This window comes from Pseudomonas sp. AIG (assembly GCF_977020205.1).
In genome coordinates this window covers 1-57,671 of record NZ_CDROCK010000010.1, presented here as the reverse complement: position 1 = coordinate 57,671, position 57,671 = coordinate 1, and the positions used below count along the sequence as shown (strand labels likewise).

Annotated in this window: 40 protein-coding genes and 2 pseudogenes (1 of these 42 running past the window's edge); 24 read left to right on the top strand and 18 right to left on the bottom strand. The window is 59.6% G+C overall.

Annotated elements, in window-relative coordinates:
- From ACWR1S_RS08785 to ACWR1S_RS08770, 4 genes are all read left to right on the top strand, one after another.
- Nucleotides 1-144: the final stretch of a translation initiation factor 2 gene (locus tag ACWR1S_RS08785; protein WP_454563211.1), read on the top strand. 267 nt of this gene lie to the left of the window's left edge; 144 of the gene's 411 nt are visible here — the last part of the coding sequence; the start codon falls outside the window, past its left edge; it ends in the stop codon at nucleotides 142-144.
- A 7-nt stretch (nucleotides 145-151) separates the two neighbouring features.
- Nucleotides 152-829, top strand: a complete 678-nt coding sequence (locus ACWR1S_RS08780; RefSeq protein ID WP_016987937.1) for a response regulator transcription factor — start codon at nucleotides 152-154, stop codon at nucleotides 827-829.
- 125 nt (nucleotides 830-954) lie between these two features.
- A complete protein-coding gene (locus tag ACWR1S_RS08775) occupies nucleotides 955-1,404 on the top strand; it encodes a Spy/CpxP family protein refolding chaperone (RefSeq protein WP_454563210.1) in 450 nt (149 codons plus the stop codon).
- 175 nt (nucleotides 1,405-1,579) lie between these two features.
- Nucleotides 1,580-2,920: a sensor histidine kinase gene (locus ACWR1S_RS08770; protein WP_454563209.1), complete on the top strand. Its 1,341-nt coding sequence runs from the start codon at nucleotides 1,580-1,582 to the stop codon at nucleotides 2,918-2,920.
- Between the two features lie 313 nt (nucleotides 2,921-3,233).
- Here the strand turns inward: ACWR1S_RS08770 and ACWR1S_RS08765 are convergent, their stop codons facing one another.
- On the bottom strand, nucleotides 3,234-3,800 hold the full coding sequence (locus ACWR1S_RS08765) for a nitroreductase family protein (RefSeq protein WP_454563208.1): 567 nt from the start codon (nucleotides 3,798-3,800) through the stop codon (nucleotides 3,234-3,236).
- Between the two features lie 121 nt (nucleotides 3,801-3,921).
- Between ACWR1S_RS08765 and ACWR1S_RS08760 the strand changes: the two genes are divergently transcribed.
- Nucleotides 3,922-5,376 (top strand): TrkH family potassium uptake protein, encoded by a 1,455-nt coding sequence (locus tag ACWR1S_RS08760; RefSeq protein WP_150795335.1) that lies wholly within the window; start codon nucleotides 3,922-3,924, stop codon nucleotides 5,374-5,376.
- On the opposite strand, the gene ACWR1S_RS08755 is transcribed toward ACWR1S_RS08760, so the two are convergent.
- On the bottom strand, nucleotides 5,333-6,394 hold the full coding sequence (locus ACWR1S_RS08755) for an AraC family transcriptional regulator (protein ID WP_250603668.1): 1,062 nt from the start codon (nucleotides 6,392-6,394) through the stop codon (nucleotides 5,333-5,335). The genes ACWR1S_RS08760 and ACWR1S_RS08755 overlap by 44 nt on opposite strands.
- A gap of 164 nt (nucleotides 6,395-6,558) precedes the next feature.
- Here ACWR1S_RS08755 and ACWR1S_RS08750 point away from each other — a divergent pair, with 164 nt between their 5' ends.
- Both ACWR1S_RS08750 and ACWR1S_RS08745 read left to right on the top strand, forming a co-directional pair.
- Nucleotides 6,559-6,870, top strand: coding sequence for a DUF962 domain-containing protein (locus ACWR1S_RS08750; protein ID WP_160056702.1), 312 nt, complete (start codon nucleotides 6,559-6,561; stop codon nucleotides 6,868-6,870).
- A gap of 14 nt (nucleotides 6,871-6,884) precedes the next feature.
- Nucleotides 6,885-7,475 (top strand): HD domain-containing protein, encoded by a 591-nt coding sequence (locus ACWR1S_RS08745; protein ID WP_454563207.1) that lies wholly within the window; start codon nucleotides 6,885-6,887, stop codon nucleotides 7,473-7,475.
- Between the two features lie 77 nt (nucleotides 7,476-7,552).
- On the opposite strand, the gene ACWR1S_RS08740 is transcribed toward ACWR1S_RS08745, so the two are convergent.
- Nucleotides 7,553-8,368, bottom strand: a complete 816-nt coding sequence (locus ACWR1S_RS08740; RefSeq protein WP_007919701.1) for a UDP-2,3-diacylglucosamine diphosphatase — start codon at nucleotides 8,366-8,368, stop codon at nucleotides 7,553-7,555.
- 133 nt (nucleotides 8,369-8,501) lie between these two features.
- Between ACWR1S_RS08740 and ACWR1S_RS08735 the strand changes: the two genes are divergently transcribed.
- Complete coding sequence (locus ACWR1S_RS08735) at nucleotides 8,502-9,266, top strand: AraC family transcriptional regulator (protein WP_158830673.1); 765 nt, start codon at nucleotides 8,502-8,504, stop codon at nucleotides 9,264-9,266.
- Between the two features lie 245 nt (nucleotides 9,267-9,511).
- Complete coding sequence (locus ACWR1S_RS08730; RefSeq protein ID WP_454563206.1) at nucleotides 9,512-10,405, top strand: DMT family transporter; 894 nt, start codon at nucleotides 9,512-9,514, stop codon at nucleotides 10,403-10,405.
- Here ACWR1S_RS08730 and ACWR1S_RS08725 read toward each other — a convergent pair.
- Complete coding sequence (locus ACWR1S_RS08725; protein ID WP_116028916.1) at nucleotides 10,399-10,686, bottom strand: SelT/SelW/SelH family protein; 288 nt, start codon at nucleotides 10,684-10,686, stop codon at nucleotides 10,399-10,401. The genes ACWR1S_RS08730 and ACWR1S_RS08725 overlap by 7 nt on opposite strands.
- 71 nt (nucleotides 10,687-10,757) lie before the next feature.
- Between ACWR1S_RS08725 and ACWR1S_RS08720 the strand changes: the two genes are divergently transcribed.
- Nucleotides 10,758-12,959, top strand: a complete 2,202-nt coding sequence (locus ACWR1S_RS08720; RefSeq protein WP_454563205.1) for a patatin-like phospholipase family protein — start codon at nucleotides 10,758-10,760, stop codon at nucleotides 12,957-12,959.
- Nucleotides 12,960-13,101: 142 nt separating this feature from the next.
- Here ACWR1S_RS08720 and ACWR1S_RS08715 read toward each other — a convergent pair whose 3' ends face one another.
- From ACWR1S_RS08715 to recQ, 3 genes are all read right to left on the bottom strand, one after another.
- A complete protein-coding gene (locus ACWR1S_RS08715) occupies nucleotides 13,102-14,874 on the bottom strand; it encodes a FimV/HubP family polar landmark protein (RefSeq protein WP_454563204.1) in 1,773 nt (590 codons plus the stop codon).
- 127 nt (nucleotides 14,875-15,001) lie between these two features.
- Nucleotides 15,002-15,436 carry a MarR family transcriptional regulator gene (locus ACWR1S_RS08710; RefSeq protein WP_007919713.1) on the bottom strand — a complete coding sequence of 145 codons (435 nt, stop codon included), beginning with the start codon at nucleotides 15,434-15,436 and terminating at the stop codon, nucleotides 15,002-15,004.
- A gap of 397 nt (nucleotides 15,437-15,833) precedes the next feature.
- Nucleotides 15,834-17,963 (bottom strand): DNA helicase RecQ, encoded by a 2,130-nt coding sequence (recQ, locus tag ACWR1S_RS08705; protein WP_454563203.1) that lies wholly within the window; start codon nucleotides 17,961-17,963, stop codon nucleotides 15,834-15,836.
- A 377-nt stretch (nucleotides 17,964-18,340) separates the two neighbouring features.
- Here recQ and ACWR1S_RS08700 point away from each other — a divergent pair, with 377 nt between their 5' ends.
- The 3 genes from ACWR1S_RS08700 to ACWR1S_RS08690 all read left to right on the top strand — a co-directional run bounded on the left by ACWR1S_RS08700 (nucleotide 18,341) and on the right by ACWR1S_RS08690 (nucleotide 24,103).
- Entirely contained in the window at nucleotides 18,341-18,928 is a 588-nt protein-coding gene (locus tag ACWR1S_RS08700) for a UPF0149 family protein (protein ID WP_016984205.1), read from the top strand.
- A gap of 10 nt (nucleotides 18,929-18,938) precedes the next feature.
- Nucleotides 18,939-19,334 carry a YbaN family protein gene (locus ACWR1S_RS08695; RefSeq protein WP_212622726.1) on the top strand — a complete coding sequence of 132 codons (396 nt, stop codon included), beginning with the start codon at nucleotides 18,939-18,941 and terminating at the stop codon, nucleotides 19,332-19,334.
- Between the two features lie 248 nt (nucleotides 19,335-19,582).
- Nucleotides 19,583-24,103: an Ig-like domain-containing protein gene (locus ACWR1S_RS08690; protein ID WP_454563202.1), complete on the top strand. Its 4,521-nt coding sequence runs from the start codon at nucleotides 19,583-19,585 to the stop codon at nucleotides 24,101-24,103.
- A 61-nt stretch (nucleotides 24,104-24,164) separates the two neighbouring features.
- Here the strand turns inward: ACWR1S_RS08690 and ACWR1S_RS08685 are convergent, their stop codons facing one another.
- The 3 genes from ACWR1S_RS08685 to ACWR1S_RS08675 all read right to left on the bottom strand — a co-directional run bounded on the left by ACWR1S_RS08685 (nucleotide 24,165) and on the right by ACWR1S_RS08675 (nucleotide 30,637).
- Nucleotides 24,165-26,279: an autotransporter outer membrane beta-barrel domain-containing protein gene (locus ACWR1S_RS08685; RefSeq protein WP_454563201.1), complete on the bottom strand. Its 2,115-nt coding sequence runs from the start codon at nucleotides 26,277-26,279 to the stop codon at nucleotides 24,165-24,167.
- A gap of 350 nt (nucleotides 26,280-26,629) precedes the next feature.
- Nucleotides 26,630-28,573: a hypothetical protein gene (locus ACWR1S_RS08680; RefSeq protein WP_454563200.1), complete on the bottom strand. Its 1,944-nt coding sequence runs from the start codon at nucleotides 28,571-28,573 to the stop codon at nucleotides 26,630-26,632.
- A 150-nt stretch (nucleotides 28,574-28,723) separates the two neighbouring features.
- Nucleotides 28,724-30,637 carry a hypothetical protein gene (locus ACWR1S_RS08675; protein WP_454563199.1) on the bottom strand — a complete coding sequence of 638 codons (1,914 nt, stop codon included), beginning with the start codon at nucleotides 30,635-30,637 and terminating at the stop codon, nucleotides 28,724-28,726.
- 331 nt (nucleotides 30,638-30,968) lie between these two features.
- Between ACWR1S_RS08675 and ACWR1S_RS08670 the strand changes: the two are divergent.
- Nucleotides 30,969-31,075, top strand: a pseudogene (locus ACWR1S_RS08670) (DUF6124 family protein); the annotation flags it as partial.
- Nucleotides 31,076-31,291: 216 nt separating this feature from the next.
- Here ACWR1S_RS08670 and ACWR1S_RS08665 read toward each other — a convergent pair.
- Complete coding sequence (locus ACWR1S_RS08665; protein ID WP_454563198.1) at nucleotides 31,292-39,913, bottom strand: retention module-containing protein; 8,622 nt, start codon at nucleotides 39,911-39,913, stop codon at nucleotides 31,292-31,294.
- Between the two features lie 532 nt (nucleotides 39,914-40,445).
- On the opposite strand from ACWR1S_RS08665, the gene ACWR1S_RS08660 reads away from it, so the two are divergent.
- The 3 genes from ACWR1S_RS08660 to ACWR1S_RS08650 all read left to right on the top strand — a co-directional run bounded on the left by ACWR1S_RS08660 (nucleotide 40,446) and on the right by ACWR1S_RS08650 (nucleotide 45,493).
- Nucleotides 40,446-41,804 (top strand): TolC family outer membrane protein, encoded by a 1,359-nt coding sequence (locus ACWR1S_RS08660; RefSeq protein WP_454563197.1) that lies wholly within the window; start codon nucleotides 40,446-40,448, stop codon nucleotides 41,802-41,804.
- Nucleotides 41,805-41,961: 157 nt separating this feature from the next.
- A complete protein-coding gene (locus ACWR1S_RS08655; protein WP_454563196.1) occupies nucleotides 41,962-44,121 on the top strand; it encodes a type I secretion system permease/ATPase in 2,160 nt (719 codons plus the stop codon).
- Nucleotides 44,122-44,131: 10 nt separating this feature from the next.
- Nucleotides 44,132-45,493 (top strand): HlyD family type I secretion periplasmic adaptor subunit, encoded by a 1,362-nt coding sequence (locus ACWR1S_RS08650; RefSeq protein ID WP_454563195.1) that lies wholly within the window; start codon nucleotides 44,132-44,134, stop codon nucleotides 45,491-45,493.
- 114 nt (nucleotides 45,494-45,607) lie between these two features.
- Here the strand turns inward: ACWR1S_RS08650 and ACWR1S_RS08645 are convergent, their stop codons facing one another.
- Together ACWR1S_RS08645 and ACWR1S_RS08640 are read right to left on the bottom strand one after the other, a co-directional pair.
- Entirely contained in the window at nucleotides 45,608-46,204 is a 597-nt protein-coding gene (locus ACWR1S_RS08645) for a tRNA-uridine aminocarboxypropyltransferase (RefSeq protein WP_454563194.1), read from the bottom strand.
- An 18-nt stretch (nucleotides 46,205-46,222) separates the two neighbouring features.
- Nucleotides 46,223-47,116, bottom strand: coding sequence for a LysR family transcriptional regulator (locus tag ACWR1S_RS08640; RefSeq protein ID WP_007914510.1), 894 nt, complete (start codon nucleotides 47,114-47,116; stop codon nucleotides 46,223-46,225).
- Nucleotides 47,117-47,408: 292 nt separating this feature from the next.
- Here ACWR1S_RS08640 and speB point away from each other — a divergent pair, with 292 nt between their 5' ends.
- The 6 genes from speB (at nucleotide 47,409) to ACWR1S_RS08610 (ending at nucleotide 52,992) form a co-directional block, all read left to right on the top strand.
- Nucleotides 47,409-48,359, top strand: coding sequence for an agmatinase (speB, locus tag ACWR1S_RS08635; RefSeq protein WP_003222717.1), 951 nt, complete (start codon nucleotides 47,409-47,411; stop codon nucleotides 48,357-48,359).
- Between the two features lie 10 nt (nucleotides 48,360-48,369).
- Nucleotides 48,370-48,792 carry a YybH family protein gene (locus ACWR1S_RS08630; RefSeq protein ID WP_454563193.1) on the top strand — a complete coding sequence of 141 codons (423 nt, stop codon included), beginning with the start codon at nucleotides 48,370-48,372 and terminating at the stop codon, nucleotides 48,790-48,792.
- Nucleotides 48,793-48,848: 56 nt separating this feature from the next.
- A complete protein-coding gene (locus ACWR1S_RS08625) occupies nucleotides 48,849-50,351 on the top strand; it encodes a purine-cytosine permease family protein (RefSeq protein WP_454563192.1) in 1,503 nt (500 codons plus the stop codon).
- 157 nt (nucleotides 50,352-50,508) lie between these two features.
- Nucleotides 50,509-51,888, top strand: coding sequence for a sodium:solute symporter (locus ACWR1S_RS08620; protein WP_454563191.1), 1,380 nt, complete (start codon nucleotides 50,509-50,511; stop codon nucleotides 51,886-51,888).
- 86 nt (nucleotides 51,889-51,974) lie between these two features.
- On the top strand, nucleotides 51,975-52,700 hold the full coding sequence (locus ACWR1S_RS08615; protein WP_454563190.1) for an MBL fold metallo-hydrolase: 726 nt from the start codon (nucleotides 51,975-51,977) through the stop codon (nucleotides 52,698-52,700).
- Nucleotides 52,701-52,743: 43 nt separating this feature from the next.
- Complete coding sequence (locus tag ACWR1S_RS08610) at nucleotides 52,744-52,992, top strand: phosphopantetheine-containing protein (protein WP_016985936.1); 249 nt, start codon at nucleotides 52,744-52,746, stop codon at nucleotides 52,990-52,992.
- Nucleotides 52,993-53,097: 105 nt separating this feature from the next.
- Here ACWR1S_RS08610 and ACWR1S_RS08605 read toward each other — a convergent pair whose 3' ends face one another.
- Both ACWR1S_RS08605 and ptrR read right to left on the bottom strand, forming a co-directional pair.
- Nucleotides 53,098-53,226, bottom strand: a complete 129-nt coding sequence (locus ACWR1S_RS08605) for a PA1414 family protein (RefSeq protein WP_007914492.1) — start codon at nucleotides 53,224-53,226, stop codon at nucleotides 53,098-53,100.
- Nucleotides 53,227-53,368: 142 nt separating this feature from the next.
- Nucleotides 53,369-54,262, bottom strand: a complete 894-nt coding sequence (ptrR, locus tag ACWR1S_RS08600; protein WP_454563189.1) for a putrescine utilization regulator PtrR — start codon at nucleotides 54,260-54,262, stop codon at nucleotides 53,369-53,371.
- 104 nt (nucleotides 54,263-54,366) lie between these two features.
- Between ptrR and ACWR1S_RS08595 the strand changes: the two genes are divergently transcribed.
- Nucleotides 54,367-55,548, top strand: a complete 1,182-nt coding sequence (locus ACWR1S_RS08595) for an MFS transporter (RefSeq protein ID WP_454563188.1) — start codon at nucleotides 54,367-54,369, stop codon at nucleotides 55,546-55,548.
- Here the strand turns inward: ACWR1S_RS08595 and ACWR1S_RS08590 are convergent.
- The 3 genes and pseudogenes from ACWR1S_RS08590 to ACWR1S_RS08580 form a co-directional block, all read right to left on the bottom strand.
- On the bottom strand, nucleotides 55,493-56,425 hold the full coding sequence (locus ACWR1S_RS08590) for a DMT family transporter (protein WP_454563187.1): 933 nt from the start codon (nucleotides 56,423-56,425) through the stop codon (nucleotides 55,493-55,495). The genes ACWR1S_RS08595 and ACWR1S_RS08590 overlap by 56 nt on opposite strands.
- A 249-nt stretch (nucleotides 56,426-56,674) precedes the next feature.
- Nucleotides 56,675-57,073 (bottom strand): DUF2177 family protein, encoded by a 399-nt coding sequence (locus ACWR1S_RS08585; RefSeq protein ID WP_454563186.1) that lies wholly within the window; start codon nucleotides 57,071-57,073, stop codon nucleotides 56,675-56,677.
- 45 nt (nucleotides 57,074-57,118) lie between these two features.
- Nucleotides 57,119-57,671 (bottom strand): annotated as a pseudogene (locus tag ACWR1S_RS08580) (GntR family transcriptional regulator); the annotation flags it as partial.

The following is a 57,671-nucleotide window of genomic DNA, read 5'->3' as shown; positions in this document are numbered from 1 at the left end:
GAAGCCCAGGCCAGCCCACTGCCGCGTCTGTTGACCGAACAACAGCAGTGGTTCGTCACGGGCGCCGGAGTAGCGCTATTAGCGCTGCTCTGCGGTATCTTTGCCAGTGGTGCAAGCCGAAAACGTCGGCAATGGCTAAATTGAGTGAGTCATGAGCGAGCTGTTACTGATTGATGATGACCAGGAGTTGTGCGAACTCCTGAGTAGCTGGCTGAGCCAGGAAGGCTTCCATGTGCGCGCCTGCCATGACGGCCAGAGCGCCCGCAAGGCGTTGGCCGAAACAGCCCCGGCGGCAGTGGTGCTGGACGTGATGCTGCCCGATGGCAGTGGTCTGGAACTGCTCAAGCAATTGCGCAACGACCACGCCGACCTGCCGGTGCTGATGCTCTCGGCCCGTGGCGAGCCGCTGGATCGCATCCTCGGCCTGGAACTGGGTGCCGACGATTACCTGGCCAAACCTTGTGATCCGCGCGAACTGACTGCGCGCCTGCGCGCGGTGTTGCGCCGCAGTCACCCGGCGGCCGTGTCGACGCAACTTGAATTGGGCGACCTGAGTTTCAGCCCGGTGCGTGGTGTGGTCAGCATCGACGAAAAAGAACTGACCCTCACCGTCTCCGAAAGCCGTCTGCTCGAAGCCCTGCTCAAGCAGCCTGGCGAGCCGCTGGACAAACAGGAACTGGCGCAGCTCGCCCTCGGCCGCAAGCTGACCCTGTACGACCGCAGCCTCGACATGCATGTCAGCAACCTGCGCAAAAAGATCGGCCCGCATCCGGACGGCCGCCCGCGCATCGTCGCCCTGCGCAGTCGCGGTTACTTCTATAGCCTGTAGGTTTTGTCAGGTCAGCGCTTGAGCGTCTTTACCGAAGCTTTACGCAGCGCTGACCGCCGCTGACCTTGATCTCCGTAATCTGTACTCATCCGGAACGTACCGGGAACGAGACAAGGAGATACACCATGCGCAAGACTCTTATCGCTCTGATGTTCGCTGCCGCTCTGCCAACCGTCGCCATGTCCATGCCGCAAGATGGCGGCCCGATGGGTGGCCCGCTTGACGGCCCACGCCACGGCGGTCAGATGCACGGCATGCACGGCAAAGGCCCGTACAGCCAACTCGACCTGTCCCGCGAACAACGCGAGCAGATCCGCAAGATCATGGGCGAGCAGATGCACGAGCGTAAGCAAGTGGTCGACAAGTACCTGGAAAAACTCTCGCCGGCTGACCAGAAAGCCATGAAGGACGAGATGGCGGCCAACCACAAGAAAGCCGAAACCGATGTCCGTGCCGTGTTGAAACCGGATCAACAGAAGAAATTCGACGAGATCCAGAAGAAGCAAGCCGAACGTCGCGCCGAATGGGCCGAGTTCAAGGCGTGGAAAGCGCAACAGGCGCAAAAGGCGCAATAATGATCTAACTTCAGGCCCGACGGCTCACCCCGTCGGGCCTGTTTTCACCCGTTGAACTGTGGGAGCGAGCTTGCTCGCGAATGCGGTGTATCAGACGCAGAAATGTTGACTGACACACCGCATTCGCGAGCAAGCTCGCTCCCACATGGGTTCTGCATTGCTTTGAGGATTTTCTGTGCGTTCATTGTTCTGGCGTATTCTCGCGAGCTTCTGGCTGGCCATCGCTCTGGTGGCCGGGTTGTCCATTCTGCTCGGGCATATGCTCAACCAGGACGCGTGGATCCTCAGCCGCCATCCAGGTCTCAACACCCTTGCCGGCGAATGGACGCAAACCTATGAAGCCCAGGGTGAAGAAGCCGCCCAGGACATTCTCGAACAGCGCAAACGCCAATATCACATCGACGTTCAGGTGCTCAACGAATCCGGCGACCCGGTAGTGCGCGGCACCTTCCCGCGCCGCGCCGCCGCTTTTGAGGCACGCCAGAACAACGATGACCGACGCCTGCCATGGCGTCGCCTCACCGATGAGTTCACCAGCGAAAAAACCGGTGACACCTACCTGTTCATCTACCGCATCCCGCACCCGGAACTCGATTCCTGGCACCGGGAAAGTCTGCTTTGGCCACTGAGCGCGCTGGGCATCGCGCTGGTGGTGCTGACGCTGTTCAGTTTGCTGGTGACCTTCTCCATCACCCGCCCGCTCAGCCGATTGCGCGGCGCGGTGCATGATCTGGGGCAGACCACCTATCAGCAGAACAGCCTGGCGAAACTGGCCAACCGTCGCGATGAATTCGGCGTACTGGCCAATGACTTCAATCGCATGGGCGCACGTTTGCAGAGCCTGATCGGCAGTCAGCGGCAGCTGTTGCGCGACGTGTCTCACGAATTGCGCTCGCCGCTGGCGCGGTTGCGCATTGCCTTGGCACTGGCGGAACGGGCCAACCCCGAAGAACGCGAGAAACTCTGGCCACGGCTGACCCGTGAATGTGATCGGCTGGAAGCGTTGATCAGTGAAATTCTTGTATTGGCGCGAGTCGATGCTGACAATGCCAGTGCTGAAGAGGTGGATTTGAATGCACTTCTCGGCACGCTACAGAAAGACGCGAAGCTTGCATCCCCCGAGCAGATTGTCCGTCTCGATGCCGAACCGCAGTTGAACCTCAAGGGCTGGCCGACCATGATCGAGCGCGCCGTCGATAATCTGCTGCGCAATGCCCAGCGCTTCAACCCGGAGGGTCTGGCGATTGAAATGCAAGCCTCGCGTCAGGGCGAAAAAATTGTCGTGAGTGTGCGCGATCATGGGCCGGGGGTGCAGGCCGAACATTTGAGTCAGTTGGGCGAGCCGTTTTATCGGGCGCCGGGGCAGACAGCGGCGGGGCATGGTTTGGGGCTGGCGATTGCGCGAAGGGCGGCGGAGCGGCATGGCGGGAGTTTGACGTTGGCCAATCATCCGCAGGGCGGGTTTATTGCCAGCCTGGAATTGCCGCTGGTGCCGGGTGCCGTCGTCCAACCCTGAGGGCCGCCCTCACTCCAGAAAAGCCCCTCACCCCAGCCCTCTCCCAGAGGGAGAGGGGGCCGACCGCGGTGTCTGGCGTCAGACATCGACCTGAAAAACCGAGTTGATTATGGGTCCGGAAGGCACGTGAATCGTCGCCGACTCAGGGCTCGAAATGCATCGGAACCGCTATCGACTCTGGGCTCGAGATGCATCGGAGCCGTTATCGACTCTGGATTCAGCCGAGCACTTTCAGGTCGGCGTACCTCTACAGCATCCCCCAATCAGTCCCCTCTCCCTCTGGGAGAGGGTTAGGGTGAGGGGCTTTTGATCTTCAGGCCTTACCGGGCCAGGCGCTGACGAAGTCGGTCAGATCGACCTTCTCCGCCACACGCGGCTCTTTCTGCGGGGTGCCAAGGTACAAGAACGCGATGACTTCTTCGCCTTCCGCCAAGCCCAGGCCTTGCGCCACGTGCTGCGAATAAGCCAGATCCCCTGTACGCCACACCGCACCAATCCCCTGCGCATACGCCGCCAGCAAAATCCCGTGCGCCGCACACCCGGCTGCCAGCAACTGCTCGGCCTTCGGATACTTGACGTGTTCCTGCAACCTGGCGATTACCACAACCACCAGCGGCGCACGCAGCGGGCCGTTGCGGGCCTTGTCGATCATCGCTTCGGTGACTTCGCCTTCCTGCATCTGTGCAGCCTCGGCCAGCAACTCGCCCATCTGCTCGCGCGCTGCGCCTTCGACGGTCAGAAAGCGATACGGCTGCAAATGCCCGTGATCCGGCGCGCGCAACGCGGCGCCAAACAGGGCTTCGCGCTGCTCGGCAGTGGGGGCCGGTTCGACCAGTCGTGGAACGGAAACACGGTTGAGCAACGCGTCGAGAGCCTGCATCGGCCACCTCCTGAAAAATATGTGCGGCTATTCTAGCTTTATCTGTACACAGGATGCCGGTTTACATGCCCTGCCCCACGGGTAGAATGGCGCCCTTCTCACATCAGCCCGAGCGGACTTCATGGCGTTGCCGACCTTACGGATCATTGGTTTCATTATCGGCATCTTCCTGATCACCCTGGCCGTGGCCATGGTCGTGCCGATGGCCACCCTGGTGATTTTCGAACGCACCAGCGACCTGCCGTCGTTCCTCTGGGCGAGCATGATCACCTTCGTCGCCGGCCTCGCACTCGTGATTCCCGGCCGCCCGGAGCACATTCACCTACGCCCGCGCGACATGTACCTGTTGACTGTCAGCAGTTGGCTGGTGGTGTGCATTTTCGCCGCGCTGCCGTTTCTGCTGACCCAGCACATCAGCTACACCGACTCGTTTTTCGAGAGCATGTCCGGCATCACCGCCACCGGCTCAACCGTACTCAACGGTCTGGACAACATGTCCCCCGGCATTCTGATGTGGCGCTCGCTGCTGCACTGGATCGGTGGCATCGGCTTTATCGGTATGGCGGTAGCGATTCTGCCGCTGCTGCGCATCGGTGGCATGCGCCTGTTCCAGACCGAATCCTCGGACCGCTCAGAAAAGGTCATGCCGCGCTCGCACATGGTGGCGCGGCTGATCGTCGCGGCTTATGTCGGCATTACCATTCTTGGCAGTCTGGCGTTCTGGTGGGCCGGGATGAGCCCGTTCGATGCGATCAACCACGCGATGTCAGCGATTTCCACCGGCGGGTTCTCGACCTCTGATCAGTCGCTGGCGAAGTGGACGCAACCGGCGGTGCACTGGGTCGCGGTGGTCATCATGATTCTCGGCAGCCTGCCGTTCACCCTGTACGTGGCGACGTTGCGCGGCAACCGCAAGGCTTTGATCAAGGATCAGCAGGTGCAGGGTTTGCTCGGGATGTTGTTGGTAACCTGGCTGGTGCTCGGCACGTGGTACTGGTGGACGACCAACCTGCACTGGCTGGACGCCTTGCGCCACGTGGCGCTGAACGTGACCTCGGTGGTCACCACCACCGGTTTTGCCCTTGGCGACTACAGCCTGTGGGGCAACTTCTCGCTGATGCTGTTTTTCTATCTCGGCTTTGTCGGCGGCTGTTCCGGTTCAACCGCGGGCGGGATCAAGATCTTCCGTTTCCAGGTCGCCTATATCCTGCTCAAGGCCAACCTTAATCAGCTGATTCACCCGCGCGCGGTGATCAAGCAGAAGTACAACGGTCACCGCCTCGACGAAGAGATCGTGCGCTCGATTCTGACGTTTTCGTTTTTCTTCGCCATTACCATCTGCGTGATCGCCCTGCTGCTGTCGCTGCTCGGCGTCGACTGGATGACCGCACTGACCGGTGCCGCCAGCACTGTGTCCGGCGTCGGCCCGGGCCTGGGCGAAACCATCGGCCCGGCGGGTAACTTCGCCACCCTGCCGGACGCGGCCAAGTGGATCCTGTCGTTCGGCATGCTGCTCGGCCGACTGGAGATCATTACGGTGTTTGTACTGTGTATTCCGGCCTTTTGGCGTCACTGACGGCACCCGGCGCCTGCAACAACCGCGTCCGGTAATCACCGGGCGTGGTGTCGAACCAGCGGCGGAACGCGCGAAAGAAGTTGCTCGGGTCGGCAAAGCCCAACAGATAGGCAATCTCCAGCAAGGTCATGCTCGGTTGCGCCAGATACTGCTCGGCCAGTTCGCGGCGCGTGTCATCGAGCAACTGCTGAAAACTGGTGCCCTCCTCCTGCAACCGCCGCTGCAAGGTGCGTTGTGACAGGTGCAGGGTCTGCGCGACGGTATCGCGCTTCGGCTCGCCTTGTGGCAGCAACCGGCACAGCACCTGCCGCGCCTTGTGGGTCACGCGGCTTTCGGAAAAACGCGCCAGGTATTCCCCGGCAAACCGGTCATGCAACAGCGCCATCGCCTCGTTGGCGGTGGGCAGTGGCGCCTCCATGTCGGCACGTTCGAAAATCAGCGCGTCATACGGCGCGTTGAACATCAGCGGTGCGTGGAAAGCTTGTTTATAGGGTTCCAGGTCATCCGGTTCAGCGCCCTGCACCAGCACTTTGACCGGGTGCAGAGTGCGTCCGGTCAACCAGCCACACAGGCCCAGTGCACAGGCCAGTGAGGCTTCGGCACTTTGCCGGGTGGGCGGCAGATGATCGCCATGCACCGTGAGGATCAGCGCGTAGCCTTCCTCCAGCAGACGAAAACTCAGGTCGGCACTTTCAGCGATGATGCGCTGATAACGCACCAATCGTTGAAAGCCTTCGGCCAGGGTATTGCTCGACATCAGCGCGTAGCCGGCGACATGAAACGACGCTGGTCGCACCACTTTGCCCATGTTCAGGCCGATCGCCGGATTACCGGACAACTCGACCGCCCGTTGCCAGAGGCGGGTCATGGAGTCTTGCGGGAAGCGCGCATCCGGATCATCCAGAGCCGTGTAATCGAGCCCCAGTTGCTTGAACAGAACCCGGCAATCCAGGCCGTCCATCTCCAATGCTTTGACAATCCCCATCGCCCAGCTTGCAGAAGTCGTTCGTTCGCTCATGGCGTTTTTCTTTTACATGAGGGGCCGCATGTTACGGCCTGATTTGCGAAGGATACTAAAGTGGCGCCGATTGTCACTGGCCCACGCCAATGATCACTCTAGACTCAAATAAGCTACCCGCAGAACAACTCGTCGCCAGAACAATAACCACAGAGAACGCGGTCGTGGAAAACATCAAGCATTTCAACAGCTTCGCTGAGTTCTATCCGTATTACCTCAGCGAACACAGCAACAGCACCTGCCGGCGCCTGCATTTCATCGGCACGACACTGGTGATTTTCATTCTGGCGATGACCATCGCCAAAGGCGCCTGGCTGCTGTTATTGGCCGTGCCGCTGGCCGGTTACAGCTTTGCCTGGGTCGGGCACTTCTTCTTTGAAAAGAACCGACCGGCGACTTTTCAGCATCCGCTGTACAGCCTGCTCGGCGACTTCGTCATGTACCGCGACATGATTCTGGGTCGCGTGGCGTTCTGAATGAGGGTCAGCCAATGAATGCCAATGCCCGCTTCACCCATATGAAAGACGGTACGCAGGAAGACTGGGCGATCATCGCCGCCGACTTCAATGCCTACGCCAAACAACTGCCATCGCGGATCACGACTCACCTGAAGTTGCTTGAAGGAGACTTCGGTGGTTTCCCGGTGGATCGCCTGACCCACTCGCTGCAAACCGCGACCCGCGCCTATCGTGACGGGCGCGACGAGGAATATGTGGTTTGCGCGTTGCTGCATGACATTGGTGACACTTTGGGCTCGTATAACCACCCGGACATTGCCGCGGCGATTCTCAAGCCGTTCGTCAGTGCCGAGAACTTGTGGATGGTCGAGAAGCACGGGGTGTTTCAGGGTTACTACTTCTTTCATCATCTGGGCATGGATCGGCATCTGCGCGAGCAGTTCGCCGGTCATCCGCAGTATCAAGCGACCGCCGAGTTCTGTGCCAAATACGATGCGGCGGCGTTTGATCCGGGCTATGACACGCTGCCGTTGAGCTTCTTTGAACCGATGATGGAGCGGTTGTTTGCGCAGCCGAAGAACTCGACTTACAAAGCGGCAATGGAGGAACACAGCCCGGCCTAAGATCAAAAGATCGCAGCCTTCGGCAGCTCCTACACAGGTCTCATGTAGGAGCTGCCGAAGGCTGCGATCTTTTGCTTTTATGCGAGTTCGGCGACTTTGGCCGCTTTCAGCTCCGCCTCACGCGCCTGCGCATCCGCCAGCCGATACAGCTCGATCGTGCCATCCCAATGCTCGATCAACGCCGTACACGACTCCACCCAATCGCCGCAATTGAGGTAATCCACCTCGCCCACCTTGCGGATCTCGGCGTGGTGAATGTGCCCGCAGACCACGCCATGCAATTCGCGTTTGACGCATTCATGGGCAATGGCTTCTTCAAAATCACTGATGAAACTCACCGCCGTTTTCACTTTGTGTTTCAGGTACGCCGACAGCGACCAATAGCCGTAGCCATAGCGCGCACGCCAGTGGTTGAGCCAGCGATTGAGGGTCAGGGTAAATTCGTAGGCCGAGTCGCCAAGGAACGCCAGCCAGCGGTGATAACGGGTGATCACATCGAACTGATCGCCGTGAATCACCAGCAGATGCCGACCGTCTGCGGTGACATGCACCGCCTCGTCGACCAACTGGATATTGCCCAGAATCAGCTTCGAATAGCGGCGCAGGAATTCGTCGTGGTTACCGGTGACGTAAATCACCTCGGTGCCACGCTTGCTCATGGTCAGCAAGCGGCGGATCACGTTGGTATGCGCTTGTGGCCAGTACATGCCGCCGCGCAGTTTCCAGCCGTCAATGATGTCGCCAACGAGGTAAATCTTGTCGGCATGGTAGCCCTTGAGAAATTGCGACAAGTGCTCGGCCTGGCAATCGCGCGTGCCCAGATGCACGTCGGAGATCCACAAGGTGCGCACGCGTTGTTTACGGCTGGGTCTGGCGAGCTCGGCGCTGGTCATGGGCAACCCTCTGCGATGTTTTCGCCACTCTGCGCCTGCCCGGTTAATCGACCATGACAAGCGTGAGTCAATCGTGTGACAACGCACCCGATGCGGGTCGGTGTAGACTGCAGGCCTGCCCGGAGACTTGTTCATGCGCCCGATTCTCACCCTGCGTCAGTACACCCACGATCTGATCGTGCACAGCCACGAACACGCCCAACTGGTGTTCGGGCTGTCCGGCGCGCTGGATTTCGAAGTCGAGGGTTGTGGCAGCCAGGTACGTCAGCAGAGTTTTGTGGTGATCCCTTCGGGTGCGCATCACGCTTGCGGCAGTCCCGATGGCAGCCGCTGTCTGGTGATGGATATTCCTGACGGGCAATGGCTGGTCGACTCGCTGGGCGATCATGCCGACGCCAGCCGCCGCTTGCTTGATCAGCCCGCACGCCTGTCGCTGGATTCCGGGCAGAGTCAGTTGGTCAGTTGGCTGGCGAACAGCCCGGTCAGCGATCCGTTGATCGCGCAGCAAGGTTCAGTGCTGCTTCTGGCCAGCCTCAATCAGGCGCGGCCGGCCGAGCTGGCGGCCCGACGGCTGCCCTATGCGGCGCTGGATGCGCACATCGAGCAAAACGCCGCATATCCGCTGCAGGTTGCCGATCTGGCGCGGGTTGCCGGGCTCTCAAGCGCGCGCCTGCATGCACGCTTCATGGCCGAGTGCGGGCAGACGCCGATGGATTACATCCGCAGCCGGCGCTTGCATCTGGCCGTGCAAATGCTCCGCGACACGCTGTTGCCGATGGGTGAAATTGCCAGTCGCGTCGGTTACAGCTCGCAGAGTGCCTTCTCGGCCGCCGTGCTGCGCGAGTTCGGCGCATCACCCGGCCAGCTTCGTCGCGACTCCTGCGACAAACGACGATAGTTCGCCGACAGACTTACTGACCTCAACACGCTTAAATGTAGGAGCTGCCGAAGGCTGCGATCTTTTGATGTTGATCGTTCCTACGCTCTGCGTGGGAATGCAGCCCGTGACGCTCCGCGTCACTGGACGCAGAGCGTCCCTAGCGGCGTTACCACGCAGAGCGTGGGAACGATCAAGCAAGATCAAAAGATCGCAGCCTTCGGCAGCTCCTACAGTGAGATTGTGTTTGCGATAGAAGGATTGCAATGACTCCGCGTACCGCCCTCGGCGCTCTGCATATCGGCGCTTTGATGTTTGGCCTGACCGGTGTGTTCGGCAAACTCGCTGCCGCGTCTCCCGCTGTGATCGTCTTCGGTCGCGCGGCTTTTGCGGTGCTGGTCCTGGCGTTTTTCGTGCGTTTTGCCAGCCAGAACGGCTGGCAGAAACTGCAGGCGCTGGACTATCGACGCCTCGCCCTCAGCGGTGTGTTGCTGGCCGGGCACTGGGTGAGTTTCTTCATTTCGGTGAAAGTCGCCGGCGTCGCTATCGCCACTTTGGGTTTTGCCAGTTTCCCGGCCTTCACGGTGATTCTTGAAGGACTGATCTTCCGCGAACGCATCCGCGCCAATGAAATGCTGCTGGTGGTGTTGGTCAGCATCGGTCTGATTCTGGTGACCCCGGCCTTCGACCTGGGCAGCGGCGCGACCATTGGTTTGCTCTGGTCTGTTCTTTCGGGGTTGCTGTTTTCGCTGTTGTCACTGACCAACCGCGCCAGCTCTGGGCGCGTCCCGGCCGTGCAAGCGGCGCTGTGTCAAAACGTCGTGGTGGCGCTGTGTCTGCTGCCGGTTGCGGCGCCGCAACTGAGCGAGGTACGCGCACTTGACTGGCTGTGGATTGCCCTGCTCGGGGTGTTCTGCACCGGCGTCGCCCACAGCCTGTTCGTCGCCAGTCTGGCGGTGATCAAGGCACGCACGGCGGCAGTGGTGTTTGCCATGGAGCCGGTTTACGGCATCACCATCGCCTGGCTGCTGTTCAACGAAAACCCGACGCTACGGATGTTGATGGGCGGCGCATTGATCATCATCGCCATCGTCGTGTCCGCGCGGATGTCTGGCAGCGCCGACAAGAAAACCGTTGCCGCCGAAGCCGCGTCTCACTGAGTGCGGTCGTTGTGCCCGAGATCGCGGTCAGGATCGATCTGATCGCGAACCCGCTGCTTCAAGACCTTGGCCTCGGGAAAACCGCCGTCAGCCTTGCGTTCCCAGATCTGCACGCCGGCGCAGGTGATGTGAAATACCCCGCCGGTGCCTGGCACCAACGAGACTTTGCCGAGGTCATCGCCGAAGGTACTGAGCAGTTCCTGCGCCAGCCACGCCGCGCGCAGCAGCCACTGGCATTGGCTGCAATAAGTGATGACAACTTCTGCTTTTGCGACAGTCATGTTCGCTGAAACTCCTGAGACAGAGGGCGCCGCTATAATAGCCGGCTTTATCGTTTGCCCCGAGACTCACAATGCGCCGTCTGCTGTTCTGCCTGCTGCTTGGTTTCCTTCCTTTGCTCGCTCACGCCGGCGTCGCTGCCAGTGACGCGACGCGACCGAAAGTCGGCCTGGTGCTGTCCGGCGGTGCCGCGCGCGGCCTGGCGCATATCGGCGTGCTCAAGGCGCTGGAAGAGCAAGGCATCAAGATCGATGCGATCGCCGGCACCAGCATGGGCGCGGTGGTTGGTGGCCTGTACGCCTCGGGTTACAAGATCGATGAGCTGGAAAAACTCGCGCTGAACATCGACTGGCAAGCCGCGTTGTCCGACGCGCCGCCGCGTGAAGACGTGCCGTTTCGACGCAAACAGGATGACCGCGACTTTCTGGTCAAACAGAAACTCAGCTTTCGCGACGACGGCAGTCTCGGCCTGCCGCTGGGCGTGATTCAAGGCCAGAACCTTTCGCTGCTGCTGGAAAGCCTGCTGGCCCACACCAGTGACACCCGCGATTTCGACAAACTGCCCATCCCGTTTCGCGCCGTCGCCACCGATATTTCCAATGGCGAAAAAGTGGTGTTTCGCAAAGGTCACTTGCCCCAGGTGATCCGCGCCAGCATGTCGATCCCGGCGGTGTTCGCCCCGGTCGAACTCGATGGCCGGCTGCTGGTGGACGGCGGCATGACCGACAACATTCCCCTCGATGTCGCGAGGGAAATGGGCGTTGACGTGGCCATCGTCGTTGATATCGGCACACCACTGCGCAACCGCAAGCAACTGACCACCGTGGTCGATGTGTTGAACCAGTCGATCACCCTGATGACCCGCAGTAACTCCGAAGAACAACTGGCCGCGCTGAAATCTTCAGACGTACTGATCCAGCCTGCGCTGGCCGCGTTCGGTGTCACCGATTTCGGTAAAGCCCAGGAGATGATCGACGCCGGTTACCGCGCCACGCGAATTCTCGATGCACGCCTCGCCGTGCTCAAACCCAAGGAATCCCAGGACGCCGAACTCAACGCCGCGCGCTCACCGGGTCAACGTACGCCGATCATCACCGCGATCCGCGTCGAGAACGACTCGAAGGTCGATGACGATATCATTCGCTATTACATCCGCCAGCACATCGGCGAGCCGCTGGATCTGGCGCGACTGCATTCGGACATGGGCACCTTGTATGGCCTCGATTACTTCGAACAGGTGCAATACCGCGTGGTGCACAAGGGTCAGGATCACACGCTGGTGATCAGCGCCCGGGGCAAACGCAGCGGCACCGATTACTTGCGGGTCGGCCTCAACCTGTCGGACGACATGCGCGGCGACAGCGCTTTCAACCTCGGCGCCAGCTACCGCGTCAACGGCATCAACCGCCTCGGCGCGGAATGGCTGACCCGTGCGCAGATTGGCGACAAACAAGAGCTGTACAGCGAGTTCTATCAACCGCTGGATGTCGGCTCGCGTTACTTCGTTGCGCCGTACGCCTCGTTCGAAGCGCAGAACGTCGATTCGGTGCTCGACAACGATCCAATCGCGCAATATCGCGTAGAGCGCTACGGGTTCGGCCTCAACTTCGGTCGCCAGATCGGCAACAACGGCGAAGTGCGTTTTGGTGTCGGCGAGGCCTGGGGCAAGGCCGATGTAAGGATTGGCGATCAGGATCTGCCGAGTGAAAACTTCAACGAAGGCTTCTATGCGCTGAAATATTCCTACGACTCACTGGATAACGTGTATTTCCCTCACGAAGGCAAGGACGTCAGCCTGACGCTGATGCAGTTCGAACCGGGCCTGGGTTCGGATACGCGCTATCGACAATGGGAATTCAAACTCGACAAAGCCATGAGCCGAGGTCCGGATACGCTGATTCTCGGCGGACGCTATGGGCGTACGCTGGACGATGCCAACGTGGTGACGTCGAGTTTCCTGCTCGGCGGTGCGCGGCAGTTGTCGGGCTTTCGGGAAGACGCGATCTCCGGGCAAAACGTCAGCCTGATGCGCGCGGTGTACTACCGCCGGTTGACACCGCGCTCGTACCTGCCGCTGGACTTCCCGCTGTATGCCGGCGCCTCGCTGGAACGTGGACGGGCGTGGAACAACGACAATGAGTTCGACAGTGGTTACATCAACGCCGCCAGCGTGTTTATCGGTTTTGACACGCCGCTGGGGCCGTTGAACTTCAGCTATGGGTTAAATGATGCGAATGAGCAGGCGGTTTATCTGAATCTGGGGCAGACCTTCTGACCGGGGTCAGGAATTGATGTTGTCTGACCGTCAGTCTTCGCGAGCAGGCTCGCTCCCACAATGGTTCTGCGAATACAGTTCAAATGTGGGAGCGAGCCTGCTCGCGAAAACGCTATCAGCGCCACCGCAAATCAATCGGGTATTAGCGAATCCCCGCCAGCAACGTTCGCGCCGTTTGCTTCAACGGCTCATCACCTTCCTTGAGTAGTTCGTTGAGCAACGCAATCGCACTGTCGATATCGCCGTCATCGATGCACGTCTGCGCCTGTTCGAGCTTTCCGGAATTTTCATCGTGTACCGGCTCCGCTGCCGGCAAATCCAGCGGTTGCAACGCCAGTGACGGCTCGGGATCAGCAAACTCATTGAGAAAATCTTCATCCAGCGGCTCGGTGTCCGATTCAGGGATCCACTCAAGCTCGGCCTCTTCGCCGGGCTCGGACAATTCAAAGTCCTGAGGCAGAACTTGCAGCCCGGAGCCGAGCGCCGAGGTGTCTGCCGGTGGCTCATCGGTGGCCGAGCGACTGTCTTCCAGGTCCCAACTGGCATCCATCGACAACTCGCCCAGATTCAACTCGAAATCATCTGCAGGCACTGGGGGTGCAGCGACAATCGGTGTAGCCGCAATAACCGGCGGCACCGCAGCCAACGGTGCGCCACCTGTCAGTTTCGGGTGGCGGGCGCGAACCTCCTGCAACGTCTGGGCATCCACACCCAGCTCACGCAAATGACTTTCCTGTTGTTCATACGCGGCGCTGTCACCCTGGCGTCCCAGCACTTCGAGCAACTGTAAACCGATATCGCTGCGCGCAGGCTCCTTGTGCAACGCATCGCGCAGCAACCCCGCCGCTTCGCCCAGTCGGCCATAGGCCAGATAGATCCCCACCGCCTCCAGCACATCGCCAGCCGCCGGTTCTTCTCGGTGTTCGGCTGAAGCGCGGGTTCTGACGGGGTCTGCAGTTTCGGCTTCAGCGAAGTCCGCCTCGTGACCTTGCGGCAACAGGGGCAGCGGCTCGGTAATCTGCAACTGTTGTTGCCGTCGACGGTGCACAAACAACCCGGCCAATGCCCCCAACAACAGCAACAGGCCGCCGAGCCATGGCCAGTTCAATCCGTCATCACTGGATTCGACCGGTGCCACCACTGGCGCAGGAGCAGGTGCCGGGGTCACCACGGTCGGTGGCGGGGTTTTCTGAAGCTCGACCAGCCGTGTTTGCAGGTCAGTGATCTGCTTTTTGCCGTCGGCAACCTGTACATCCTGTGTCTGCAGTTTTGCATTCAGTTCGTCGACGGTTTTCTGCAGTTGCTGATTCAGCAACACACTGGCGGCCAACTGCTCGGCCACTGCATCGTCGGCGGGCGGAGTTACAAGCGTGGGCGCTGGCACGGTATCGCGCCTGGCTTGAGGCGACTGCGGCGCAGCCACGACAGGCTCGACAGTGGGAAACGCGGAGGATTGCGCACGTGGATCCGGCTCATCCGTGGCCGGCACGATACCCGGCGTACCCGGTGGATCGATCAACACCGTGTACTCACGCAGCAAACGGCCATTGGGTTGATCGAGTTGCACGAGGAAATTCAGGAAGGGTTCGTTGACCGGTTTGCTGGAAGTCACCCGGATCATCTGGCGATTGCCATGCAGGATCGGGACGAATTTGAGGTCGTTGAGGAAGAACACCCGCTCGCCCCCGGCCTCGGCGAACTCATCCGCCGTGGCCAGGCGCGCTGCCAGATCGCTTGGCGTCAGCCCGCCGACATCGACCAACGCGATGTCGGCCTTGAGCGGCTGATTGAGGCCTGAATGGACGGTGATATCACCCAGCCCCAAGGCCATCGACCAGGCCGAATAACTGAATACACCAGCGACCAGCAGCCATTTGGCGCCGCCGCGCAGTACCACGTGCCGACTTGCGAGCATGAGCATCCCTTAAATAAGCAAAACCGACTTCTATGCGTTCGCACATCCGGTACGAACACGATATTGCCCAGTAGTTCTTATAGTCGGCTCAGCGCGATCTCTCAAAGATACGGCAGGGGGATGTGCCTCAAGATTTTTCCAGGTTGGCCAGAATGTGCCCGTGAACCCGCATGCACACCTTCAAATCCGCTTCGTCGACACCTTCGAACAACTCATGGCGCAGCTGCGTGGCAATGGTTTCGATTTGTTCGATCAGCGGCAGGGCCGGTGCGCAGAGGACGATTTTTTTCGCCCGGCGGTCTTCCATCACGGACTGGCGTTGCACCAGGCCCTGGCTTTCCAGACTATCGAGCAAGCGGGCAAGGGTCGGGCCTTCGACGCCGACGCTCTGCGCCAGCTCCCGCTGGGTCGGCGCCTCTTCGAAGCGCGCCAGATGCAGCAGCACCAGCCAGCGCGCCTGGGACAAACCCAGGCCGGCCAGCCGACGGTCCAGTTCAGCACGCCAGCCACGGGACATTTGGGCCAGTTGCATGCCAAAGCGGTGTTGATCGGTTAACGGCATAAAACACTCACGGTTAGACTGAAAAATAAAGAATTTCTAATTATTAGCCAGCTAAGCATGAGCTGCAGTTATAGGCAAGTGGCGGTCTGTACTGAATCGTTACATCTTAAAAGCCCCTCACCCTAGCCCTCTCCCAGAGGGAGAGGGGACTGAATGGGGGATGCTTTAGATATTCAGCGACTTGACGGTGCTTTGCTGAATCCGGAATTGGCAGGCCCTAGCCCTCTCCCAGAGGGAGAGGGAACTTAATGGGGGATATTTGGCAGTTACGCCGACGTGGCAGATCGGCGCTGAATCCATAATCGACTCGGTCATTCAGGTCGATGTATAGCGCAAGACACCTCGGTCGGCCCCCTCTCCCTCTGGGAGAGGGCTGGGGTGAGGGTGCTCAGGCGAATTACATTTCGAATTCGGATTGCAACGCAGCCCGCACACAATACAGCACGCCCTCCGGAACGCGGCCGGCAAACAATTCGGCAATTTCGGCGACCGACGGCAACTCACCCTCACCATCAAGGAACGCGTCCTGGACTTCGCCCATCAACTCTTCCGGCAAATCCAGCGCCTGCTCCAGCGACAACTGCTGCTTGCCGATCGCCTCGGCGAGCATGGTGTAGACGTTCTTTTCCGAGCACTGCAACTGACCGGCGATCTGCAGCGGCGTCATGCCCGCACGAGCCAAAGTGATCAACTCGTGGCGAACGTCGGCGACCGCTTTCGGTGCCTCGACTTCGCCGCCAAGCACTTCGAGGAACGCATCACCGTAGCGCTCCAGCTTGCGCGCGCCGACACCGCTGACCCGGGCCATTTCCGCCAGCGAGGTCGGCTGACTGCGGAGCATTTCCAGCAGCGTCGAGTCGGGGAAGATGACGTACGGTGGCACACCATGCTCTTCCGCCAGTTTGCGGCGCAGCGCGCGCAGGGCTTCCCACTGTTCGCGCTCTTCGCCGCGCACCAGTTGGCTGGCCGGGCTCTTGCTGCCGCTTTTGGCGGTAACTTGCGGCTTGAGGTCGCGGCGCAGTTCCAGACTCACTTCGCCCTTGAGCAATGGTCGGCAGCTGTCATTCAGACGCAGGCCGCCATAGCCTTCGTGATCGACATCTGCCAGACCGCGTGCGACCAATTGGCGGAACAGCGAGCGCCACTCGCTCTCGCTCAGTGCCTTGCCAACGCCGTACACCGACAGGTGTTGATGGCCGAAGCTGCGGACTTTTTCGTTGTCCTTGCCCAGCAACACATCGACCAGATGACCGACGCCATAACGCTGGCCGGTGCGGAAAATCGCCGACAATGCCTGACGTGCAGGTTCGGTAGCGTCCCAGGTCTGCACGCCGTCGACGCAGTTGTCGCAATGGCCGCACGGCTCGGGCATGTCCTCATCGAAATACGCGAGCAGGGTCTGACGACGGCAGCGGGTTTCTTCACAGAGCGACAGCATGGCGTCAAGTTTGTGTTGCTCCAGACGCTTGTGCCGCTCGTCGCCTTCGGAGTTCTGCAGCATCTGCTTGAGCATCACCACGTCTTGCAGACCGTAGGCCATCCACGCGTCCGCCGGCAGACCGTCACGGCCGCCGCGCCCGGTTTCCTGGTAATACGCCTCAAGGGATTTCGGCAAATCGAGGTGCGCGACGAAGCGCACGTTGGGCTTGTCGATGCCCATGCCGAACGCCACGGTGGCGACCATGATCAGGCCTTCCTCATTGAGGAAACGCTTCTGATTGAAGGCACGCAGATCGTTGGGCAGACCGGCGTGATAAGGCAGTGCCGGGAAACCCTGCTCGCTCAAAAACGTTGCGACTTCTTCGACTTTCTTGCGCGACAGGCAATAAACGATGCCGGCATCGCTGCGTCGTTCGGCGAGGAACGCCAGCAACTGCTTGCGCGGCTGCTCTTTGGGCACGATGCGGTAAAAGATGTTCGGTCGGTCGAAGCTCGACAGAAAGCGCTCGGCGTTCTGCAAGTGCAGTCGGGTGACGATTTCTTCGCGGGTACGCTTGTCGGCGGTGGCGGTCAAGGCAATGCGCGGTACGTCGGGGAACATCTCGGCCAACTGGCCCAGTTGCAGGTATTCCGGACGGAAATCGTGGCCCCATTGCGATACGCAATGCGCTTCATCGATGGCGAACAGCGCAATGTTCAGGCTTTGCAAGAACGACAGCATGCGCGGCTGCACCAGGCGTTCGGGCGCCAGATACAACATTTTCACTTCGCCGCGCTTGATCCGCGTGGCGAGGTCACGCTGCTGCTCGGCGCTCAAGGTGGAGTTCAGCGCGGCAGCGGCCACGCCCAGCTCTTCAAGGGTGGCGACCTGATCGTCCATCAGTGCGATCAGCGGCGACACCACCACTGCCAGGCCCTCGCGCAACAGCGCCGGCACCTGAAAGCACAGCGACTTGCCACCACCGGTAGGCATCAGCACCAGCGCATCACCGCCGCTGGCCACGCGCTCAATGATTGCACCCTGACGGCCACGGAAACTGTCGTAGCCGAAGATGTCCTTGAGGACGCGTTGAGCCTGTTCGAGCATAAAAACTCCAAAAATCTACCGATACATCCCTGCGCAGGCTGGTTCAGAACAGCCGGAGCTGCTTAAACAAAACGTAAGAACGCATTACGTGACACGCGCAATGCGGGCAGGGATCGCAAAACGCGGCAGTATACCCGAGGCCTTCCCTGCACAGGGCGACACCCGTCGATACAATCGCTGATACCTGTGTAGGAGCTGCCGAAGGCTGCGATCTTTTGATCTTGTCTTTGTTAAAAGCAAATCAAAAGATCGCAGCCTTCGGCAACTCCTACAGGGTGTATGCAGGGTATGGCAGGTCAAATCTGCCATGCGGCTGGCTTGAGCGCGCAAGAAGGCCTAGAATTCCCGCATTGTTTATTCCCCAAGGTAGCCCCGTAATGTCCTTCGCTGAGCAACTGACCCGCCTGCAAGTTTTCCTCGACGCCGACGAGCTGCATGACGAGGCGCTGGATTACGTGGCCGCTCACGGCTACCTGACCGCGCTGTCGATCTGCGCCGAAGACGTACCGGAGCGTGAGTGGATCGACGCCCTGTTCGCCGAAGAACCGCATTACAGCAGCGACGCCCAGCGCGAAGAGATCGAAGCCACGCTGATCGGCCTCAAGGCCCACATCGCCCGTCAACTGGCCTCGGATGAAGAGTTCGAACTGCCATGCGAACTGGATCTGGGTGACGAGCCGGACGATTCCGAACTGCGCGGCTGGTGCATCGGCTTCATGGAAGGCGTGTTCCTGCGTGAAGCCGCCTGGTTCGAAACCGCCGAAGAAGAAGTCAGCGAAATGCTCCTGCCGATCATGGTCGGTTCGGGCCTGTTCGACGAACAGCCGGAATTCGAAGACATCGCCAAAGACGCCAACCTGATGGATGACATGATCGTGCAGATCCCGGAAGCCCTGACCGCGCTGTACCTGCTGTGCCAGGCGCCCGACGAAAAACCGGCGATCCTCAAGCCACGTCACCACTAAGATCCGGCCTATGGACAACCCCATAGGCAACCGCCCCCTGATGTTGCGCTACTTGCTGCTGGCCGTCGGCTGGCTCAGCGTGGCATTGGGGGTGATCGGGATTTTCCTGCCCGTCCTGCCTACCACGCCTTTCCTTCTGCTCGCCGCGGCTTGCTTCGCGCGCAGCTCTCCGCGTTTCTATCAATGGCTGGTCGAGCATCCACGACTCGGGCCATGGATCCGCGATTACCTCGATGGCAACGGCATTCCGCTCAAGGGCAAGGTCTACGCGATCGGGCTGATGTGGGCAAGTATCCTGTTCTCGTGCTACCTGGTGCCACTGCCGTGGGCGCGGGGTTTCATGCTGACCAGTGCGGTGTTAGTGACGGTCTATATCGTGCGGCAGAAGACACTTCGCAAGCCTTGAACGCCGCTGAATGGCGAGCGGAAAACGGCGCCTGGTTGATACCACTCGTCTGATTCCCATCCGCACCTGTCAGATCTGACAGGTGCGCAAATCGATCCACACAGGTTCAATCACTCCATCAACCGACTGGAGTGCATTTCCATGTTCGCCAACGCCCCCGAGCCTGAAAGCGCTCTGATCCTCACTGAGCCTGACTTCACCGGTCGTCGCCACGCAACGCCTGAATTCTCGTCAAGAGGAGTTGCCTGATGCCTTCTCAGCAGAATTTTCGCTTCCCTCCCCTCACGGAAAGCAACGCAACACTGGCGTTGCGTCCCGTGCTGATTCCAGGAATGCACGAGCCGGTGCAGGATGGCGATGGCGGTATCAATATCCAGATCGCCACCGGCGACCCTGACGGCTTGCAGTGCGTCATCAATCCTTATGGGCACCCCATGAGCGAGGGTGACAAACTCGAGATTTATTGCAACGGCACGAAAGTGCGCGAACGATTCGTCGAGGCCGACGAAGTCAACCAACGGGTGTTCTTCCATCTACCGACGCCTACAGAATCGGGGTGGCTTGAAAACTGCCACTATGTGCTGACCCGCGCGGGCGCAACTGTATCCGACCCGCCCTCGGCGGCCTTGCGGATATGGATCAAGCTTTACAAGCCGGGTGACTTCGACAGGGAGCCGCAAGATCCCGACGGCCATTCACGGCTGGCCATCGTGCAACTGCCGCCCGAGCTGGTCCAACAGGGCGTGATAGACGCCGAATGGGCCAAAAGAGGTGTGCGGGCCACAATCCCTCATTATGTGTTTAGCACGCGTAACGATCAGGTCCGTTTACAGTTGGGCGACTACTGGCTCCCCGCGCACCGCATCACGCAGGCGCAAGCCGAAGGCCAGCAACCGATCGAAATCCTCATCGATCAAGACGCCATTCTCGGCGCCGGCGACGGTCTCAAACAGGAAATCAAATACTTCATCAATGACGAGGTCTGGAACTGGGCCGACCGCCACTCAAAACGCACCGCCATCGACGTGGACGCGGGCGGCCGGCGCCTGGAAGCCCCCATCATCAAGGAAGCCGTCAACGGCGTCATTACCATCAGGGATTTGAACAAACTGCCGGTGACGATCCAGATCCCTGTCAGCAGCCCGGAATTCGCTGTGGGCGACAGTGTGAAAATGACCTTCATCGGCACGCCGCCGGATAACGCTGAGCCGATCATCTGCAGTGAAACCCGCGTCATTGACAACGTCCCCTCGGTGATGGAAATCCCGGTGCCCTATGAGCTGATCAGGGCCATCGCCGATGGTCGCGCCGATGCGTCTTATATCCGCTACAAAAAGGACGGTGGCGACCCGCTGTCTTCCAAGCGCGCCTTTGCCGATGTAGTCGGCGACGTCAACATCCTCCCGGAACCGAGCATTCGAGAATTGATAGGCGATACCCTCGAACCGGACGAGCTTTACGCCACTGTCGACGTGCGCTACGACATGAAAAATGGCGACTTGATCTGCCTGATATGGTCCGGCATCAAGTCCAATGGCGATGACTATCTGCATGAAGTTCCGCATATCGTCAGCGACAACGAAGCCAAGGAAGGCCTGGTCACGTTCTACATCGATTCCGAGCACTTCAGTGTGCTGGATAACGGCAGGCTCGACCTTTCCTATGTGGTCGCGAACGATGCACCCGGCCTCCTCGGCATCAGGGAATCCGAGCGGTTGCTGGCCAACGTCGGGAAGATCCGCGCGACGCTGCCCAAACCTGTCGTCGAGGAGGCCGAGCCGCCGGGGGATGTGCTGGATCCGTCGAAGGTGTTCGATATTGTCCATGTGCTGATCGCCGAAGCGAACACCCTCAAGGGTGATGTACTGACTTATTACTGGCGCAGTCTCAATCCCTTTGCCAGTACCAGCGACTGGTTGCCCATCACCACAGTCACTGCTGGTCAACCGGTACGGTTTCGGGTGGATGCAGAGTTTGTGACGGCCAACATCGGCCATTACGTGAATGTGCGCTACACGGTATTGCGTGCCTCGAACACACGGTACGAGTACTCGGCCACGCTTGATTTGCTCATAGGGGAACTGGTCGGTGAGTTACCGCCGCCGGAGGTGATACAGGCCCCCGACAAAACGCTCAACCCAATGGATGGGTTGAACGGCGTAGACATCAACGCCAGTTACTCCAGCATGAACCCGGACCGGGACATGCTCCGTTTAAAGTGGTTAGGAACGCCCGGCGCGGGCACCTCCGATGATCTGGAGTTGCCGGGCAGCCCCACAGGCAGCGTTCAATTCCATTTACCCCAGGCGGTGGTCGGCGCCAATATTGGTAGAAGAGTGTCAGTTGAATATGAAGTAACGCGGTACACCATCACAACGCCTTCGCAAATGCTGGACTTGTATGTTTCAGACTTCCAGGACCCCGAAAACGAACTGCCCCACCCGCAAGTACCTCAGGCACAGAACAATGTCCTCGATCTGATGACCTTCAGCGGGGATGCAAAAGCACTGCTCGCGACATGGCCCTACATTGCATTGAAACAGCGCCTCTGGTTCTACCTGACAGGACAAACCACCTCAGGCGCCCCCCTGACTCTCCCACTGATCACCGGTCTGGAAATAACCCCGACGCAAGTCAGCAACGGACTCAGCGAGACCTTGCTTAGAAGCGAGCTGATGAAACTGGGGCACTCCACACCCGCCAACGTGATCTGCAAAGTGGCCTTCGATGGCGATATCAAAGAGGACAATGCCTGCATCTTTCCACAACTGCCCTTGACCATCAGAACCCGCTACGACTACGTGCAACCGGTCATCACCGGCGTGACGGACTCGCGGGGCGATGTCGAAGAGGCCGGCAAAACCCGCGATGAAAGGGTCACCGTCACCGGCACGGCCACCCGGGGCGAATCGGTCGAGCTGTTCGATAATGCGACGATATCAATGGGCGCCGCGCTGGTGGGAGCCGACAGTATCTGGCGCCGCGAGATCGGTCCATTGACCGAGAAACCCTACAGCATCACCGCCAAGGCCCTGTATGACGCCGACCCGGTGTCCAGCCCGCCCAGAACGTTTACCGTCAAATTCGCCCAGACCCCGGAAATTCTCTCGGTTACTGACTCGCGGGGAACCGTCGCTGAAGGGGCGACCACCTATGACAACAGTGTCCTGGTGGCTGGCAGCGCGACGCCAAACCTGCAGATTCAGTTACAGGAGAATAATCAGCCGGGCCCAACCCTTGATGTCGATGACAAGGGCAACTGGAACCACCGCTTCAACAATCTCAAAGTGCAGCCCTACAGCCTTGTTGCCAAGGCCTTATACGATATCGATCCGGCGCTGAGCCCGCCGCGAACATTCAACGTGGCACAAGCGGTTACACCGACGATTTCCAGGGTCAGTGATATCCGCGGTGAAATCGCCCTCGATGGCACCACTTACTACCGGACCGTCACCCTGACGGGCAAGGCCAGCCCGAATGAAAAGATTATTCTGCGCAACGCCGGCACGGCCATCGATACGATAAATGTCACCGCCAGCGGCGATTGGGAATACGTTTTCAATAACCTGAGCCTTTCGACCACTTACAGCCTCACCGCACTGGGCGACTATGGCAGCAATCCAGAGTCGAGCCCGCCACGAGTCTTTTCTGTTGCAGCCTTTGTTTCACCGACGATTACCACGGTCACTGACTCGGTCGGCGCGGTGGCGCCGAATGGAATGACTTATGACAACGCGGTCACCGTCAAAGGCGAAGCCACCCCGCGCGAGCAGATCCAGATGTACAACAACGGCACTGCCGTCGGCTCGCCGGTCAACGTCAATGCCGATAAACAATGGACGGCGTCTGTCACAAGTTTGGCGATCGGCGACCAAAGCCTCAAGGCCCGGGCCCTGTATGCCGCGGTTCCGGTGGAAAGCCCGGCGCGAGACTTCAAAGTCGCCGCCCACATCGCGCCGACGTTGACGTCTGTGCATGACGGCATCAGTGAAATCGGCAATGGCGGGCAAACCAAAAGCACGTCGGTGACCCTGCGCGGTACGGTCACCCCGAATTATCAGGTCCAGATTTACGACAACAACAACCCAAGGCACACAGTAACTGCCAACGGAAGCAACTGGAGCACGACGCTATCGGTAGCTCTGCACGGCCATGTGGTTAAAGTAAAAGCACTCAGCACCGGGCAGGATTCCAATAGCCGGAACTTCACTGTGATCTCGCCGATTCCGCCGCTGAATTTCAACACGGCAAGCGTGACATTGAGTGGCAGGTGTTACCTCATTCCTGGCTGGGCTGCATATCCAAATTTTGGTCCGGGCACATATGTACATCACACGGCAAACGGCGGCGTCCCCCCCTATCGTTACACGTCGAGTAACAACAACGTCGCGGCGGTAGACGGTTCAGGGTTGGTGACTGTCAGAGGTAATGGAGTCGCAACAATCACTGTCATCGACAACGCAAGCCAGTCCAAGGGCTACAACGTTCATGTCACAGGGGTGAAATTCGTTGTGGGACTGGACGGTGGAAACTGGAACACGATCAGAGACAGGGCAGCAGCCCGAGGAAAGCGATTGCCGTCAATGGGTGAGTTGCGGGAAATCCATAACACCTGGGGTGGCCGTTGGCCGATGGGGAACTATTTGTACTGGGCCGCTGACTCCGCAGGTGGTTGGCCAGCTCGGTACTGGTTAAAAAATCTGGTCAATGGTGCAGAAGGGCACGTCCAGTACTACGGATCTGGCTTGGGAGTGGGCATTGACCCTTAGGGATAAAAAAACGCCCCACAAATCGTGGGGCGCCTTCACTTGGGGTCACCCTGATGGCTCTTTACCAAAAATATCGCAATCCCAGATTCACCCCGTAAGGCTGTTCAATATGCTTCCCCTTGGCATAATCCAGGTCGAAATGCATCTGCCACCGCTGGGACATCGCCACCGCCACGCCCGCGCCGAACTCGGCCCGGGAGCCGGACAAGTCATTGTTGAACACGTTGTTGTTGACCTTCACTTCGTTGTTCGACGCGAACTCATGCGCAACCGCCGCACGCACATAAGGCTGGGCGACAGCGCCGTTGGCGAGAGCGAAGTTACGTCCGAACGTCGCACCGGCCTTGCCGAGCAGTGAGCGCATACGATCACCGTCGGCCTCCATGTCGTTGTCCAGCGTGTAGTGTTTGCCCTGGATCTGCACGGCCGACCATTGCATGAACGGTTCGACGAAGTAGTTGTTGGCCAGTTTGAAATGCCGACCGAATTCGGCGGAACCGCCTACACCCCAGTTGTCGTAATCACCTTTGGTGCGGCTGCCGTCGCTCAGGTTGACCTTGGACTCGTTGCGAAAACGGTTGAACTTGAGCACGCCATCGAAGTAATAACCGGTGACACTGTCGAGCCAAGTGACGTAAGGCCCGAAGTAGTAGCTTTTCACCGTACCCGAGGTGCCACGATCAAGGTCCAGCTTGGACTCACTCGTGCCGGCGAGTATCCCGAACAGCACCGGGCTTTCGCCCAACCGGGCATCGGCGCCAAAGGACAAGCCCTGTTGCGACTGCTGATAGCCCACGCCCGAGCCATCGGCAACGTTGTACTTGTTGCCGTAGGTGCGGATCCAGCCGCCGGCCTGGCCGCCGTTGAAACGCAGTTCGCCCATGCGGCTGCGCAACGAACTCAACTCGCCGTACCACACGGTCGGGGCGGTGTTGAACAAGGCCAGTACCGAGCGCGCGCCGGGGCTGATGACTTCGGTGGTCGGGTCGAGAAACCACTCTTTCTTCCCGTCGGTCTCCCGACTGGCCAGGCTGTAGGACCAGGTGCCGACATCAACCCGTTGATCGCCAGCCAAGGCAAAGTTCGCACCGTCGGTGCCGGTACGCACCAGCGTCAACGCCTGCGGCGAAGCGGCGTCCAGCCCGGAGGCCGCCACTGCCAGCGCGAAGTCCCCTGCCGAAGCACCGATGACATTGAGAAAATCATGCTCACCACTGGCGAAATTGCCCTTCATTGCAAAGGTCCCATTGCCGGAAAGTGAGCCGACATTGAGCGTGTAATACGTACCGGGAGCGTCCTGGGCGCCAAAGGTGACGGTGCCACCGTTCATGCCCAGTGCACCGATCGAATCGTTGCCGGTGGTTGTCCAGTTGGAATTTCTGTTGACGTTCACGCTGTCGACATTGTCAAGGCGCCCGGTGAATTGTGAGAGGTTGTCCAGCGTGACAGTAGCGGTAGAGCTGCCATCGACCAGCACGTCCCCGGTTATTCTCCCTTGGTCGAAAACGAGATTGGCCGTGCTGTTATCCGCCACGCTGATGTTGCCATTCAGCGTGCTGTCGGCAACGGTCATGCTGGCGGTGGATGAGCCTTGAACATCCAGTAATCTGCCGTTGCCAGCGAGAACGCTGGAACCGTTGGAGACGACTATCGTGGCCTGAGTCCCGCGATCCACCAGAATCGCAGAACCGCTGACACCTTGCACCGTCGAGTTATCCAGCGACAAGGTAGGACCGCCCACGTTGGCAGCGTCATTGACCATCCGCACACCTGTCGCTTGACCGGTGATGGTCGTGCGCGCGGAAGCACTCACCTCGCCACCAAGGATATTTACACCTATGCCATCGCTGGCCGCGCCCATGATTTGCGTATTGCTCAATGACAGGGAACTCAGCCCTGTGACCTGTGACCCAATCAGTTGTCCACTGACCTGGCTATTGGACACCGTCACCTTGGATCCGCCAGCCGCGACACTGGAACGGTTGACCGCCAGCCCGATGTCATCACTGGTCACGGTCGTTTGATCAATGGTTGCCTGACTGCTGGTCACTGTTACGCCATCACCACCGTTGTTACCGACGATGGTGGCGCCATTGAGGTTTAACAACGATCCGGACTGCGCCGTGATCGATCGGGTATTGGCGCCGGAAGCGTTCAAAACGCCATTGTTGCGCACCAGATAGTCGGTAGACGCAGCCGATGAATCGATATCCAGCGTGGTGTTATCGACGATAGTTGCCGAATGTGCAAAACCTGCGAAAAAAAAAACGGCCGGTAGGCAGAGCGATACTCCGAACCTGCCTGTTGGAAAAACGCGAATGTGTGATACATCCAACATGTTCATGATTGATTCACCTCAAAATAATTACAGGCCAAAGCAGCTCCGTAGCGTTAGCGGGCGTACATTAACGTTACCTACTCCCTGAAAATGTAGGAAAAGTCCTCAATACACATTAGAAAAGTCCTAGCGCTTGGTAATCCTTATAAGAAAAAGGGAGGCATTTAATGCCTCCCAGACTTCGAATATCAGATATCACACACTGATCCATCACCCTTTTTCATGTGCACCCTGACAAGATGTCGCTGAGCTGGCACCGGGCGTCCGTCAATCATTGCCGTGTAAGTTATATCGCCCCACGCACTCTCCGTTGCCAAAATTTTCTGATAGGGAATTTTCACGATAAACCCGGCATTCGCTTCCTGTAACGATGGCGTATATGTGACCTTTTCTTCAGTACCAGGTTTTTTATTAGTACCTGCCGAATCGATATAACCCTGATAGATAAATTCCAGTGTCTGATCGGCCAACTGTGGTTCGCGACCAGAAACCAGCACTTCCGCACACTTTACAAGTACCGCATCTGATTGCAGGGAGGCACAGTTGAACCAATCGGTGGTGAAATCTAGATCCAGGTGCTGAAACTTAACTTCTGGAACAACACCGGGCCGAATAGCCACATCGACATTTCGGGGCTGTGAGCGGACCTCATTATCATTGATATCAGGGTTGGTAATTTTATAGGTGACTGGCAGCGGGTTACCGTTGCCGCCCACGTCCACAACTTCCCAAAGAACATCGAACGTCAAATTTCCGGTTTCCGTACCGTTCAGTTCTTTAACGCCACCTTGCGCCTGCGTGACCTCGACGCCTTTCCATATCAGCGTCATGATGTCTCCATCTTTGACACCAGCAAAAACAGCTACAGTTACACCGACATTACCAACCGAGTCGGCAGCCGTCAGAATGTTCGGGGCATTACCACCCGTACCTTGCACAGTAACCAGAGCCAGATTGGGATCCGGGTTTTCTCCACCGTCACCGTCTCCAGGCCGGCGCAGATCGACATCGACATCTTTTGCAGGCGCCGCTGTTCCTAATGGGAAGCGCAGGTTATGGCGTTTGATCCGATAACTGACGGCTACCTTTTTTGCATCCAGGTCGCCGTTGAATACATCCCGGTAAGGAATGTTCACATAGAATGGAAAGGCATTGATTTTCTGCGCCGGTTGCACGATATCGTCATATGTCACTTCCAGTTCGTCGATATCAGCCAGGTAGTTTGTGTACTCAGCCAGAATACCAACCCCCAGTGGCGCCTGAGCATCAGCCAGATCCACCAGTTTTGGAGCTGCGTCGTCATCAAAGAGCGGAATGCTGGGTTCCAGAAGCCCTTCGGGTGGTTCGGTCAGAGTGACATTAAGCTCGGTGTAATATTGTGGTGTATTGCGGTTGCCCTTACGGTCGCTGAGGTAATAAAAAATCGATCTTAAACCTTCCTCGGTACCGACCAGCGCGGGAGTCAATTCAAACGTGATCGGAGCTGTGACGTCCGTTATGGTCCAATCGCCAACCAGCGTCGGGGTTGGCAAACTTGAGCCAAAATAGCATTCAACGAAGTCGCCGAGCTTTTTACTCCCATAGTTTGGAATGGTGATCAATACAAAACCGTTATCATCGAGGTATTTTTTTGTAATACCATCTCTTTCCACCTCGGGAGGAACAGTCGCCTTGCCGAAAGCTATCGGTGCTGTTGTATCAATATTGATTTCAAGGGGTGTTACAGCAGACGGATTACCACCGAAGTTCAACACATAACTCAGCTCATGAGGCCCCGGGGCCGATGTGTAGCCTGAAGGCAAAACAAGATTAAATTCGGTAGTACCTGCATCAACGGGTGTTTCGAAAGTTTCTCGAGTCGAACGTATGCGGGTGCCGTCCCACATTAGTTCAAGATATCCTTCAACTTTGTTTGGATCATCCGCCTCGGCAAATCGCGGGATCTGCACCTTCAGAGGAAACCCTTGAAAGCTTGAATGCAGTTGGTTGGGACTATCATCCGGTTCATTATCCAGCAACGGATTATCCGGATGAAGTTTCGGTGGTAGGGCTGCAGCTTTCGGACTGCGAAAACGAACACCAAAAAAACGTTCGCGATTCTGCGCCGGTGTCAATGAGTGAAAACTTTTCATCTTCTATCATCCTCTCAGCAACTTGATTGACTGGCACAGGGCAAACAACCGCCTTGCCAGAGTTATTACACAATGACTGCATGGGTTAAACAGAATTTAAATAGAACCTGAAACCAACTTCGACCGATACAGCGCCAGCACTTCTACAACTTACTCTTCACAAAGGTCGTTATCCGGACCGCAAACTTCACCACTCGGCATCGTTCGATTGATAATGACAAACTCCTCTTTTGAATGACCGATGCCCCCGTTGGCTTTTTTCAGGATATAACTACACAACGCCGAGCCATTGTTTACCATTGGCGCAATCAGGCGCTCGTAATCACTGACGTGCACATCAAAACCTTCACGAGCCTGAGCGGCAGTGAGTTTTGTCTCGAATGTGTCGTAGGTTCCATCAATCGGCTCGGTCCCATTCAGACCGAAACACCCCTGCCAGGACAATTCGACGATATCGTCTTCATCAAAGGCTGCATTGCCTTCCATACGCACCCAGACGCCTTCCCATAGCCTGGGTTTGGCACAGCAATGAAGTATTCCTTGCTTGCTTGCATGCGGAAAGATCGGCTCCGGCAAGTTCTCGATCACGATGATCGCCACTTCAACGGCCGTCGCATCAGCCTGCTGCAGGTTCACGCCATTACTGGTGGTGTACCACGTCAGCAGCGAGGGATTGACTTTGTCCTGCTCGATGGCCTTCCAAGGGATCACGAACTTGATCGGCTTACCGGCGATGTCACCGGGTTCAACCTCATACTCGGCAACTGGCGTGCCGATTGCGCCCCAATAGAGGAAGAGCTTTTCACCTGGCACCGGAGAGTCATACAGGGCCAGATGTGCCTCGGCCGGCTCACCGAAATCGACGGTTAACAACTTGTTCCGTTGTTTCGATATAGCACCGTAAACTTCCAGCCGGGCCAATGTGGTATTCAACAAGGCCGGGGCGTTGGCATGATCCTGACCGGCGACTGTCAGATTCACCAGCACTCGCGTTTCGGTAGATGGCAAGGTCGGTGTGCCGCCACGCAGAATGCGGTAGCTCACTCGAACGTCCAATGGTCCTGGCCCATCTGCCATCAAGGTCGGCCATGGGACGGTAGCGACTTGCGGAAACTTGCCGGGATCGACGTCAAGCGGGGCCAGATCATGCCCGTTCCACCGGATCAGGACCTTGTCAGTGGGATCCGCGTTCTCATACGTATCAATTTCGACCGTGACAGCCCGCTGGTTCACCGCGCCTTCACGCGCATGTTGACGGTCAATCAAGCCACGGGCTGACAACGGCACTCTCGGCGGTTTGAGAATGCCCGGAGCCGGATTCAAATTGACAAAAACCGCCAAAAGCGTTGAGCGCGGCCCGCGATTTCCCGCCCAGTCACGGAGCCGATAGTAAATGTAGCGTTGCCCGGGACCACGTCCACGAATATCTGCCTCATACATCGTGATGATCAGACGCTTCTGGTCGATGTCTTGCTGGCTGAACGCTTGCTCACGAATTTCGATTTCCGAATCCGGTGGATCCGGGTCGTCTGTCCAGTAATAGATCGCACGATCCCTGGCTTTGACGTCGACATACAGCGGTACCTGGAACCGGACTTCGCCATACCGGGAGAGATAGTCGTCAGTGATATCGCCTGTGACATCCAGCATGATCAGACGATCGGGTTCCTGATTATCGTTCGGCGGCGATCTGTCGACGGTCACTCGCTTAATCGCCGAGTCCAACGGGTTGCCACCGTAGCTGACTCTGTACGACAGGGAATAAGTGCCGGGATCCAGCTTGTCTCGCGGGACGATAAGCGTCTTCTCTCCCGGGGAATCGAACTCCTGACGGAAGACCTCGGTGAACGGACCGCCTGCCAGTACCCAACTGACAATTACGATGTAAGGAATGGGATCAGTAAAAGGAATGCTCCAGTCAGGAACGATAACCGTCAGGTCATCTGCCAAAGCAGCACGCGGCAGCAACCCGTCGAGACTCTCCTTCCCGTCTTCGTCCTTAAGGATGGCAGGTACGCTTGGTACCTCAAGCAGGTCATCATCCCTGTGTTCAGAGCGTGTCATTGAACGAACTCCCTCGCATCAAACCAAGCAGGACATGACCAAGGTATCCATGGGTCCTTGCTGTGATTGATTTAACGACGCTGGAAGCGTCCTGCCTACTGTCAGAAATTACAGGTATTGCTACCGCTCGTCGGATTCAGTGCTCGTGCCGAGAAAGTTAAACAGGTGCGCTTCTCGGAAATGTGCAGACAACGAATCGAGCTATATGACCTTGCGTCAACGCCTGCAGCAACGATGGCAGCGCCAGTGATTCCAGGAGCTTCACCATGATCAAACCCACACCCAACCCGCCCGAAACCGAACGAGCCCTCGACCATTACCTCCGTACGCCCTGCTGCCGGCCTCGCAACGCCGAACGCTGCTGGGGCTTGCGCAATTGATCATGCTCGGGGGCTGGCGGTGAATCGGGTGCTGGATAATCTGGAGTTGCCGGGGTGAAGCAGGGATCGAGAATCCCTGCTGATTGATCGGGTGACAGTTCTGGCGCCTTCGCGAGCAAGCTCGCTCCCACAGGGATCTGCGCCGATCACAAATCCCTGTTGCACCGTCAGACTTGCTCGCGAAGGCTGACTGACAGGCAATGCATCTCTACAGGCAGAAAAAACCCGCCGCCCCGGTTGAACGGGACGGCGGGTTTTGTCGTTCAGCCTTCGCTTACACGGTATCCACCTTCAACGAATGATCATTCAGCATCCCGCTGATGATGGTCGCCGTGTCATGCCCGCCAGCCACCACCCCGCCCGCTCCCGGCGTTACGCCGTAGTGGCTGGCCAGATTGACGCCGGCCAGATCAATCGTCTGGTTCGGCGTGGCGCCGGCCATGGCGCTGACGTCGATGCTGGTGAGCACCGAGGCGCCGCTGCCAGTGACGGTGAAGTGCAGGTAGTCATCCAGCGACGCCGTGGTGCCGTTTTCGCCTTGCAGCAGTTGCGACAGGTCAAGCTTGTCGGTGCCGGGGGTGAAGTCGGTGATCAGGTCATGGCCGCTGTTGCCCTTGAGCCACTGGAAGGTGTCGGCCCCTGCGCCACCGGTCATGGTGTTGTTGCCCATGCCGCCGATCAGCAGGTCGTCACCGCCGCCACCGTTGAGGATGTCGTTGCCCAGACCGCCGTTGATCACGTTGTTATTGTTGTCGCCGGTCAGGGTGTCGTTGAAGTTGGAGCCGACGAGGTTTTCGATGCCGGTCAGGGTGTCCGTCCCCGCGCCGATCGTGTTTTGCGCACCGAGCAGACCGAGGTTGACCGTAACCCCGGCGGTGGCATGGGCGTAGCTGGCGGTGTCGATGCCAGTACCGCCGTCGAGCAAGTCATTGCCCGGGCCGCTGTACAGCAAATCATTGCCGGCGCCGCCGTGCAGCTCGTTGTTGCCTGAGCCGGCGGTGAGCACATCATTGCCATCGCCACCGTTGAGGATGTTGTCGCCAGTACCGGCCACCAGCACGTCATCCCCCGAGGTGCCGGTGAGGGTGTGGCCGTCCTGATAGCTGATGGTCACGTTGGCCGTGTCGCTGCCGCCGTGATTGTCGTTGGCGGTGTAGCTGCCGTGGAAGTCCGGGGTGATGTCGTGGGCCCCGGCGTAGTTGACCGTCATGGTCAGTTGATAGTTTTCCGCGGCATTGGTGTTGCTGCCGCTGGTGTTGGTGATGTTGGTCACGTGGATCTGGTAGGTGCCATCGGCGCTGGCGGTGATGGTGCCGCCGTCGGCAATGGTCACGAACGCGCCGCCATTGAGCGAGTACTCCAGGGTGATGTGCCCGGCCGCCAGGTTGTGATCCAGGTTCAGCGTTTCGCCCTGTTTCAGTTTGACCGTGATCAAGTCTTCATCGTTGGCATTGGCGTTGGTCACCGCGCCGAGGTAGCCGCTGATCACCAGTACAGCGGTCATCGCGGCAGTGTTGGCGGCGAACGCATTGCGCACATCGGCGAGGGTCTGGTTGGCGGCGGTGTTGCTGTTGCCGGAGAAGTTGATTGCGCCGGTGCCGGTGAAGTCCGCGCCCTTGGCTGCCCAACCCGTATTGAAGGTGGTCGGTGTGGCATTAAGGGTATCGCCATTCGGATCGGTATCGTTGGCCAGCAACAGCTCGCCCGGCACCACGATGTTGCTCGACAACACGTTGGTGATGACGTGGTCGTCCACCGCCACGGGCGGCGCGTTGGGGATCACTTTCACCGTGAGCGTCGAGCTGGCGAGGTCGCCGTCGTTGTCGCTGACGGTGAAGCCGATGTTCTCGGTGATGACCACGGCGGTGGTTTTCTGCGAGGTGTAGGTGTAGTCGCCGGTGTCGAGATTGATCAGCAGTGTGCCGCCGTTATTGGTGGCGATACTCAACGTGTTGTTGACGGTGTTGAAGGTGCCGTGATTGGTGCCGCCGCCTGGCGTCAACGAGCCTTGGCCGCTGAGGGCTTTTGGATCGTAGGTGTAGGTGGTGCCATCAACCACGATGGATTTGATGAAGCCGCCATCAGCGCCGAAGGTACCGCCCTCGCCCAGCAATGAACCGGTGACTGGCGCGCCCTGCACAGTGCCCGACAGCACCGAGTTGAGCTGATTGAGATCGGTGACCACCACCGCGTTGGTGTTGGTGTGGCTGATGCCGTCGTACGCCAGCGGGTCGAGGTTGGCGTTGCTCACGCCGCTGCCGAGGCCGATCGCGTAGTTCTTGATGTTGTTGGCATCGAGGAAGGCTTTCAACGTTGCTTCATCGGCGGTGCCGATATCGCCCTCGTTGGGTTTGCCGTCGGAGAAAAAGTAGCCGACGTTCTGCGCCCCGGTGAGTTTGCCCGAGGTGTTGAACGCGTTGTACATGGTCGCCACGGCAGCGTCGTAGTTGGTGCCGCCGCCAGCGGTGAGGCCGGCCAGCAGGGTCTTGGCGGTGGCCACATCGACCCACACCGTCGTCCGGTCGGTGGCGTTGCTGCTGAAGGTGACGAGCTGGACTTTGACATCACCGAGGTCATCGTACTTGTCGAGCAAGGCACTGATGGCCTGCTTGGCCAGCGCCAGCCGCGACAGGCCCGGTACGCCGGAGGCGTCGGCCATACTGCCAGAGATGTCGAGGACGATAAGGATGTTGGAGTCGATCTCCACCGCCGCCACCGAACGATCCGACGCCACCGCTTTTGGCACGTCATCGACGATGTTGACCACGAGGGTGCTGGTGGTGCTGTTGCCCAGCGCATCGGTGGCTTTGTAGGTGAAACTTTCGCTGAGGGTGTTCGCGCCGTCGTTGGCGCTCGGCGAGGTTTTCGGCGCCGAGGTCAGCGTGTAGGTGTAGGTGCCGTCGGCGTTGAGCTGAATCTGCCCGTAGCTGCCGGTGGCGCTGCCGACCAGGGTGTAGGTGATCGCGCCCGTGCCGCCAGTGACCGCGCCGACCAGCGTGCCAGTCGCGGTTTCGCCGGTGTTGGTGGGGTCGCTGCCAGTGACCGTACCGGCGGCCAGATCCTGGCCGTCCTTGGTCAGGTCGAGGGCTTTTTCATAGACCGTTACGTCCTGATCGACCGACGCTACCAACTTGCTGTCGGCAACGTTGATGGTGATGGTCGTGGTGCTTTCGTCGCCATCGCTGTCGCGGATGGTGTAGGTGAAGGTGTCGGTGGCGCCCGGTGGGCTCACCGAGTTCGGGTTGCTGTGATAGACGGCGTTGCCCGCCGCATCGAGGGTCAGGTAACCGAAGTTGCCGTTGATGTTGCTGTTGAGGCCGCCGATGGCCGAAGTGCCGGTGTTGCTGCCGGCGCGCACGCCGACCACCGCCCCACCCGCTGCTGCACCATCGGCGCCGGTAACGTCGTTACCGAGCACGCTGATGTTGACCGTCCCGCCCTCCGCCACCGAGCCGGTGTCCGCTTTGGCGGTCGGCAAGTCATCGATGATGTTGACGTTGATCTGGCCGTTGGCGGTGCTGCCATCGGTGTCGGTGGCCACCACGTTGAAGTTCTCGGTGAGGCTGTTGGCACCGTTGGCGTTCGGGTGAGTTTCGTTGTCGACCAGGGTGTAGCTGTAGCTGACGACACCGGTTGCCGGGTTGTAACCGGTGATGGTGAAGGTGCTGCCCAACGGCGAAACGACCGATTGCGGGAAGCCTGCAGTGACACCGTTAGTGACCACGGCAATGCCGCCGACGGTCAGGGTTTGCAGGCCATCGAGGGCGGTGACGGTGAAGGTGCCGCTCTGGGTCAGCGCCGGGGTGTCGGGGCTGGTGCCGTCGCTGAGGTTTTTCTCGTAAACGGTGAGTTCGCCGCCAGTGACGTCGAGACCGTTGAGCACCACCGGATCGTCGTTGTTGTGGATGTTCAGCACCAGGTTGGCGGTGCTGGTATCGCCGTCAGCATCGGTCAAGGTGTAGGTGAAGGTTTCGGTGCCGTTACCACCGCCGTGCAGGTTTTTGAAGTCGGCATCGTTGGGGTTCAGCGTGTAGGTGTAAGTGCCGTTGGCGTTGAGCACCAGCGTGCCGTAAGTACCAGTGAAGGTACCGGCGGTGATCGGCCCGGCATTCGGTCCGGTTGCGACTACGTCGGCGCCTTGCACATCGTTGGTCAGCACGTTACCAGTCAGGGTCAGCTGGGTTTCCGAGGCGCTGTTGGCGTTGCTGTCGTTCACGGCTTTTGGCACGTCATCGACGATGCTCACAACGATGGTGCTGGTGACGATGTTGCCCAGTGAATCGGTGGCCTGATAGGTGAAGGTTTCGGTCAGCGTGTTGGCGCCGTCGTCGGCATGTGGCGTGGTGCTCGCCGGCGAGGTCAGCGTGTAAGTGTATGTGCCGTTGGGGTTGAGGACGATCTGCCCGTAGTTGCCGGTGGCGCTGCCCACCAGCGCGTAACTGATCGCACCGACTGCGCCGGTGACCGAGCCGACCAAAGTGCCGGACGCAGTTTCGCCGGTGCTGGTCGGGTCGCTGCCGGTGACCGTACCGGGCGCCAGATCAGCGCCGTCCTTGGTCAGGTCCAGCGCTTTCTCGTAGACGGTGACGTCGGTGTCGCTGGTCGCGTACAGCTTGCTGTTGGCGACATCGATGGTGATGGTGGTGGTGCTTTCGTCACCGTCGGAATCGCGCACGGTGTAGGTGAACACATCTACTGCGCCCGGGCCGTTCACGACGTTGGGATTGCTGTGATAGACGGCGTTGCCGTTGGCGTCCAGGGTCAAGTAGCCGTAGGTGCCGTTGATGTTGCTGTTGAGACCGCCGATGGCCGAGGTCGAAGTATCAGAGCCTGCGCGCACGCCGACCACCGCGCCGGTTACGGCCGGACCATCAGCGCCGCCAATATCGTTGTCCAACACGTTGCCGCTGACGGTGCCGCCCTCCGCCACCGACGCGGCGTCAGGATGGGCACTGGGCAAATCATCGACGATGTTGACGTTGATCTGGCCGCTGGCGGTGCTGCCATCGGTGTCGGTGGCGACGACGTTGAAGTTCTCGGTGATGCTGTTGGCACCGTTGGCGTTCGGATGGGTTTCATTGTCGACCAGGGTGTAGCTGTAACTGACTACGCCGGTGGCGGGGTCATAACCGGTGATGGTCAACGTACTGCCGAGCGGCGTGACGACCGATTGCGGGAAGCCTGCGGCCACGCCACCGGTGACCACGTTGATGCCGCCCACGGTCAGGGTTTGCAGACCATCAAGGGCGGTGACGGTGAAAGTGCCGCTCTGGGTCAGCGCCGGTGTGTCTGGAGCGGTACCGTCGCTGAGGTTTTTCTCGTAGACCGTGAGTTCGCCGCCATTGACGTCGAGGCCATTGAGGTAGACCTGATCGTCGTTGTTGTGGATGTTCAGCACCAGGTTGGCGGTGCTGGTATCGCCGTCGGAATCGGTAATGGTGTAGGCGAAGTTTTCCGTGCCGTTGCCGCCACCGTGTAGGTTTTTGAAGTCGGCGTCGTTGGTGTTCAGGGTGTAGGTGTACGTGCCGTTGGCGTTGAGCACCAAGGTGCCGTAAGTGCCAGTGAACGTGCCCGGGGTTACCGGTCCGGTCGTTACCCGATCGGCGCCTTGCACGTCATTGGTCAGGACGTTGCCGGTCAGGGTTAGCAGAGTTTCCGACGCGGTGCCTGTGTTGCTGTCATCCACAGCTTTTGGCAAGTCATCGACGATGTTCACATCGAGGGTGGCATTGGCGGTGGTGCCGTTGTCATCGACCACGGTAACGGCAAATTGCTCAGGCAGATTGTTCGCGCCGTTGGCGGTTGGATGGGCTTCGTTGTCGACCAGGGTGTAGCTGTAGCTGACCACGCCGGTGGTGGCGTTGAAACCGGTGATGGTCAGTGTGCTGCCGAGCGGCGTGGTCACGGATTGCGGAAAACCTGCGGCGACGCCGTTGGTGACGACAGCGATGCCGCCGACGGTCAGCGTGGTGACGCCATCGAGTGCGGTGATGGTGAACGTGCCGCTTTGCGTCAGCGCCGTGGAGTCGGGTGCGCTGCCGTCCGTGAGGTTTTTCTCGTAAACAGTGAGTTCGCCGCCGTTGACGTCGAGACCGCTGATGACCACGGGATCGTCGTTGTTGTGGATCTGCAGCAGCAGATTCGCGGTGCTGGTATCACCGTCGGAATCAGTGAGGGTGTAGGTGAAGGTTTCTGTGCCGTTGCCGCCGCCGTGGAGGTTTTTGAAGTCCGCGTCGTTGGTGTTCAACGTGTAGGTGTAAGTGCCGTTGGCGTTGAGTACCAAGGTGCCATAAGTCCCGGTGAAGGTGCCGGCCGTCACTGGCCCGGTCGGTACGCGATCGGCGCCTTGCACGTCATTGGTCAGGACGTTGCCGGTCAGGGTCAGCAAGGTTTCTGACGCGGTGCCTGTGTTGCTGTCATCCACAGCTTTTGGCAAGTCATCGACGATGTTCACATCGAGGGTGGCATTGGCGGTGGTGCCGTTGTCATCGACCACGGTAACGGCAAATTGCTCAGGCAGATTGTTCGCGCCGTTGGCGGTTGGATGGGCTTCGTTGTCGACCAGGGTGTAGCTGTAACTGACCACGCCGGTGGTGGCGTTGAAACCGGTGACGGTCAGCGTACTGCCCAGCGGCGTGGTGATCGATTGCGGGAAACCGGCAGCCACGCCATTGGTAACGACGGCGATGCCGCCGACGGTCAGCGTGGTGACGCCGTCCAGCGCGGTGATGGTGAACGTGCCGTTCTGGGTCAGAGCGGTGGAGTCGGGCGCGCTGCCGTCGCTGAGGTTTTTCTCGTAGACAGTGAGTTCGCCGCCATTGACGTCGAGGCCGTTGATGATCACCGGATCGTCGTTGTTGTGGATCTGCAGGACGAGGTTGGCGGTGCTGGTATCACCGTCGGAATCGGTGAGGGTGTAGGTGAAGGTTTCCGTGCCGTTGCCGCCGCCGTGGAGGTTTTTGAAATCGGCATCGTTGGTGTTGAGCGTGTAGGTGTAGGTGCCGTTGGCGTTGAGCACCAAAGTGCCGTAAGTCCCGGTGAAGGTGCCGGCCGTGATCGGCCCGGCACTTTCGTTGGTGGCCACGCGGTCGGCGCCTTGCACGTCGTTGGTCAGGACGCTACCAGTCAAGGTCAGACTGGTTTCCGAGGCGGTGCCGGCATTGGAGTCATCCACGGCTTTGGGCAAGTCATCGACGATGTTCACGTCCAGCGACGCATTGGCCGTGGAGCCGTTGTCATCGACCACCGTCACGGCGAACTGCTCATTGAGCGTGTTGGCGCCATTGGCAGTCGGGTGCGCGTCGTTGTGATCGAGCGTGTAGCTGTAACTCACGACGCCAGTCGTGGCATTGAAACCGGTAATCGTCAGAGTGCTGCCGAGCGGTGTTGTAATCGATTGCGGGAAGCCTGCCGCTACACCGTTGCTGACAACGGCAATACCACCAACCGTCAATGTCGTTACGCCGTCCAGCGCAGTGATGGTAAACGTGCCGTTCTGGGTCAGTGCGGTTGCATCTGGTTCACTGCCGGTACCGAGGTTCTTCTCGAAAACCGTCAGTTCCCCGCCTTCAACGTTCAGGCCATTGATGATCACCGGGTCGTCATTGTTGTGGATCTGCAAAACGAGGTTTGCGGTGCTGCTATCGCCGTCAGAGTCGGTGATCGTGTAGGCGAAGGTTTCCGTGCCATTGCCGCCACCGTGCAGATTTTTGAAATCGGCGTCGTTGGTGTTGAGGGTATAGGTGTAAGTGCCGTTGGCATTGAGCACCAAGGTGCCGTACGTGCCGGTGAAAGTGCCCGGAGTGACGGGCCCGGTGGGCACGCGGTCGGCACCTTGCACGTCATTGGTCAGAACGTTGCCGGTCAGTGTCAGCAGGGTCTCTGACGCCGTGCCATTGCTGTCATCGAACGCTTTCGGTACGTCGTCGGTGATGTTGACGTCGAGCGTGCCGGTCGCCGTGTCGCCATTGCTGTCGCCGGCAATCACCGTGAACTGTTCGCTGAGGTTGTTGGCGCCGTCGCCGGCCGCATGGCTTTCGTTGCCGTTGAGGGTGTAGCTGTAAGTGACCACGCCGGTGCTCGGGTTGTAACCGGTGATGGTCAGCGTGTTGCCCAGTTGAGTGGTGATCGATTGCGGGAAGCCGACCGCTACGCCGCCATTGATCAGGTTGATGCCACCGATGCTCAGGCTGGTCAGACCGTCCGGTGCCGACACGCTGAAGCTGCCGCTTTGGGTGAGCGCGCCGGGGTTGGCGGCCGAACCGTCAGGCAGATTGGCTTCATTGAGATTGAGTTCGCCGCCGAGCACGGCCAGGCCAGTGAGGGTTACCGGATTGTTGACCGGTGGCGGCACCACGACTGCCGGGGTGTTGTCGCCGTTGTCGATCACCGCGTTGTGGCGTTCTTCGGGGAATTCAGGAATACCGCCGAACCCGGCAGTGGGGAAACCGATGATCGGATCGACCCGGCCGCCGACTTCCGTCAGCAAGACAAAACTGTGGCCGCCGCCCAGCTCACCCGGCGCACCGCCCGGGGCGTTGGGACCGGCAGCCGTGGCTTCAGCGGTTTTGCTCGGGTCATCACCGGCGGCGATGGCTTTCTGGATTTGCTCAACGTCGGTCAGTTGCGCTTCGCTTGGGGTCAAGGCTTCCGGCGCATTCACGTGGGCGGCCTGATCGGCCAGCAACTGGCCGGTCATGGTCAGGCTGCTGTCGCGCCCCAGGGTCAATTCCTGGCCGTTTTGCAGATGAACGGCGACGGCGCCTTCTGCGCCGGTGATCAGTTGATCGCCGGCATACAGGCGATCCCCCTCAACCAGTGCGCGTTTAGTACCGTCGGCTGACTGGGCGAAAACCTGGCCAATGACTTTAGTGACTGTGCCGATGAGCGTTGCCATGTGAAATCCTCCGCTGCCGACCACCGTCGGCACTGGTAAGCGAAGCAGCCCATGGCTCAATCGGGTTGTTGGAGGCGACGCTCGCACCTTCAACAGTTCGTTTCGCAGGTGGCTGTTTGAGGAAACTTCAGTGCTTTCAAGCACTTCCGAGTCCTGATCGAGGCAGCACGCCCACTAACGCTACGTAACGGTGGTGAATCACCCGAGTGACAAAAATCTGTCGCTCATCAACCGCTACGCGTCCCTCCCCTTCAGCAGTACTTCGCCGTATGTCGCAAAGTGAGTGGAACTTTCCTCAAGCCTTCCTGCGCTCCCTAAAGCGCATAAAACAAAGGCTTTCATGCTGAACAATGTGCCGGTTTTTACAAAGCGCATAAGTTTTTTTCGGCATAAGCCTTATGAAAATTTTTTCTTAGCTACGCTTCAGGATGTTCTTAGCTCTGTTGTTACAAGAGTGAAACGCCTACACCTAAAAATATCGTCAAATATTTGGCGACAGTAACACACCATCAGGACTCAGGGAGATGCACCCATGCGCGTTCTAACCCCCCTCTGCAGCGCGGTTTTGCTGGCCATGGCTTGCACTTCCCAAGCCCAGGCCATGAACCTCACCGAGGCTATTCAAAGCACCATCGCCACTCACCCCGAACTGGCCTCGCGCGTGGATGCGCGCCTGTCGGCAGATGAACAAATCAAAGTCGCCAAGGGCGGCTTCTATCCGTCAGTCGATTTGAACGCCGCTTACGGCCGTGGCTATAGCGACAACACCAACACCCGGGCCTTCGGCAATCACCACACCGAAATCCTCAATTACACACAGTCCGAGCTGCGCTTGCGACAAATGCTGTTCGACGGTTTCAACACCGCCAATGAAGTCGAGCGCACCAAAGGCGTGTCCAATTCGCGCGCCTACTACGCGCAAGGCACCGCCCAGGATCTGGCTCTGCGCACCATCGAGGTCTACCTCGAAGTGCTCAAGCGCCGCGAACTGGTGACCCTGGCCCGCAACAACCTGCAGGCGCACTTGCGCGTCAACGACCAGATCGGCCTGCGCACCGAGCGTGGCGTCGGCAGTACCGCTGACTCCGATCAATCGGTCGCTCGTAAGGCATTGGCACAGAACAACCTCGACACCGCCGAAGTCGATCTGGCCGACGCCGAATCGAATTTCTACAGCGTGGTCGGGCGCATGCCCGATGAGCTGGAAACCCCGGCTTCGACCCGTGGCGAATTGCCGACCAGCCTGCCGGAAGCGCAGCAGAGCATGGTCGAAAACAACCCGTATCTGAAATCGGCACAGGCTGACGTGCAATCGGCCGAGAGCCAGTACGAAGTCGCCAAGTCGCCGTTCTACCCACGCTTCGACGCTGAAGCGGCCGTGGGTGCGAACAACAACGTGCAGGGCGATGAAGGCCACGACAACGAATGGCGCGTCGGTGTGGTGATGAACTACAACCTGTTCCGCGGCGGCAGCGACAAGGCGCGACTGGCCTCCGATGCGCACCAGATCAATCAGGCGATGGACATCCGCAACAATGCCCTGCGCCAACTCAACGAAAACATCCACCTGGCGTGGAACGCCATGGTTAACGCGAAGAAGCAGACCCCGACTGCCCGCGAATACGCCGAAACTACCAAACGCGTGCGCGCCGCGTATCAGGATCAGTTCGGCCTCGGCCAACGCACCCTGCTCGACCTGCTCGACAGTGAAAACGAGCTGTACAACGCCAACCGTCGTTACACCGAAATCCGCTACACCGAGGAATATTCGATGTACCGCGTGCTGGCGAACATGGGCCAGTTGCTGAGCAAGCAACGGGTGGTGTTGCCGGCCGATGCGATCGCTGCGACCGAAGTGAAAAACGAAGCGCGCCTGCCCGAACTGAAGTAAGTCCCATGTTGATCGTTCCCACGCTCTGCGTGGGAATGCCTCAATGGACGCTCTGCGTCCGCTTTGGGACGCGGAGCGTCCCGGGCTGCATTCCCACGCGGAGCGTGGGAACGATCAATGTGTGGATTCCCGTGCCCGTTCAACAGAGGCGATCAATATGACCAGCATGGAACCCGGGAACGCCGGGGTCGATCCGCGGCTGAGCTTCGATGATCCGTTACTCGACGGTCTGTTGATCCTCTGCAAACTGCATGGCGCGACGGTCAGTCGCGCCAGCCTGAGTGCCGGGCTGCCCCTCAACAAACAGCGCCTGAGCCTCGACCTGCTGCCGCGCGCAGCCGCCCGGGCCGGGTTGCAGGCGCGGGTTCTGCGCCGCGAGCTGAAAGACATCTCGCCACTCAATCTGCCGATTCTGTTGCTGCTCAACGACGGTCGCACTGCTGTTTTACGGCGCTTCGGCGACGACGGCAAAGCGCTGATTCTGCCCAGCGAAGCCGATGGCGGCGAGCAATGGATCAGCCGCGACGAACTCACCGAGCACTACAGCGGCCAGGCCTTGTTCGCTCGGCCGCGCCACGAACTCGAAGACCTGCGCTCACCGCTGGTGCCACGGGTGCATGCGTGGTTTCGCGACACCCTGAAGCTGTCGAAATGGCTCTACAGCGATGCGATCCTCGCCAGTTTCCTGATCAACTTGCTAGGCCTGATGGTGCCGCTGTTCGTCATGCAAACCTACGACCGCGTGGTGCCGAATCAGGCGACCTCGACCCTGTGGGTGCTGTCGATCGGTTTGCTGATCGGCACCGGGTTTGAATTGGTCCTGCGGGTGGTGCGCGCGCACCTGCTCGACACCGCTGGCAAGAAAACCGACGTGATCCTTTCCGCGACTTTATTTGAACGCATCACCGGCATGTCAATGAAGGCACGGCCGGCAACCATCGGCGGTTTCGCGCAAAGCATTCATGACTTCCAGGGCCTGCGTGAATTCCTCACGGCGGTAACCCCCACCAGGCTCCTCGACCTGCCCTTCGTGGTGCTGATGCTGGTGGTGATCGGCCTGCTGGGTGGCTGGCTGGTGGTGATTCCGCTGCTGGCATTTCCGATCACGATCCTCTTCGCGATGATCATTCAGGTGCGCCTGCGGGATACCGTGCAAAAGAGCCTGAGCCTCGGCGCCGAACGCCAAGCCGTGCTGATCGAAACCCTTGGCGGCCTGGAAACCCTCAAGGCCTGCAGCGCCGAGAGCGAGCGCCAGCACAAATGGGAAAGTACCCACGGCGCCCTCACCCGCCTCGACAGCCATGCGCGCAATCTCTCGGCGCTGGCCACCAATGGCACGTTATTCATTCAACAATTCTCGGGAATGGCGACGATTGTCGCCGGGGTTTACAGCATCATCGCCGGCAACCTCAGCGTCGGTGCGCTGGTCGCCAGTTACATGCTCGGCAGCCGCGTGCTCGCGCCGCTGGGGCAGATCGCCGGGCTGATCACCCGCTATCAGCAAGCGCAACTGACCATGAAAAGCACTGACGCGCTGATGGCTTTACCGCAAGAGCGCGACGGCAAACAGCGGCCACTGGAACGCACGCAACTGCAAGGCGCGCTGGACGTCAGCGGCGTGACCTTTCATTACAACGGCCAGAATGCGCCGGCGCTGAGCAATGTCAGCTTCAGCCTGAAACCCGGTGAGCGGGTCGGCATCATCGGTCGTAGCGGTTCGGGCAAAAGCACGTTGGCGCGATTGGTCATGGGCTTTTATGAACCCGAGGAAGGCCAACTGTTGCTCGACGGCCTCGACCTGCGGCAACTGGATGTCGCCGACCTGCGCCAACAGATCGGTTACGTCGCCCACGATCTGCCGCTGCTGGCCGGCAGTTTGCGCGACAACCTGACCCTCGGCGCGCGCTACATCAGCGATTCACGCATGCTCGAAGTCGCCGAACTGACCGGCGTCACCGAACTCGCCCGCCAGCATCCGCAGGGCTTTGATCGGCCAGTGGGCGAGCGCGGGCAATTGCTCTCCGGCGGCCAGCGCCAGGCTGTTTTGCTGGCGCGGTCGCTGTTGCTCGATCCGCCGATCATGCTGCTCGACGAACCCACCAGCGCCATGGACAACAGCAGCGAAGACCAACTGCGGCAGAAGCTGCACGGCTGGGTGCAAGGCAAGACCTTGCTGCTGGTCACCCACCGCACTTCGATGCTGAGCCTGGTAGACCGCTTGCTGGTGCTGGACAACGGCCGGGTCGTCGCCGACGGTCCGAAAGAAGCGGTCATCGATGCACTGCGCAAGGGCCGTGTCGGCTCGGCGGCGGTTTAGGAGTTGCCCCATGTCTGCTTCCTCCGATAGCAAAGATCGCGGCTACTTCGACAGTTTCGGCAAAAGCGCCGAAGCCGAATTCATGCCGGAAACCGCCGGCGCGTCGTTACAGGATTCGCCGCGCTGGTCGCGGATCACCGTGTGGCTGGCGGCGGCGCTGCTGATCAGTGCGGTGGTCTGGGCCAAGTTTGCCGTGCTCGAAGAAGTCACCATGGGTGAAGGCAAGGCGATTCCGTCGAGCAAGGTTCAGGTGATCCAGAACCTTGAGGGCGGCATCGTCACCGAGATCTTTGTGCGTGAAGGGCAAATGGTGAACAAGGGCGATACCTTGCTGCGCCTGGATGACACGCGCTTTCGCTCGAACAAGGGCGAAAGCGAGGCCGATCGTTATGCGTTGACCGCGCAGGTCGAACGGCTCTCCGCAGAAGCCGAGGGGCGGCCATTCAAGCTGTCCGATGAAGTGATCGCCAAGGCACCGCAAGTCGCCGAGGACGAACGCTCACTGTACGAACAACGCCAGCGCCGTTTGGCCAGCGAGCAGCGCACGCTCAGCGAACAACTGCGGCAGAAAACCCAGGAACTCGCCGAGTTTCGCTCCAAGCAAGGCCAGTTCAGTTCCAGTCTGGCGTTGCTGCAGCAAGAAATGAACATGTCCGAACCGTTGGTGAAAACCGGGGCGGTGTCACCCGTGGAAATTCTCCGCCTCAAGCGCAGCGCGGTAGAAATCCGAGGCTCATTGAACGCCACGACCCTGGCGATTCCCCGCGCCGAATCGGCGATTGCCGAGATCCGCAGCAAGATCGACGAGTCGGAGCAAACCTTCCGCTCGGAGGCGGCCAAAGAGCTGAATGAAAAACGCACCGACCTGTCGAAAATCACCGCCAACAGCATCGCCATCGACGACCGCGTGACCCGCACTACCGTGACCTCACCGGTGCACGGGGTGATCAAGCAATTGAAGGTCAACACCATCGGCGGCGTGGTTCAACCGGGCAGCGACATGGTTGAAATCGTGCCGTTGGAAGATAACTTGCTGATCGAGGCCAAAGTACGGCCACAGGATGTCGCATTCCTGCATCCGGGCCAGAAAGCCATGGTCAAGTTCAGTGCCTACGACTACACGATTTATGGTGGGCTGAGTGCCAAGCTCGAGCTGATTGGCGCTGATACGATTACCGATGACAAGGGCAACAGCTTCTATCTGATTCAGGTGCGTACCGATAAAAACCACTTGGGCGGGGATGTGAAACCGTTGCTGATTATTCCGGGGATGGTGGCGACGGTGGACATTATTACCGGAGAGAAAAGTGTGCTGGATTATCTGCTCAAACCAGTGTTGAAAGCGCGGACCGAAGCGATGCGTGAGCGCTAGCCAATGATCGTTCCCACGCTCCGCGTGGGAATGCCGCCCGGGACGCTCCGCGTCCCTTCACGACGGTGACGCAGAGCGTCACTGGATGCATTCCCACGCAGAGCGTGGGAACGATCATTTGTCGCCATGATTACGCTGGAAGGTCTCCTCCCCCATCGCCGCAATCTGCCCCTCGATCAACGCTTCGAACGGCTTGAGCAACGGCTCGAATGACGCCGGCGCCTCCAGCGTCTGCAACGCCTGCACAATCGCCTCGATCGTCGACAACGCCCCCGGTCCCGGTGCCTTGCGCAAGCGATAGCGCGACACGCCACCTTCGGCCAACGTCACCCGTGGCAACGCCGCCAGCAGCGGATTGAGGTGCAACATCTTGCGCGCCTTGCGCCAGGTGCCATCCGGAACGACCAGCAACAGTGGTTCATCGGACGCACCATAAGCCTGCATCGGCTGCGCATCATCGGCGGGAAACAACAATCGCGCCTGATACCCCGGCCGGTTCAACAGCGCCGGCAAATCCTCGAATACTTCACCGACAATCAGCTCGGCATTGGTCAAACCGAGTGCCGCCAACCGTGCGGTATTCAACGCATGATTGACCTCGCTCGGATGCTGCAACAGCAACACCCGCGTGCGGCTGTCGAGGCTCGGGATCAGTGGGCACAGGCAATGGGTCTGGGGGCGCAGGCAGCGCGAGCATTGAATTCTGGACATACTTCTTTTCCCTACAAGCTAAGCCTGATTGAGCTGAGCTTTGAGCAAATCACGGAAAGTCTGGATCAACGGCTCACGGCTGCGGCCCCGGCGCATGATCATCGAAAACGGCGCCTGATAACCAAACGTCGCTGGCAGCAACACGCGCAAATCGCCCTTGTCGGCCCAGGCCTGAGCGTAGTGTTCTGGCAAGTAACCGATGTAGGCGCCGGACAGCACCAGAATAAGCTGCGCCTCCATACTTTCCACCGTCGCCGCGCTGTGTTTGAAGCCGTGTCGCGCCAGCTCCGCCTGGCTCCAGTAACCGCGCCCGACCATGCGTTGCTGGGTGATGACTTGTTCGGGAATGCGCCGCTCGTTGAACAACGGATGGCGGCTACTGCAATACAACCAGTGCTGCTCGCGGTACAGCGGCATGTAGATCAGGCCGCTCATGCGCGTGGAAAACGCACCGATGGCCAGATCGAGGCGGTTGTCCTGCACGCCGAGTTGCAGTTCGTACGGGCTCATCACCGACAAATGCAAATGCACCGCCGGGTGTTCCTGACTGTAGGCACCGATGGCTTCGGCGAACGGCAAGGCCTTGTCACTGACGGTGGAGTCGATCACGCCGAGGTTAAGTGTGCCGCGCAGTTCGCCCTTGAGCGCGGCGGCGTATTGCTCGAAACCTTCGAGTTCGGCGAGCAGGCGCAGGGTTTCCTGATGGAACAATTCACCCTTGCTGGTCAGACTGAACCCGCCGCGCCCGCGATGGCACAGCACCAGGCCGAGCGCGGCTTCGAGCTGGCTCATGTAGGTGCTGATCGCCGAGGTCGACAGGTTGAGTTCCTGTTGGGCGTTGGCGAAACCCTGATGACGGACCACGCTGACGAAGATGCGCAACAGTTTCAGGTCGGGTAAAGCGTTGGCCATGTCTACTCCAAGGATCGTTCCCACGCTCTGCGTGGGAATGCAGCCCGTGACGCTCTGCGTCACCTGCGAGTACGGCTGGACGCGGAGCGTCCGTAGATGCATTCCCACGCGGAGCATGGGAACGAGCAGGTGCGGAAGTCTGGCATTAGTTTAGAAAAATCTGAACTAAGTTTTTGCCCGTAGCGATTCTTCCGCCGCACTACATTTCGCATCATCGGCCCCACAGCGGCGTCCGAACCCTTGCTGAACGGCGCGCCGACATAAATAAAACAAAGACGATGAGGCCTTACCCGTGGACAAGATTCTTCACCAACCACTGGGCGGCAACGAAATGCCGCGCTTCGGCGGCATCGCCACCATGCTCCGACTCCCCCATGTACCGACCGCTGCCGGCCTGGACGCTGCTTTCGTAGGCGTGCCGTTGGACATCGGTACTTCGCTGCGCCCCGGCACCCGTTTCGGGCCACGCGATATCCGCACCGAATCAGTGATGATCCGCCCGTACAACATGGCCACCGGCGCTGCGCCGTTCGACTCGCTGTCGGTCGCCGACATCGGTGACGTGGCAATCAACACCTTCAACCTGCTCGACGCCGTGCGCATCATCGAAGAAGCCTACGACAACATCCTCGAGCACAACGTGATCCCGATGACCCTGGGTGGCGACCACACCATCACCCTGCCGATCCTGCGGGCGATTCATAAAAAGCACGGCAAGGTCGGTCTGGTGCACATCGATGCCCACGCTGACGTCAACGATCACATGTTCGGCGAGAAGATCGCCCACGGTACGACCTTCCGTCGTGCCGTCGAAGAAGGCCTTCTGGACTGCGACCGCGTGGTGCAAATTGGTTTGCGTGCGCAGGGTTACACCGCTGATGACTTCAACTGGAGCCGCGATCAGGGTTTCCGCGTGGTGCAGGCCGAAGAGTGCTGGCACAAGTCGCTGGCGCCACTGATGGCTGAAGTTCGCGAGAAAGTCGGTGGTGGCCCGGTGTATCTGAGCTTCGACATCGACGGCATCGACCCGGCCTGGGCGCCGGGCACCGGCACCCCGGAAATCGGTGGTCTGACGACCATTCAGGCGATTGAAATCGTTCGTGGCTGCCAAGGTCTCGACCTGATCGGTTGCGATCTGGTAGAAGTCTCGCCCGCTTATGACACCACCGGCAACACCTCGCTGCTGGCCGCCAACCTGCTGTACGAAATGCTCTGCGTACTGCCTGGCGTGGTCCATCGCTGAGGATCGGGTCATGAACGAACGTGATCAGGTTTTGCGAGCGGCCGCCGATCTGGTGGCCGCCTTCGCCCGTAACGATCGCGAAGCTTACTTCGGCGCCTTCAGCGCCGATGCGAGTTTCGTCTTCTACACCCTCGAACAGCCGTTGCTGTCGCGCGATGCCTATCAGGCCTTGTGGGACAACTGGCGCGCCGAGGATGGCTTCGAGGTGCTTGCGTGCACCTCAAGCAACGCCTTCGTCAGCCTGCAAGGTGATGTGGCGATTTTCATCCATGACGTGGCCACCGAGCTGCGCATGCAAGGGGAGCAACACTTCAGCCAGGAGCGCGAGACGATTGTTTTCAAGAAACACGCGTCGAGCCTAGAACAACAAGGCCATTGGCTGGCCTGCCACGAACATTTGTCCGCGATGCCGGAAGGGCTGCCATCCCCTTAGCCAAACAGGTGACGCCTCACGCACGATGAGGCGCGCCTTTATGATCGGAGCAGATCATGAATAACAACAACAACGACCAAAGCCTTACGCAGATTGAAACCCACGGGGTCGAACAGATCCCGGACCACGAACGCAGCGCAGGCCCGACGGACTTGTTCCGGATGATCTTCGGTGGTTCGAATACCTTTGCCACCGCCGTGCTCGGCAGTTTCCCGGTGCTGTTCGGTCTGTCTTTTCAGGCCGGCGTCTGGGCGATTGTGTCGGGCGTGCTGCTCGGCTCGCTGATCCTCGCACCGATGGGCCTGTTCGGCCCGCTCAACGGCACCAACAATGCCGTGTCGTCCGGTGCGCATTTCGGCGTGCACGGGCGGATCGTCGGTTCGTTCCTGTCGCTGTTGACCGCTATCGCGTTTTTCTCGCTCTCGGTGTGGAGTTCGGGCGATGCGCTGATCGGCGGTGCGAAACGCCTGATCGGTCTGCCGGAAACCGACCTGACCCTGGGCCTGGCCTACGGGCTGTTCGCGATCCTGGTGCTGACCGTGTGCATCTACGGCTTCCGCTTTCTGCTGTGGGTGAACAAGATCGCGGTGTGGAGCGCCAGCCTTTTGTTCCTGCTGGGCATCTTCGCCTTCGCCGGTCCTTTCGATGTGAACTACGCCGGTACGGTGAATCTCGGTCAGCCGGGCTTCTGGGCCGCGTTCATCGGCGCTGCGCTGGTGGCGATGAGCAACCCGATTTCCTTCGGCGCGTTCCTCGGTGACTGGTCGCGCTACATCCCGCGTGACACCTCCAAGCAACGCATCATGGCGGCGGTGGTGCTGTCGCAGATCGCCACGTTCATCCCGTTCCTGTTCGGCCTGACCACCGCGACCATCGTCGCGATCAAGGCACCGGACTACATCGCGGCGAACAACTATGTCGGCGGTTTGCTGGCGGTGTCGCCGAGCTGGTTCTTCCTGCCGGTGTGCCTGATTGCGGTGATCGGCGGCATGTCCACCGGCACCACCTCGCTGTATGGCACCGGGCTGGACATGTCCAGCGTGTTTCCGCGGGTGCTGTCGCGCGTGAAAGCGACGCTGCTGATCGGCGTGCTGTCGATTGCCTTCATCTTCATCGGTCGCTTTGCGGCGAACCTGGTGCAGAGCGTGTCGACTTTCGCCGTGCTGATCATCACCTGCACCACGCCATGGATGGTGATCATGATCATCGGCCTGTTGGTGCGTCGCGGCTTCTACTGCCCGGATGACCTGCAAGTGTTCACCCGTGGCGAACAGGGCGGGCGCTATTGGTTCAGCCACGGCTGGAACTGGCGCGGTCTGGGCGCATGGATCCCGAGCGCGGCGGTCGGCCTGTGCTTCGTCAATTTGCCGGGGCAGTTCGTTGGCCCGCTGGGTGAAATGGCCGGTGGCATCGACATCAGTTTGCCGGTGACCCTGGGCCTGGCCTCGGTGGTGTACCTGACGCTGCTGAGCCTGTTCCCGGAACCGCGCGAAGTGTTCGGCCCGACGGATGCGCGCAGCCAAGTCATAGAAAAACCTGAACTGCGCCAAGCCGCCTGATTAAACACAAAACCCTGTGGGAGCGAGCTTGCTCGCGAAGGCGGCGGCACATTCAAAGGTGATGTGACTGACAGATCGCTTTCGCGAGCAAGCTCGCTCCCACAGGGAGATTCGAATTCAGCCTCACCATAAAAAAGACAATCGGAGACACGCCATCATGGCTTTGGATTTATTCGTCGTCCTCATCTACGCCGCCGGCATGCTCTTGCTCGGCTACTTCGGCATGCGCAAGGCCAAGACCAACGAGGACTTTCTCGTTGCCGGTCGAAACCTCGGCCCGAGCCTGTATATGGGCACCATGGCCGCTACCGTGCTCGGTGGTGCGTCCACCGTCGGCACCGTGCGTCTGGGTTACGTGCATGGCATTTCCGGTTTCTGGCTGTGCGCAGCCCTCGGTTGCGGCATCGTTGCGCTGAACCTGTTCCTCGCCAAACCGCTGCTGAAACTGAAGATCTACACCGTTACCCAGGTCCTGGAAAAACGCTACAACCCGATGGCCCGCTCGGCGAGCGCAGCAATCATGCTGGCCTACGCACTGATGATCGGCGTGACCTCGATCCTCGCCATCGGCACCGTGCTGCAAGTGTTGTTCGGCCTGCCGTTCTGGATCTCGGTGCTGCTCGGCGGCGGCGTGGTGGTGGTTTATTCGGCGATCGGCGGCATGTGGTCGTTGACCCTGACTGACATCGTCCAGTTCATCATCAAGACCGTGGGCCTGATGTTCATCCTGTTGCCGATCTGCCTGTACCGCGTCGGCGGTTGGGACGAACTGGTGCTGAAACTGCCGGCAACTGCCTTCAGCTTCACCACCATCGGCTGGGACACGATCATCACTTACTTCATGATCTACTTCTTCGGCATCCTGATCGGTCAGGACATCTGGCAACGGGTGTTCACCGTCAAAACCGCGAAAGTCGCGCAATACGCCGGCAGCATCGCGGGCATCTACTGCATCGTCTACGGCCTGGCCTGCGCGCTGATCGGCATGGCTGCGCACGTGCTGATCCCGGATCTGGACAACGTCAACAACGCCTTCGCCGCCATCGTCAAACTGTCGCTGCCGGACGGCATCCGTGGCCTGGTGATCGCTGCGGCACTGGCGGCAATGATGTCCACCGCCAGCGCCGGCTTGCTCGCCGCCGCCACCACGTTGACTGAAGACCTGCTGCCGAAGCTGCGTGGCGGTAAACCGTCGAGCCTGGGCATCAACCGCCTGTTCACCCTGCTGACCGGCATCGTTGTGCTGGGTATCGCGCTGGTGGTGAACGATGTGATCAGTGCGCTGACCCTCGCCTACAACCTGTTGGTGGGCGGCATGCTGATCCCGTTGATGGGGGCAATATTCTGGAAACGCGCAACCACCGCCGGCGCCATCGCCAGCATGGGCCTGGGTTTCGCCACCGCACTGCTGTTCATGTTCAAGGACGGTCTGGATGCCAACACGCCGATCTACTACAGCCTCGGCGTAGGTCTGGTGAGTTTTGTGGTGGTCAGCCTGGTCTCCCCTCGCCCGGCAACCGTGGCGAGTGCGATCTAAGCTCTGATGTAACGACTTGATGCTTTCTTCGACGGGTGTGGCGTCGGTTGCCACACCCGTTTTTTTACGCCTGGAGAAAATGATTTATGAAGATCGTTTCGCGCGATCAGTGGTTTGAAGTGCAGCACCTGAGCGATGGCATCCGGCTTATTCACGAGCCGTACATTCGGCCGTTCTACCGCTGCAACCTCTGGCATGTGCAGGGCCGCGACAAAGACCTGTTGCTGGACAGCGGTTCGGGGCTGGTGAGCTTGCGGGAGCAGTTGCCGTGGATCACCGAGCGTCCGCTGGTGGCGGTGGCCAGTCATTGCCATTTCGACCATATCGCCGGGCATCACGAATTTGCCGAGCGTCTGGTACATCGCGCCGAGGCCGACATTCTTGCGGCGCCGGACGGCGAGAATGATTTGAGTCGCGCGTTCGTCGGCGATGACATGTTCGAGGCGCATCCGGATTGCCCGTTGTGCTACGCCGAATACCGGGTCAAAGCCGCGCCGGCGACCGGGTTTGTCGAGGACGGTGATGTGCTCGATCTCGGCAATCGTACGCTGCAGGTGCTGCACACGCCGGGGCATTCGCCGGGTGGCATCAGCCTGTATGAGGCGGCGACTGAGACGCTGTTCAGCGGCGACATCATCTACAACGGGCCGCTGATCGAAGACGCCTACCACTCCAATCTTGATGATTACGCCGCTAGCCTGCGACGTTTGCAGGCGTTGCCGATCCGCACCGTGCATGGCGGGCATTTCGGCAGTTTTTCCGGGGAGCATTTGCGCTCGATGATTGACGAGTGGTTGCGCCGCCACGCCTGAGGCCTGCTTCACTCAAGCAAAACAACAATCAGAAAAACCTGCCATGAGAAGAGCTGCCGTGCGTGCCGCCGTGCACCGATACATCCGGCGTTTGCTGGAAACCCGCGAATTCACCGACAACACCAGTCTGGTGCAACTGGGTCTGGAGAAAGCCGATATCGAGGATCTGATCTTTCATCTGGAAGATGAATTCGGACTGACGGCATTCACCGCCGAGGAAGACCGCATGCTCAAGACCGCGAAGACCGCGAATGACTTGAGCCGGTTCTTGCTTGAAATCGGGCGTCATTAAAAGCAAAAGATCGCAGCCTTCGGCAGCGCCTACATTTATCCGTGCAGGCGCTGCCGAAGGCTGCGATCTCTTGATCTTGAATCCGTTGATCTCGGATCGGGGGCGTTACCGGCGCCTTTGTTGACGGCGGCGCTGCTCGTCATCGGTGCGGATCGGTACAGGTTGCAGAGGCGGTTCGATCAAACCGAGGGCAACACCCAAATCGTGCAGCCAGTTTTGAATTTTCTCTTTCATCGTCATGCCCCCTTCAGGGTGGTGCTGAGCGGCCGGAATTCTGAGGCCGCTTCGCACTGATAATAGTCCGAAGTCCTACGCAATGCTCGGCCAAATCCGCAATGATCTGTTACTGAATTGAACAGAGTTCGCGGACAGTGGTTCAAGCTGTTTCCCGAGTTTCGATCTGAGCCGCAGGATAGACCGCCTGCTGCACCTCAATCCAGGCATTGAGGTTGGCGCCGACCATGCCTTTGCGCCACATGAGCCACGTTGTCGCACCCACGAATGGCTCGGCCAACGGATGCATCGCCACGCTGTCGCGGCCCGGCAGACTGGCCAGCATCGACTCCGACATCAGCGCCACGCCGCTGCCGGCAATCACGCAGGCGAGCATGCCCTGATAGGACTCGATCTCCATCGCCCGGCCCATCGCCGCGTGATAGTGCGAAAACCACGCCTCCAGGCGCATGCGATACGAACATCCGCGACGAAAGGTGAACACCGATCGCCCTTCAACGTCCCGGGCGCTATGTACTGGCGGATGATCAGGTTCGGTGATCAACACCAAACGTTCTTCGCACAACGGCACACCGTCCAGTCCGGCCAGCTCCAGCGGACCATCCACCAGCGCCGCATCAAGACGCCCGGTGAGCAGACCTTCCAGCAACTCCCCGCTCGGCGCCGACTGCACCTGCAGATTCACCGCTGGATATTGCTTGTGATAGCGCGCCAGCAGCGCCGGCAGATGAATTGCCGCCGTGCTGTACATGGTGCCCAGAGCGAAATCGCCGGCCGGTTTGCCGCCCATGACCGCCGCACTGGCCTGATCGCGCAGGGCGAACAGTTTGCCGGTGTAGTCCAGCAAGACTTTTCCCGCAGGCGACAGCTGCAAACGCTGACGCTCACGGACGAAAAGCTCTACCCCCAGTTGTTCTTCAAGCTGTTTGAGCCGGGTCGACAGGTTCGACGGCACTCGATGCAGTCGTTCGGCGGCGCGGGTAATCGAACCCTCCTCGGCCACGGCCTGAAAGATCCGCAGTTGGCTGAATTCCACAACCTTTCTCCAGAACAGAACAAGTTACTCACTATTATTCAATTTTAAAGAAAGTCAATCAGTCCTAGCCTGACGGTCATTGATGCTTCCAAGGAATCCCGACCATGTCGCCCCTGATTCGCTTATCCGCCTGCTTCGTGGCCCTGATGATGGCCATGGGCATCGGGCGTTTCGCCCTCACCCCGCAAATGCCACACCTGCTCAGCGAAGGCCAGATCGACCTGACGGCCGCCGGTCTGATTGCGGCGGCCAACTACCTCGGCTACCTGCTTGGCGCGGTGGACGCGATGTTCGCCCATCGCCCGCAGCAGGTTCAGCGGCGCCTGCACGGCGGCTTGTGGTTGTGCGTGCTGCTGACCCTGGCGTCGTTTTGGGCCGATGGTTTCTGGTCGCACCTCGTGCTGCGTTTTGGCACGGGGGTGGCGAGTGCGTGGGTGCTGGTGATGATCACTTCGTTAAGTCAGCCGCTGGCTGCCACTGCGGGTCGTCCACGTTTGGGCGCACTGGTGTTTGCCGGACCGGGGTTGGGAATTTTTCTGACAGGGTTGATGGCGCTGGTCTCACATCTGCTGAACCAGACGTCCGCGACGTTGTGGCTGATTTATGCCGCGTCTGCGTTGGTGATGATGTTGGGCGTATGGCGATTGCTGCCGACGCCCGTCGCAATGGCTACTGTTGCTGTGGCGGCGGTCAGTCCATCGAATCGGGGTATCGGGCGGTTGGCGGTGATTTATGCGCTGTACGGCGTCGGTTACATCATTCCGGCGACCTTCCTCTCGCAAATGGCCAATGCGCAGTTTCATGGGCAGTGGCAGGCCGATCTGTTCTGGCCTTGCTTCGGTCTGGCCGCTGCGCTCGGCGTGTTGCTGGTGAGCTTGCGGCGTCACGATCCAGAAACCACACGGCATTGGTTAATGGCGACGCTGTGGCTGCAAGCGGCTGGCGTGTTCGCCTGTCTATTGAGCAGTGGTCTCGGCCTCGCGCTGGGCGTGATCCTGTGCGGCACGCCATTTCTGGCTTGCATGCAACTGGTCATGCAACGCTCGCGGGAACTGGCGCCGCATGCCACCCAGCGCAACGCCGGCATGCTCACCGCCTGCTTTGCCGTGGGCCAACTCAGCGGCCCGTTGCTGGCAGCGCTGAGCAGCCATTTCAGCGGCGGCCTGCATCCGGCACTGGTGCTCGCCGGCAGCGGCTTGCTGATTGCCGGCGGCTTGGCGATGCAGGCGCCTAGCGTTGACCCAGCGCTTTGCGCAAACGCCGACGCAGCCACTGCTCGGCGCTGACAAAAGTGATACCGAGCAGCACGAGAACGGCGCCGATCACGAAGTTCACACTCAACTGTTCGCCCAGAAGAATCACGCCGAAGGTCACGCCGAACAGCGGCGTCATGAACGAAAACACCGCAAGGTTCGCCGCCAGATAACGACGCAGCAACCAGAACCAGATCAGGTAACTGAAGAACGACACCACCAGCCCCTGGAACAGCACACTGGCCACTGCCACGGTGGTCAGGCTGACGTGGGTGATCTGGCCGCTGAACAGCGCGATCAGCAGCAGGCCGAGGAAGCCGACGATCAACTGGTAGAACAAGGTCAGCGTCACCGGAGCTTCCGACAGCCGTGAGGCGCGCACCACCACCGTGGTTGCGCCCCAACAGGCACCGGCCAGTACGCCAAAGGCATCGCCCAACAGCATGCGCCGGTCGAGGTTGTCCCATGACACGCCACCGGCGAAGGCAATCGCGATGCCGATAAACGCGAGCAGAATGCCCAGCCATTGCAACGGCCGCAGCCGCTCGCTGGCCAACAGGAAGTGCACGCCGAGCGCGGTGAAAATCGGTGCGGTGTAGAGAAATACCGACATGTGGGCGGCAGTGGTCAGTTGCAGGCCTTCAGCGATGAAGAAGAACTCCAGACCGAACAGGGCACCGGCCAGCAAGCCACCGCGCCAGGTCGTGCCGACCTGATCCCAGCCGCCCTTCCAGCAGATCAGCAAGCCCACCAGCAACGCAGAGATCCCAGAGCGCGCGGCCGCTTGCATGACAGGCGCGATGTCCGGCGCCGCCCATTTGATCATCACTTGCTGCACGCCCCAGATCAGGCACAGGCCGATCATCACTTGCAGGGCAAAACTGTCGGCATTGCGCCGCTCGACACTCACCTCAACACCTCGAACACACACAACATGGCAGGCCATCCAATGGTCAGAAAACAGTGCTGGGGATTATCAATCAGTCAGAGGGAAAAAGCCGTCTGGAAAAGACATTTTGTGCTTCAGTGACGTCAGTGGTGAATGGCTGTCGGCTACGCCGCCCTTCGCGAGCAAGCTCGCTCCCACAATTGGAATGCATTTCCCTGTGGGAGCGAGCCTGCTCGCGAAGAGGCCGGCATTGCTTATCTACCTCTCGGATCAGACCTTGCCCAACCGCCTCGCCAGCAAAAACCCGACGCTACAAGCCACAGCAGTCGCAAACGTCCCCCACGCCCAATCCATCAACGTCACCTGCACCGACCAACCGCGCAACGTCGCCCAGTTGGTCAGGTCATACGTGCCGTACGCCACCAGCCCCAACAACGCGCCCATCTTCGCGGCGCGCTGCCAGCTCACTGCCGGCGTCACCACAAACACCACACAACCAAAAACATACAGGCAATAAAAAACCGCTGCCGGAACCAGCAGCGGTTTTTCGAGCATCAACGGACCGAGCAATTCGCGATAGGTCGGCGCCATCAACAGGCCGAGCCAGATGCCGTCGAGCAGCAGGAACGTCAGCAGCGTTGCAACATAGCCAATCAGCGCTTTTTTCATCGACCCGACCTCGTGTGTGCCCATGCAGGATGGGCCACCCAAGGCTCAGGTTAGTTCAATGCGATCGGCGTGAATGACGATCTTGCCTTCCTTGTACAGCGCACCGATGGCCTTCTTGAAGTTGCCTTTACTGACGCCAAACAGGCTGCTGATCAGCGCCGGATCACTCTTGTCGCTGACCGGCAAGGTGCCGCTATTGTCGCGCAACTTGGCGAGGATCTTCGAGTTCAGGCTGCTGGCCGCTTCCTGGCCAACCGGTTGCAGGCTCAGGGCGATCTTGCCGTCGGCACGGATTTCCTTGATATAGCCCTTCTCGATCATGCCGGCACGCATGAACTTGAAGATTTCGTTCTTGTGAATCAAACCCCAGTGCTTGTTGTTGATGATCGCCTTGAAGCCCATGTCGGTGGCTTCGGCAACCAGCAGATCAACTTCCTGGCCCTGGCTATAGTTGGCCGGGGTCTTGTCGAGGTAGCGATCCAGACGCGCGGTGGCGGTGATGCGGCGGGTGTGCTTGTCGAGGTAGACGTGCCCCCCCCAGGAATCTCCGGGGGGGATCTTGGGCGTTTTTTTTGGGAAAAGGCCGCCAAAAATACTT

Excerpts from the sequence above, each read along its gene's own strand:
- ACWR1S_RS08760 (WP_150795335.1), top strand. The coding sequence starts at position 3,922 with ATGGCGTTGCCGACCTTACGGATCATTGGTTTCATTATCGGCATCTTC.
- ACWR1S_RS08715 (WP_454563204.1), bottom strand. The coding sequence starts at position 14,874 with ATGCTCGCAAGTCGGCACGTGGTACTGCGCGGCGGCGCCAAATGGCTG.
- ACWR1S_RS08675 (WP_454563199.1), bottom strand. The coding sequence starts at position 30,637 with ATGACACGCTCTGAACACAGGGATGATGACCTGCTTGAGGTACCAAGC.
- ACWR1S_RS08655 (WP_454563196.1), top strand. The coding sequence starts at position 41,962 with ATGACCAGCATGGAACCCGGGAACGCCGGGGTCGATCCGCGGCTGAGC.
- recQ (WP_454563203.1), bottom strand. The coding sequence starts at position 17,963 with ATGCTCGAACAGGCTCAACGCGTCCTCAAGGACATCTTCGGCTACGAC.
- ACWR1S_RS08615 (WP_454563190.1), top strand. The coding sequence starts at position 51,975 with ATGAAGATCGTTTCGCGCGATCAGTGGTTTGAAGTGCAGCACCTGAGC.
- ACWR1S_RS08740 (WP_007919701.1), bottom strand. The coding sequence starts at position 8,368 with ATGACCAGCGCCGAGCTCGCCAGACCCAGCCGTAAACAACGCGTGCGC.
- ACWR1S_RS08620 (WP_454563191.1), top strand. The coding sequence starts at position 50,509 with ATGGCTTTGGATTTATTCGTCGTCCTCATCTACGCCGCCGGCATGCTC.
- ACWR1S_RS08730 (WP_454563206.1), top strand. The coding sequence starts at position 9,512 with ATGACTCCGCGTACCGCCCTCGGCGCTCTGCATATCGGCGCTTTGATG.
- ACWR1S_RS08690 (WP_454563202.1), top strand. The coding sequence starts at position 19,583 with ATGCCTTCTCAGCAGAATTTTCGCTTCCCTCCCCTCACGGAAAGCAAC.
- ACWR1S_RS08605 (WP_007914492.1), bottom strand. The coding sequence starts at position 53,226 with ATGAAAGAGAAAATTCAAAACTGGCTGCACGATTTGGGTGTTGCCCTC.
- ACWR1S_RS08625 (WP_454563192.1), top strand. The coding sequence starts at position 48,849 with ATGAATAACAACAACAACGACCAAAGCCTTACGCAGATTGAAACCCAC.
- ACWR1S_RS08745 (WP_454563207.1), top strand. The coding sequence starts at position 6,885 with ATGAATGCCAATGCCCGCTTCACCCATATGAAAGACGGTACGCAGGAA.
- ACWR1S_RS08775 (WP_454563210.1), top strand. The coding sequence starts at position 955 with ATGCGCAAGACTCTTATCGCTCTGATGTTCGCTGCCGCTCTGCCAACC.
- ACWR1S_RS08765 (WP_454563208.1), bottom strand. The coding sequence starts at position 3,800 with ATGCAGGCTCTCGACGCGTTGCTCAACCGTGTTTCCGTTCCACGACTG.
- ACWR1S_RS08665 (WP_454563198.1), bottom strand. The coding sequence starts at position 39,913 with ATGGCAACGCTCATCGGCACAGTCACTAAAGTCATTGGCCAGGTTTTC.
- ACWR1S_RS08640 (WP_007914510.1), bottom strand. The coding sequence starts at position 47,116 with ATGGCCAACGCTTTACCCGACCTGAAACTGTTGCGCATCTTCGTCAGC.
- ACWR1S_RS08700 (WP_016984205.1), top strand. The coding sequence starts at position 18,341 with ATGTCCTTCGCTGAGCAACTGACCCGCCTGCAAGTTTTCCTCGACGCC.
- ACWR1S_RS08725 (WP_116028916.1), bottom strand. The coding sequence starts at position 10,686 with ATGACTGTCGCAAAAGCAGAAGTTGTCATCACTTATTGCAGCCAATGC.
- ACWR1S_RS08650 (WP_454563195.1), top strand. The coding sequence starts at position 44,132 with ATGTCTGCTTCCTCCGATAGCAAAGATCGCGGCTACTTCGACAGTTTC.
- ACWR1S_RS08710 (WP_007919713.1), bottom strand. The coding sequence starts at position 15,436 with ATGCCGTTAACCGATCAACACCGCTTTGGCATGCAACTGGCCCAAATG.
- ACWR1S_RS08780 (WP_016987937.1), top strand. The coding sequence starts at position 152 with ATGAGCGAGCTGTTACTGATTGATGATGACCAGGAGTTGTGCGAACTC.
- ACWR1S_RS08680 (WP_454563200.1), bottom strand. The coding sequence starts at position 28,573 with ATGAAAAGTTTTCACTCATTGACACCGGCGCAGAATCGCGAACGTTTT.
- ACWR1S_RS08720 (WP_454563205.1), top strand. The coding sequence starts at position 10,758 with ATGCGCCGTCTGCTGTTCTGCCTGCTGCTTGGTTTCCTTCCTTTGCTC.
- ACWR1S_RS08595 (WP_454563188.1), top strand. The coding sequence starts at position 54,367 with ATGTCGCCCCTGATTCGCTTATCCGCCTGCTTCGTGGCCCTGATGATG.
- ACWR1S_RS08630 (WP_454563193.1), top strand. The coding sequence starts at position 48,370 with ATGAACGAACGTGATCAGGTTTTGCGAGCGGCCGCCGATCTGGTGGCC.
- ACWR1S_RS08695 (WP_212622726.1), top strand. The coding sequence starts at position 18,939 with ATGGACAACCCCATAGGCAACCGCCCCCTGATGTTGCGCTACTTGCTG.
- ACWR1S_RS08755 (WP_250603668.1), bottom strand. The coding sequence starts at position 6,394 with ATGAGCGAACGAACGACTTCTGCAAGCTGGGCGATGGGGATTGTCAAA.
- ACWR1S_RS08610 (WP_016985936.1), top strand. The coding sequence starts at position 52,744 with ATGAGAAGAGCTGCCGTGCGTGCCGCCGTGCACCGATACATCCGGCGT.
- ACWR1S_RS08660 (WP_454563197.1), top strand. The coding sequence starts at position 40,446 with ATGCGCGTTCTAACCCCCCTCTGCAGCGCGGTTTTGCTGGCCATGGCT.
- ACWR1S_RS08645 (WP_454563194.1), bottom strand. The coding sequence starts at position 46,204 with ATGTCCAGAATTCAATGCTCGCGCTGCCTGCGCCCCCAGACCCATTGC.
- ACWR1S_RS08735 (WP_158830673.1), top strand. The coding sequence starts at position 8,502 with ATGCGCCCGATTCTCACCCTGCGTCAGTACACCCACGATCTGATCGTG.
- ACWR1S_RS08585 (WP_454563186.1), bottom strand. The coding sequence starts at position 57,073 with ATGAAAAAAGCGCTGATTGGCTATGTTGCAACGCTGCTGACGTTCCTG.